The organism is Pseudomonas sp. NPDC086112, assembly GCF_044746425.1.
In the GTDB taxonomy this organism is placed as follows: Bacteria; Pseudomonadota; Gammaproteobacteria; order Pseudomonadales; family Pseudomonadaceae; genus Aquipseudomonas.
Window position 1 is genome coordinate 1 of sequence record NZ_JBIVCD010000033.1, and the last position, 56663, is coordinate 56663.

Genomic DNA, 56663 nt, shown 5'->3' on the forward strand with positions numbered 1-56663 from the left:
AACCGCATGCCGCTGGGCAGCGCCGCACTGGCCGGCACTACTTACCCGATCGATCGCGAGTACACCGCTCAACTGCTGGGCTTCGACGCGGTCGGCGGTAACTCCCTGGACAACGTGTCCGATCGCGACTTCGCCATCGAGTTCTGCTCGGCCGCGAGCATCGCGATGATGCACTTGTCGCGTTTCTCCGAAGAATTGGTGCTATGGACCAGCGCACAGTTCCAGTTCATCGATCTGCCGGATCGTTTCTGCACCGGCAGCTCAATCATGCCGCAAAAGAAAAACCCGGACGTGCCGGAACTGGTTCGCGGCAAGACTGGCCGGGTATTCGGCGCGCTGATGGGCTTGCTGACCTTGATGAAAGGCCAGCCACTGGCCTACAACAAGGACAACCAGGAAGACAAGGAACCGCTGTTCGACGCCGCCGACACCCTGCGCGATTCGCTGCGCGCCTTCGCCGACATGATCCCGGCGATCAAGCCCAAGCACGCGATGATGCGCGAAGCGGCCCTGCGTGGTTTCTCCACCGCCACCGACCTGGCTGACTATCTGGTACGCCGTGGCCTGCCGTTCCGTGATTGCCACGAGATTGTTGGCCACGCGGTGAAGTATGGCGTGGAAAGCGGCAAGGACCTGGCGGAAATGAGCCTGGAAGAACTGCGCAAGTTCAGCGATCAGATCGAGCAGGATGTATTTGCCGTGCTGACCCTGGAAGGCTCGGTGAATGCCCGTGACCATATCGGCGGGACTGCGCCGGCGCAGGTCAAGAAAGCCGTGGCTCGCGGCCAGGCGTTGCTCGCCAGCCGTTAAATTGCCAAAAGCTTCGCGAGCAAGCCCGCTCCCACATTAGGTGAGTAGTGAACGCAAAATTTTGTGAACACTGGAGATCCAATGTGGGAGCGGGCTTGCTCGCGAAGGCATTCTCAAGATCGTTACACGTCTACTTTTTGGACGCGATCATCTCCAGAAACGCAGGCATCGCCGCGTCTTTATCCTTTGCGATCCGCTGCACATGCGGATTCTGCCCCAGACGCTCCAGCAGCGCCCTGGCCGCCGGCATCCCGGCCAACAGATCGATATCGAACAGCTTCTGCGCCACGGCACAGGCCATCGGCACGCTGTACAGGAAATACAAATCCGCAATGCTGAGACTGTCGCCCGCTACGTAAGGGGCGAACTTGCCATGCCTGCCCAGCGAGGCGACCCCCAGCAGCAGCTCGGCCTTGGTCTTGTCCTTGATCGCCTCCGGCACAGACATGCCGAAAAACGCTTCGGGGTAGCAGGCGCGCGCCGGCAGTTCGATGTACAACTCGATTTCCTTGGCCAACGCCAGCGCCTGCGCTCGCTCGAAGGGCTCGCTGGACAGCAGCGGCGTGCCTTTCTGGCTCTGCTCGAGGTACTCGAGAATCACACTGGTTTCGTTGATGAAACCTTGTTCGACGGCCAGCACCGGAACCTTCCCACGCGGGCTGATGTTGAGCGTCTCGGGGGTCTGGCCCGGGTAAAACGGCACCTCTTCAAATGGCAGTCCCTTCTCCAGCAACGCCAGCTTGACCATGTTGTAGTAGTTACTGACGCAAAATCCATAAAGCTTGAGCATTACATAGCCTCCAGGCCGTGCAAGGGGTTGGCAGCGCCAGTTATAGAACGCCCGGGCACTTCTTGCCAGCAGCATCACAGCGCTGAATGCAGGTAAACTGGCCGCCTTAACTTGAGGAGCCTGCCATGAGCGAGCCAACTGATATCGAGATCGACGAAGAAGAGTTCGCCGAAAACACCCTGATCGAAGCCATCGAAAACCAGATCGAAAGCGACAACCCGCCAGCTGCCAAGGCCACGTTCAACAAGCTGACCCTGGTGGGTTACGAGCGTGATGAAATCCTCAACCTGATGGCCCACGTGCTGGCGGTGGAAATCGACGCGATCCTCGAGGAAGACCGCGCGTTCAACACCGAATGGTACGAAGCTGCGCTGCGCGCTCTGCCAGAGTTGCCGCCGGAAAAGAAATAAGCCAACACCCCTCCCCTGTAGGAGCGAGGCTTGCCCGCGAAAGACTCACCGCGGTCTATCTGCAAAACCGCGTCACCGTTCTTCGCGGGCAAGCCTCGCTCCTACAACACCCCGTTACCGGGGGAAGGCGAAAAAAACCCTGTTACGAGCACTGGACATGCTGCGCGAGTGGGATCACCTTAGGAGCGCTATCGTCCAATTCCTAGAAAGTCTGGAGTCCTTATGTCGCTTACCCCTGAGTTGGTTGCCGAACTGGAAATCCTCGCCCTCTTCAACCTGGACAGTTCCCAGGAAGGTTTGAAAATTCATCAGACCGCTGCCCCGAAAGCCATTGCCGCCGCCCAAAGACTGTTCGATAAAGAATTGATCACCCAGCCCGATGGCGGTTATCTGACCAGCCTGGGGCGTGACGCTGCACAAAATGTGCAAACCGTTCTAACCATTCTGTCCGTGCGCGAAACAGCCTGAGCCTCACCGCATCGCCCACGGAAACCTCTGTCACGGGATTTCCGCGGGCACACTTTGGTGCCCGCTGTCGCCGTGCGATAGAAACCTGACGCCAGAAATACAAAATCAGCTTAAAAGTCCCGGGGCCGAGGCGCTAAACTGCCCCTCATCCCGAGCCCTCCACGTCCGAGCCCCGCGAGCCGGATTGAGCTGACATGACCCGCACCCATGAAATCCGCCCCGATCTGGACGAGGGAATCGACCGCAAGGTTCTCAGCCAGCTGCGCGCCCGTTTTCTGAAGCTCAACGAGGGCCGCATGGCCCGTGCCATGGAAGGGTTGTCGACCCGCCAGCAAACGGTGCTGACCTTGCTGCCGCTGTTTTTCCACGTCAATCATCCGCTGTTGCCGGGTTATGTTTCGGGTAGCACCCCGGCCGGGCTGTCGAATTTCGAACCTGACGCCAACGCCCTTGCCGAAGCCCAGCGCCTGACCCGCTCGTTTTCCTACAAGCCGCGCCACGGCAGCAATCCGCCACGACCGATTCACGGCCTGTTCCTGATGGGCAGCCTCGGTACCTTGGCCCAGGCCGATCAGAGCGATATGGACGTCTGGGTCTGTCACGGGCCGGACTTGAGCGAAAGCGAGCTCACAGAACTGCGCAAGAAATGCCAGTTGCTTGAGACATGGGCCGCCAGCCAAGGTGCCGAGGCACATTTCTTCCTGATCGACCCGGCTCGCTTCATACTCGGTGAGCGCGATACCCAACTGAGTTCGGAAGACTGTGGCACCACCCAACACTATCTGCTGCTGGACGAGTTCTACCGCACCGCGATCTGGCTGGCTGGCCGTACACCCATCTGGTGGCTGGTGCCGGTTTACGAAGAGGCAGCGTACGACCGTTATACCCACACGCTGTTATCCAAGCGCTTCATCCGTGCCGACGAGACTCTGGACCTGGGGCATCTGTCGTATATCCCGCCCGGGGAGTTCATCGGTGCCGGGCTCTGGCAGTTGTTCAAGGGCATCGAGTCACCGTACAAATCGGTGCTCAAACTGCTGCTGACCGAGGTGTACGCCAGCGAACACCCCAAGGTCCACTGCCTGAGCCTGCGCTTCAAGCAGGCGGTGTTTGCCAATCGACTGGACCTCGACGAACTGGATCCATACGTCGTGGTGTACCGGCGCATCGAGGAATACCTCACGGCCCGGGGCGAACCGGAACGCCTGGAACTGGTACGCCGCGCGCTGTACTTGAAGGTCAATCGCAAACTCACCGGCAGCAGTGGTCGTACCCAGAACTGGCAGCGTTCGTTGCTCGAACGCCTGGCCCATGAATGGCAGTGGGATCAGCGTCAGCTCGCATTGCTCGACAGCCGCAGCCAGTGGAAAGTCCGCCAGGTCAGCGCCGAACGCCGAGCCCTGGTTGGCGAGCTGAATTACAGCTACCGCTTCCTGACGCAGTTTGCCCGCAACGAGCAGACCGTCAGCCTGATCAACAAGCGCGACCTCAATGTGCTGGGCCGGCGGCTGTACGCGGCCTTCGAGCGCAAGGCCGACAAGGTCGAATTCATCAACCCGGGCATCGCTCCCGATCTGGCCGAAGACACCTTGACGCTGGTGCAGGCGCCAAACAAGAAAGAACCGGGGCAAACCCAATGGGGTTTGTACAACGGCAGCCTGACGGCCCATGAGTGGGAGCATTTCGCGCCGATCAAGCGCAGCCGTCAGTTGCTGGAACTGCTTACCTGGTGCCACCGCAACGGCGTGATCGACAGCAGCACCCGCCTGGCCCTGCACCCCGGCACCAGCGACTTGAGCGAGTTCGAACTGTTCAACCTGCTCGGCAGCCTGCAACAAAGCATCGCCCTGCCCCTGACCACTGTCGCCGAAGAGCCTTTGCTGCGCGCCAGTGTGCCCAGCGAAGTGTTGATTCTGGTGAACGTCGGCATCGATCCGCTCAAGCACCATCGCGACCTGAACATCCTGATGACCACCGAGCGCACCGACTCGCTGAGTTACGCCGGCGTGCGAGAAAACCTGGTGCTGACCCTTGATCAGGTCACGCTCAATAGCTGGAACGAAGTGCTGGTCAGCCGCTTTGACGGTCCCCACGCCCTGCTCGACTGCCTGCGCGATTACCTCAGTACCCTGCCGGACGGGCCACAACAGCCCAAGCTGCGGGTGCGCTGTTTCTGCCACAACCGCGCCCAATTCATTGCCCGGCGGGTCGAAGAAATCCTCGACACCGCGCAGACCCTGCTGCTGAGCAAACTCAATCATCGTTACCTGATTCAGGTCCAGCAGCACTACCATGTGCTGGAGCTGGTGCCGGGCCAGGTCAATCACATTGCCCTCGCCACCCTGCCGGCGCTGTTCGATTACCTCGGCGAAGAACTGGCGAGCTACAGCCCGTTTCATCTGGACCCGATGGCACTGGAAGACCACGACCTGGCGCTGATCCTGCCCATGGGGCAACCCGACTGCGTTCAGGTGTTCTACCGGATCAACGAACACCAGGCCGATGTGTATGTACTGGATGAATTCAATGCCCTGTGGCAGCAGCGCTTGCCTTATCACGACGAACAAAGCCTGTTGGTGCCGCTGCAACGCTTCCTGCAATCGATCCAGTACCGGCGCGATGCCTTGCTGCCGATGGACGCCGCCCAGCCATTGAGTCTGGACACTTTGTATTACCAGTTGTTGCCTTCAGGTATCGCACGGGCGCGTCGGGTCGAAGCTCGGCCAGCACCGCAAAACCCGGTCGACAAACCGTTCTATGACGTACAAGCCATCGTCGGCAAAGCCGCACCAGGGCAGGTGCAGGTCACGTTGTATTGCAATCAGCGGGAATTTTCCGAGCTGGAATATGGCGACCAACTGTTCAGCGTGGTCGCCCGGGAAATCGTCGAGCAGCGCCGCAAGACCGAACGCTATCGCTGCTACATCACCGACCTGGACCTGTCGGGCCTGCTCGGTGATGGTCAGGGTTCAAGCCAGCTGTATCTGCGCTACAAGGCCGACCTGGAACGCGCACTGAACGAAGCGCTCGAGCAGGTCTGAGGGGTTTATTCCGGAAAGTGGCCGCCCTCGGCCGGCTGCGATTCCACTTCTAGCAGGGTCAGTTTCAGCGTTTTGCCGCCCGGAGCCGGCCAGTCGATGTGCTGACCGACTTTCAACCCCAGCAAAGCACTGCCCACCGGCGCCAGAATGGAAATCCGGCCTTCGTCGGCGTTGGCATCCTTGGGGTAAACCAGGGTCAGGTGATAGTCCTTGCCGCTGCTCTCTTCACGGCAATGCACACGGGAATTCATGGTCACGACATCGGCGGGCACTTCATCGTGACCGACCAGGGTATCGGCGCGATCCAGTTCGGTTTGCAGCGCGATAACGCCCGGCAGCGTGTCATCCAGGCTGTCGATCAGGCGCTCCAGACGTTGCACGTCCAGACGGGTAAGGGTGATGGAAGGTGCGGTCATGATCAGGGCAGACTCCTTTCTTCTGCACGAAAAAAGCAAAACCCCGCCAGAAAAAGGCGGGGTTTTCACGAGCCTCGATGGGTTGAGGCGTCTCTGGACACTATCACAGCTCAATAAATATACAAGTGAGGGGCGACGACACACTTTTGTAGCAGCTGGCGAAGCCTGCGTCCGGCTGCGCAGCAGTCGTGTAATCAGGTGATACGGTGTTTCAGGAATACCGCGCATTCAGGTTTTACGACTGCTGCGCAGCCGGACGCAGGCTTCGCCAGCTGCTACAGGTCGCGTGAAGGCGTCAGGTGGCGGTCTTGCGCTGTGCGGCCTGGGCGCAGATGACACGCCGCCGCTCATCATCGGCCGAACGCCATTCGCGAATGTCTTCGACATGGCGAAAACACCCCAGACAAACCTTCTGCTCATCCAGCCGACACACACCGCTGCACGGCGAAGGCACCGCCGGGCTAACGTTGCTATAGAGCGGTTTAGGCAGACGAACGGGCGCAGGCTGGGTCACGATCTCACAGGCCTTCGAAATCGAGTTCGACGTCGGCTTGCTGCTTGACGATGCGCTCAAGCATTTCGCCCAGTTGCTCGTCGCTCTTGTCGCACATCCAGCGTTTGCTCTCTTCGTCGTAGTCGAAGTGGAAGCCGCCTGACACCGCCGCCAGCCACAACTGCCGCAATGGCTCCTGCCGACTGAAGATCAGCGCGCTGCCGTTTTCGAACTTGACGGTGAGCACACCGGCCGAGCTCTCCAGATCGATATCCAGGTCACTCTCGTCAAAAATATCCTCCAGCGTCTGCTGGGTGGCATCGACCAGATCGTGGAAACGGGCTTCGGTCAAACTCATTGCGGGAACCTCAAAAAGTGTCTACTCACGCTCAAGCGCCGCAAGATACGGGCGAGCTCCGGTGATTGCAAAGGATAACCACCAAGGGCTCGCTAGCGTTATGAAATATCGACGCAAGACCTGATAGCGCCAAATCTAATGTGGGAGCGGGCTTGCTCGCGAAAGCGCCGTGTCAGTCGACATCAATATTGAATGAATGACCGCATTCGCGAGCAAGCCCGCTCCCACAATGGACTGCACATAACTTACCGGCATCCGGCGAAGGCCCGCCGGACGGGAGGCCCGTCGCATAGGCAAGCTGCCGGGTGGCCGGTATACTCCGGCGCAATTAACGCATTTTCAAGGATTTCGCCATGAAGCGCCTGATCTCTTCCCTTGCTGCGCTCGTCGCGGTTGCTTGCCTTGTGTCGGCCTGTGGTCAAAAAGGCCCGCTGTACCTGCCTGATGAAAATCAGGACCCAGCAGAGCAAGCCAAATCGTCGCAGCAGACTCCGTCGAAAGCCCACAAGCACGACGTCTACTAAGGGAACGCTATGGACGCTTTTAACTACCGTGACGGTGAGCTGTTCGCGGAAGGGGTTGCCCTGTCCGCCATCGCCGAGCGCTTTGGTACACCGACCTACGTCTACTCCCGTGCCCACATCGAAGCCCAGTACCTGGCTTACGCCGATGCGCTGGCCGGCGTGCCGCACCTGGTCTGCTTTGCGGTCAAGGCCAATTCCAACCTGGGTGTACTGAATGTCCTGGCGCGTTTGGGCGCCGGTTTCGACATCGTTTCCCGTGGCGAGCTGGAACGCGTGCTGGCCGCTGGCGGCACTGCTGACAAGATCGTGTTCTCCGGTGTCGGCAAGACCCGTGACGACATGCGTCGTGCGCTGGAAGTCGGCGTGCACTGCTTCAACGTCGAGTCCACCGATGAGCTCGAACGCCTGCAAGTAGTGGCCGCCGAGCTGGGCGTTCGCGCGCCGATCTCGCTGCGCGTGAACCCGGATGTCGACGCCGGCACCCACCCGTACATTTCCACGGGTCTTAAAGAGAACAAGTTCGGCATCGCCATCGCCGACGCCGAAGACGTGTACATCCGTGCCGCGCAACTGCCTAACCTGGAAGTGGTCGGCGTCGATTGCCACATCGGTTCGCAACTGACCACCCTGCCGCCGTTCATCGACGCCCTTGACCGCCTGCTGGGCCTGGTCGACCGTCTCGGCGATTGCGGCATCTACCTGCGCCACATCGATCTCGGTGGCGGTTTGGGCGTGCGTTATCGCGATGAAGAGCCGCCATTGGCTGCCGACTACATCAAAGCCGTGCGCGAGCGTCTCGACGGTCGTGACCTGGCGCTGGTGTTCGAGCCGGGCCGTTTCATCGTCGCCAACGCCGGCGTGCTGCTGACCCAGGTCGAGTACCTCAAGCATACCGAGCACAAAGACTTCGCCATCGTCGACGCGGCCATGAACGACCTGATCCGCCCGGCGCTGTACCAAGCCTGGATGGACGTCACCGCCGTGCGCCCGCGCAACAGCGCCGCTCGCGCCTACGACATCGTCGGCCCGATCTGCGAAACCGGCGACTTCCTGGCCAAGGATCGTCAACTGGCCCTGGAAGAAGGCGATCTGCTGGCCGTGCATTCGGCCGGTGCCTATGGGTTTGTCATGAGTTCCAACTACAACACCCGTGGCCGCGCCGCTGAAGTGTTGGTGGACGGTGATCAGGCATTTGAAGTGCGTCGCCGTGAGACGGTAGCCGAGTTGTTTGCTGGCGAAAGCCTGCTGCCGGAGTAAAACCATGCTGCTGCGTTTTACCAAGATGCACGGCCTGGGCAATGATTTCATGGTCCTCGACCTGGTCAGCCAGCACGCGCACATCCTGCCCAAGCACGCCAAGCAATGGGGCGATCGGCACACCGGCATCGGCTTCGACCAGTTGCTGATCGTTGAGGCGCCCAGCAACCCGGACGTGGATTTCCGCTATCGGATCTTCAACGCCGACGGCTCCGAAGTGGAACAGTGCGGCAACGGTGCGCGCTGTTTCGCCCGCTTCGTGCTCGACAAGCGCCTGACCGCCAAGCGGCTGATTCGCGTCGAGACCAAAAGCGGCATCATCGAACTGGACATCCGCAACGATGGCCAGATCAGCGTCAACATGGGCGCCCCGCGCCTGGTGCCGGCCGAGATTCCGTTCGAAGCCCCGAACCAGGCCCTGAGCTATCAGGTCGACGTCGACGGCACCACGGTCGAACTGGCCGCAGTGTCCATGGGCAACCCCCATGCCGTGTTGCGGGTCAGCGACATCAACAACGCACCGGTGCATGAACTGGGGCCGAAAATCGAACATCACCCGCGCTTCCCGGCACGGGTCAATGTCGGTTTTCTCCAGGTCATCGACCGGAGCCGCGCGCAGTTGCGCGTCTGGGAACGCGGGGCCGGGGAAACCCAGGCGTGCGGAACCGGCGCCTGTGCTGCCGCAGTGGCCGCGATCAGCCAGGGGTGGATGGATTCGCCGCTATTGATCGACCTGCCCGGCGGGCGTCTGTCCATTGAATGGGCAGGCCCAGGCCAACCGGTCATGATGACTGGCCCGGCAGTGCGCGTATACGAAGGACAAGTGCGTCTTTGAGTGAGCCAAATCCATGACCGACAAGCCCCAGGTTCCCGCCCTACAGCCCGACGAATCTCCTTCCGAAAGCCTTGAGGCGGCGGCGATTGCCGCGTACCTGGAGGCTCATCCGGATTTCTTCATCGAGCACGAAGAACTGCTCCCGGCCCTGCGCATTCCGCACCAGCGCGGCGACACCATTTCGCTGGTCGAACGCCAGATGACGATTCTGCGCGACCGCAACATCGAGTTGCGTCATCGCCTCTCACACTTGATGGACGTGGCCCGGGACAACGATCGACTTTTTGACAAGACCCGCCGCCTGATCCTCGCGCTGATGGACGCCACCAGCCTGGAAGATGTGGTGATCAGCGTTGAAGACAGCCTGCGGCAAGACTTCCAGGTGCCCTTCGTCAGCCTGATCCTTCTCGGCGACAACCCGATGCCGGTGGGTCGCTGGGTGACGCATGCCGAGGCGCAAACGGCCATTGGCGGCTTGCTCTCGGAAGACAAAAGCGTCAGCGGCAGCCTGCGTGAGCATGAACTGGACTTCCTGTTCGGTGAAGAACAGCGCAAGCAGATCGGCTCCACCGCCGTCGTCGCCATCAGCCATCAGGGCATCCATGGCGTCCTGGCCATCGCCAGCCGCGATCCGCAGCACTACAAGAGCTCGGTAGGCACGCTGTTTTTGAGCTACATCGCCGAAGTCATGGGCCGCGTGCTGCCACGGGTCAACAACTCCCTGCGCTCGGTACGCTGACCATGGAACGACAACTGGACGCTTACTGCGAACACCTGCGCAGTGAGCGGCAGGTGTCGCCGCACACGCTGTACGCCTACCGCCGCGACCTCGATAAAGTGCTGGGTTGGTGCATCAAACAGAACATCGACAGCTGGGCAGCGCTGGACATCCAGCGCCTGCGCAGCCTGATCGCTCGCCTGCATGCCCAAGGTCAATCGTCCCGCAGTCTGGCGCGGTTGCTGTCAGCAGTGCGCGGGCTCTATCACTATCTAAACCGTGAAGGCTTGTGCGATCACGACCCGGCCAATGGCCTGGCACCGCCCAAGGGCGAACGTCGCCTGCCGAAAACCCTCGACACTGACCGCGCGCTGCAACTGCTTGAGGGTGCGGTAGAGGATGATTTTCTCGCGCGTCGGGATCAGGCCATTCTGGAACTGTTCTATTCCTCCGGCCTGCGGCTTTCTGAATTGACAGGGCTCAATCTTGATCAGCTGGATCTGGCTGACGGCATGGTCCAGGTGCTCGGCAAGGGCAGCAAGACTCGACTGTTGCCAGTGGGCAAAAAGGCTCGCGAAGCACTGGAACTGTGGCTGCCACTGCGGGCCATGACCAACCCGGCGGACGACGCAGTGTTTGTCAGCCAGCAAGGCCGGCGTCTCGGTCCACGGGCGATTCAGGTACGGGTCAAGGCTGCCGGCGAGCGCGAACTGGGGCAGAATCTGCACCCGCACATGTTGCGACACTCCTTCGCCAGCCATTTGCTGGAGTCCTCTCAGGACTTGCGGGCGGTGCAGGAACTGCTCGGCCACTCAGACATCAAGACCACCCAGATCTATACCCACCTGGACTTCCAGCACCTGGCGACGGTCTATGACAGTGCCCATCCACGGGCCAAACGCATTAAAGGCGATGATTCATGACCATCCAATTGATCACCTTCGACCTCGACGACACCCTGTGGGACACCGCCCCGGTGATCGCCAGCGCCGAAGTCGTATTGCGTGAATGGCTGACCGAGCAAGCACCGAGCCTTGGCGCAGTGCCGGTGGAACACCTGTGGTCGATTCGCGAGCGAGTGCTGAGCCACGAACCGAGCCTCAAGCACCGCATCAGTGCCTTGCGTCGACGGGTGTTGTTCCATGCACTGGAAGAAGCCGGTTACGGACATGCTGAAGCATCCGACCTGGCCGATCAGGGTTTTGAAGTGTTTCTGCATGCACGACATCAGATCGAAGTGTTCCCTGAAGTCGAGCCGACGCTGGAGACGCTGGCCAAGCATTACGCCTTAGGCGTGGTGACCAACGGCAATGCCGATGTGCGTCGGCTGGGGCTGGCGGATTACTTCAAGTTTGCCCTGTGCGCCGAAGACATCGGCATCGCCAAACCCGATGCGCGACTGTTTCATGAAGCGCTGCAGCGGGGCGGCGCGACCGCCGAAACAGCGGTGCATATTGGCGACCATCCCGGCGATGACATTGCCGGCGCGCAGCAGGCGGGGTTACGTGCGATCTGGTTTAACCCGGCGGGCAAGGTGTGGGAAGCACAGACGGCACCGGATGCCGAGATTCGTAGCCTGAACGAATTACCGGGGTTGTTGGCGCGGTGGAATGCCCAACACTAATCCTGTGTAAGTACACAAATACAATGTGGGAGCGGGCTTGCTCGCGAAGGGGCCCCGTCAGCCACCATTAATGTCGGCTGACACACCGCTTTCGCGAGCAAGCCCGCTCCCACATAGGATGGCGCCCCGCCCAAAATTTTTATTCCACCCATGAAAAAGCCCGCAGCGACGGCGGGCTTTTTCAGCAAGCAAGAAGCAGGCGCTTAGATAGGCCGGCTGCCGTACTTGTTATCAGGCTTCTTGGGAGGATCGGCGACCACATTGGCCTCCACTTCCTGCACCTTGCCGCCCCGTGCCAGAAACTCTTCCATGGCCTTGGCCAGGGCGTCGCGTTCCTTGTTCTTGGCTTCGACGCTCGGCAGCTCATCGACCGATACCGCAGCCTTGACCTTGCCTTTGGCAGTCGGAACGGGCACATCACCGCTGTCGTCTTCAGCGACGTCTTCTGCCGCCGCTTCAAGGCCTTCTTCGGTTTCGTCTTCGTCGCCTACTTCGAGGTCGTCGTTTTCCAGATCATCGTCGCTCATGTTCTACCTCATGACTTGCGAAAAGCAGATTAGTTATAGCCCAGCTTTGCCGTCTGTCGACGGCTGCCGGAAAAAAATCAACCACCGCTGGTAACCAGCGGTTTTATTCCCCTTCACCGTGCACGGTGGCGAGGACTTTACGGGCACCGCCATGATCACGGTGCTCGCCCAGATAAACACCTTGCCAGGTCCCCAACGCCAGTCGGCCTGCCGAGATCGGCAAACTGAGCTGACAGCCAAGTACGCTGGCCTTGAAGTGCGCCGGGAGGTCGTCCAGGCCTTCGTCGTTATGCTCATAGCCGTCTGTTCCTTGTGGGATCAGACGATTGAAAAATCGTTCGAAGTCGCGACGTACCGCCGGATCGGCGTTCTCGTTGATGGTCAACGACGCCGAGGTATGCTGTAGCCACAAATGCAACAGACCGACCCGACACGCCTTGAGTTCAGGCAAGCCAGCGAGTAATTCGTCCGTTACCAGATGAAAGCCCCGGGGCCGTGCTCGCAAGGTGATCAGAGTCTGTTGCCACATACTGTTCTCCGCACGTTCGGGGCGCATTCTAGCGCGCTCTGGAAAAAAACAAAGGCCCTAATATTCCTTCAATCGTGTAAGCCATTGGCCGCAGAAAAACGCCCGTCGTAAACGGGACTGAACGTGTATGAAAAAACCTTTCAGCCCTTCCTTCACTGACAAATCCCGGACAAAAAAATGCCCGGCAAGCCGGGCAAATTTTTTATGCGCGTGCTTACAAGTTGTAGCCGCGTTCGTTGTGAAGCGCCAGATCGATGCCGACAGCCTCTTCTTCCTCGGTGATACGCAGCCCCATGACCGCGTCCAGGACCTTGAGGATGATAAAGGTGACGATCGCGGTGTAGATCACCGTGAAGCCCACGCCTTTGCACTGGATCCAGACTTGTGCACCGATGTCGGTCACGGTGCCAAAGCCACCAAGGGCCGGTGCCGCGAACACACCGGTCAGGATTGCGCCGAGGATACCGCCGATACCATGCACGCCGAAGGCATCCAGGGAATCGTCATAACCGAGTTTGCGTTTCAGGGTGGTGGCGCAGAAGAAGCACACCACGCCCGCCGCCAGACCGATCACCAGAGCGCCCATCGGGCCCACGGTGCCTGCCGCCGGAGTGATTGCAACCAGACCGGCCACCACACCCGAGGCGATACCCAGTGCGCTTGGTTTGCCGTGGGTGATCCACTCGGCAAACATCCAGCCCAGCGCCGCCGCAGCGGTGGCGATCTGGGTGACCAGCATCGCCATGCCGGCAGTGCCGTTAGCGGCGGCAGCGGAACCGGCGTTGAAACCGAACCAGCCGACCCACAGCATCGCGGCGCCCATCAGGGTGTAGCCGAGGTTGTGCGGGGCCATCGGGGTGGTCGGGAAACCTTTACGCTTGCCCAACACCAGGCAGGCAATCAGACCGGCCACACCAGCGTTGATGTGCACCACGGTGCCGCCGGCGAAGTCGAGAACGCCCCAGTCCCACATCAGTCCGCCGTTACCGGACCAGACCATGTGCGCGATCGGTGCATAAACCAGGGTGAACCAGATGCCCATGAAGATCAGCATGGCGGAGAACTTCATCCGCTCGGCGAACGCACCGACGATCAACGCTGGGGTGATGATGGCGAAAGTCATCTGGAAGGTGATGAAGACCGCCTCGGGGAACAGCGCCGCGGGGCCGGTCAGGCTCGAAGGCGTGACACCGGCGAGGAACGCCTTGCCCATGCCGCCGAAGAACGAGTTGAAGTTGACGACGCCCTGCTCCATGCCGGTGGTGTCGAACGCAATGCTATAGCCATAAATGACCCACAGAATGCTGATCAGACCGGTAATGGCGAAGCACTGCATCATCACGGAAAGAATGTTTTTCGAGCGAACCATGCCGCCGTAGAACAGCGCGAGACCGGGAATGGTCATGAACAGCACAAGGGCTGTCGAGGTCATCATCCAGGCGGTATCGCCGGAGTTGAGGACTGGGGCCGCCACTTCGTCTGCCGCCATGGCCAAGCCGGGCATTACGAGGGACAACAGGGCTCCTAGCCCTGCGATTTTACGCAGAGTCATATTGTTTTCTCCTGGGGCGTTGGGTTTGTGGCGGCTTAGATTGCGTCGGTATCGGTTTCGCCGGTACGGATGCGAATCGCCTGTTCCAGATTGACCACGAAGATCTTGCCGTCACCGATCTTGCCGGTGTTGGCAGCCTTGGTTATCGCCTCGATAACCCGGTCCAGATCCTTGTCGTCAATGGCGACATCGATCTTCACCTTGGGCAGAAAATCGACCACGTACTCCGCGCCGCGATACAGCTCGGTGTGACCCTTCTGCCGACCGAAGCCTTTGACCTCAGTAACGGTAATGCCCTGCACGCCGATCTCGGACAGCGACTCGCGCACGTCGTCCAGTTTGAACGGCTTGATGATGGCAGTGACTAGCTTCATGAAAACTCTCTCCCGAATTGGTGGACTTGCCCCAGGAAAACAAACCCGACTCAAGTCTAAGCGCAGTGCCTGGCTTTGTAACGCATCGTTCGGCCTTACCTGCCCGTCCGACGCCAGCTAACCACTCCGCACGAAACTTCCCCCGTTCCGCTTGGCGCACTGCATTCGTCACAGCGACTGCATCAGTGCATGGGTCACCAGCGACTAAGCAGAAAGCTTGCCATCTATCCAAAACCCATTGATTTCAATACCTTGGCCGCTGCCAAAGAGCCTTTCACCCGATTGACGCAACCGTTACGCACAACAACAGTGCGCGACTGCCCACTCGACTGCGCGAAAAGCGTGCATCGCAGCTGCCGAGATTGACTATAGACACTGCGTGGTACACTGCCCGCCATTGTTGACAGGAACATTCCCCATGCTCGCGCCCAAAGACTTCCTCGACGCCCTGAGCGGCACCGCCTCCCGCCTCTTCAGCGGCGACACCCCGCTGCCGAAAAGCGAAATCGAAAGCCAGTTCAAGGCTTTGTTGCAGAGCGGCTTCAGCAAGCTGGACCTGGTGAGCCGGGAAGAGTTTGATAGCCAGATGGTTGTGCTCGCGCGGACCCGCGCACGGTTGGAGAGCCTTGAAGCGAAAGTGGCTGAGCTGGAAGCGAAGCTCAATCCACCGACCGAGTAACCCCGCCGATCCCCTTTGACAATGGGGTCTATGTGGGAGCGAGCCTGCTCGCGATAGAGTCACCACGGTGTTCCAGCAGCCCCTCGCTGGAACGACCACCCCTGTAGGAGCTGCCGAAGGCTGCGATCTTTTGATCTTAAGCCCCGCAAACATCCCGGCAACTTCCTACAAAGATCAGCACCGCCGTCCGATAGCGTCGCAAAGCCCCGGCTCCTAAGCTCACCTGATGCTGAATGTCAGCACTAGGTTTGGCGACCTGGAACCAAGCTATGCACGCAACGTCATTCGATATCGGGTATTTCTCTCGATTCGTTATATGGCGGCTGTGTGTGGGAGACCTTCGGGTCTGCCGGTATTCGCTTGGCCGGTTCGCCAACCCGCACGCAGCTGCCACCTTTATTGTTTGGCGACGATAAGAGGCAGTCATCTATCAAGCGAATTTGGGCACTGCACTATGGACGAAAACTATCTGACACCACACATATTCACCCGCCACAAACTCCACCTCCACGCCCTCCTCCTCGGAAACCAACCCTGGTTCAGCGCCCGAGACCTCGGCCGACTCCTGCGCCTCTTCCTCGACGAACGCGCCGTCCGCAAACTCGACCCCGACCAACACCAAACCCTACAGATGCTCATCCATGGCACCGTCGAAAACACCCTGCTCATCAGCGAATCCGGTGTCTACGCATTACTGGTCTACCACTACTGCCCCGAATACCGAGGCCTGCGCGAATGGCTGACCCACGACGTGGTGCCGGCGCTCAGAGACGCCCAACAACCCACCTCAACAGAGCGCCCGATCCTGAGCCTGCTGAATTGGCCGGAAATGTCGTTGAGTTTGCTGCACTGGAATAACCAGCCGTGGATTCGATTGCAGGATGTTCCGCAGATCCTGCCAGATCGAGAACAGCCACAGCATTCGGTCAATGCGCCGTGGTGGAAACGTGCGTCGCGAATACTTCAGGCATTCTGAACGACAAAAAAACCCCACGTTCGTAGCGTGGGGTTCGTTCAGGAGCAGAGGATCAAGCACAGTGCGGAAGACGCTCAACCTGATCCCGGATCGCAGCCCCTCGTTCGATCTCGGCTTTTCGCAAATCGTATGTCGATTGCAGGTTCAGCCAAAACTCGGGAGTCGTGTCCAGGCAGATAGATAGCCTTAGAGCCATATCGGCACTGACACCTCGACGCTGAAGCACGATGTCGTTCACCGTAGGCGTCGAAACGCTCAACGCTCTGGCCAAGGCCGCAGCCGTAAGGCTCAGAGGCTCCAGGTATTCCTCTTTGAGGATCTCGCCAGGATGAACCGGGCGCATACCATTCTTAGTCATTACTCACCTCAGTGATAATCGACGATTTCGACATTCTCTGGCCCGTTAAGACCCCAAACAAAGCAAATTCGCCATTGAGCGTTGATGCGGATGCTGTGCTGACCTTTTCGATCTCCTTCCAGCGCCTCCAATCGATTGCCTGGTGGTGATCGAAGGTCCATCAGCACGGCAGCAGCATCAAGCATCGTCAGCTTTCGTTCCACGACACTCAGAATGGCTGACCACATACGGGTCTTTCCGTTGCGAAACAGGTACTCGGTCTCAGAACACTTAAAGCTAACGATCATAATTTAAAGCTTAACGTTATGCATTAATCTTGAGTGTATAACCTGAATTCACTAATGCAAACGCGGTGTTGCGATTCTTGGCCCCCTCTCAAAACTTTAGGAAAAGGACTACCTGAGTCCTTCAGAAGGCTTTCGAAATCCAGCCGAGTCCTACAAAAACAAGCGCCAATTCCCATTGCATCAAAACCGTGTCTACCTCTTAAGCTAACTGACCCCAAAAAAAACCAATCTACGAATCCAAAAGGTCGCTATGAAATCTAAAAAACAAAAAGCCAAACTGTTACTCGTCGCTGAATATCATGCTGAGGCACTCCGGTTAGCCGGGAGCGTATCGGCCAATCAACGCCGCTTTTTGGATGTCGCCGCTGCTCAGGGCAAAGAACTTGAACCGAGTGGCTGGCTTGCAGGCACGAGCCTGACGAAGCTCCCGAATTAGCTCACCAACACTCGCAACATCCTGCGAAAGTTTCCTTCCCTTGCCGCCACGCTAAACCCTCACTCCCCGGCTACCCTTCAAAAAACCGCAGGAAGCGGTTCCCGTACAGCTCAAGGAACGACCATGTCCCTCTCCATCGTCCACAGCCGCGCCCAGGTCGGTGTGGAAGCGCCCGCCGTCACCGTAGAAGTCCATCTGGCCAACGGCTTGCCGTCGCTGACCATGGTCGGGCTGCCCGAAGCCGCCGTGAAGGAAAGCAAGGACCGAGTACGCAGCGCGATCATCAATTCAGGGCTGCAATTTCCGGCGCGACGCATCACCTTGAATCTCGCCCCTGCCGATCTGCCAAAGGACGGCGGGCGGTTCGATCTGGCGATTGCCTTGGGGATTCTGTCGGCCAGTGTGCAAGTGCCAACGTTGACGCTGGATGACGTCGAGTGCCTGGGAGAGTTGGCACTGTCGGGGGCGGTGCGGGCGGTTCGGGGTGTGTTGCCGGCGGCGCTGGCAGCGCGCAAGGCCGGGCGCACGCTGGTGGTGCCGCGGGCAAATGCCGAGGAGGCCTGCCTGGCTTCGGGGTTGAAGGTGATTGCGGTGGATCATTTGCTGGAAGCGGTCGCGCATTTTAATGGCCACACGCCCATCGCCCCCTACGCTTCCAACGGTTTGCTCTACGCCAGCAAACCCTATCCAGACTTGAACGAAGTGCAAGGGCAACTTGCGGCCAAGCGAGCCTTGCTGATTGCGGCGGCAGGGGCTCATAACTTGCTGTTCAGCGGACCACCGGGGACGGGGAAAACGTTGTTGGCGAGTCGTCTGCCAGGGCTGTTACCGCCATTGGCCGAGAGCGAAGCGCTGGAAGTCGCGGCGATTCAATCCGTCGCCAGTTGTGTGCCGCTGAGTCATTGGCCACAGCGCCCCTTCCGACAGCCACACCACTCCGCTTCAGGCCCGGCGCTGGTAGGCGGCGGTTCCAAACCGCAACCCGGCGAAATCACCCTCGCCCACCATGGCGTGCTGTTCCTCGATGAGCTCCCGGAATTTGATCGCAAGGTATTGGAGGTGTTGAGAGAGCCACTGGAATCCGGCCACATCGTGATTTCCCGCGCCAAGGACCGCGTACGCTTCCCGGCACGCTTTCAACTGGTCGCGGCGATGAATCCTTGCCCCTGTGGATATCTTGGCGAGCCCAGTGGTAAATGCAGTTGTACACCGGACATGGTCCAGCGTTACCGCAACAAACTGTCGGGGCCACTGCTGGACCGCATCGACCTGCATTTGACCGTAGCCCGGGAAAGCACGGCGCTGAACCCGATCAAGGCCGGTGACGACACGGCCAGCGCTTCTGCCCTGGTCGCCCAAGCCCGGGAGCGTCAGCAACAGCGTCAGGGCTGCGCCAACGCCTTTCTCGACCTGCCAGGGCTGCGCCAGCATTGCGCGTTATCCAAAGCCGATGAAGGCTGGCTGGAAAGCGCCTGCGAGCGACTAACCCTTTCGCTTCGTGCCGCTCACCGCCTACTGAAAGTCGCCCGTACCCTAGCGGATCTGGAACAAGTAGACGCTATCGGTCGCAGCCACGTCGCCGAAGCACTGCAATATCGGCCATCCGCATCCAGCTAGAGAGATGGGCATCGAGTGCACCCGGTCGTCCCAAGCGCCTGGTTTTTCGCCCAATGATGACATCAACCGGGTAATAGCCCGGAGTAACAGGGTTAACGATAGACAGGATGACGGCGGCAGAGCTCCACCACCTGTTCGCGCACGTGGTGCCCGACCCTTTCGCTGTCACCGTTTTCCAGGGCGTCCAGTACGTCGCACAACCAGCCCGCCAATTGTTCACATTCGATCACGCCGAAACCACGGGTGGTGATGGCTGGAGTACCGATGCGCAACCCGGAAGTCACGAACGGTGAGCGCGGGTCGTTGGGCACCGAGTTCTTGTTAGCGGTGATGCAGGCATTGCTCAGGGCCGCATCGGCTTCCTTGCCGGTATAGGGCCTGTCGGACAGGTCGATTAGCATCATGTGATTATCGGTGCCACCGGAGACGATCTTGTAACCCCGCTCCTGCAACACGGCCGCCATGGCCCGGGCGTTGATCACCACTTGGGTCTGATAGGTTTTGAACTCGGGCCTCAGTGCTTCCTTGAAAGCGACGGCTTTGGCGGCGATCTGGTGCATCAATGGGCCGCCCTGAACACCCGGGAATACCGCAGAATCGAGTTTTTTGTAGAATGCTTCATCTTGCCCCTTGGACAAAATCAAGCCACCCCGTGGGCCCCGCAGGGTCTTGTGCGTGGTGCTGGTGACCACATGAGCATGCGGCAATGGGTCCGGGTATTCTCCCGCGGCAACCAACCCTGCGACGTGGGCCATGTCGACCCAGAAAATGGCTCCGACCTTGTCGGCAATCGCCCGCATGCGCGCCCAGTCTTTGTACCGGGAGTAGGCGGAAAAACCACCGATCAGCATCTTCGGCCGGGTTTCCAGGGCGATACGTTCCATCTCGTCGTAGTCAAGGAAGCCCGTCTCCGGGTCAAGGCCATAAGGAACGATCTTGTAATGACGGCCCGAGAAGTTTGAAGGGTTGCCATGGGTCAGGTGGCCACCTTGGGCCAGGTTCATGCCCATCACCGTATCGCCGGGATTGATCAATGCCAGGAATACCGCGGCGTTCGCCTGTGCACCCGCATGCGGCTGCACGTTGGCGTAGTCGCAGTTGAACAGGGCCTTGACCCGCTCGATGGCCAGGCGCTCGGCCACATCGACATATTCGCAGCCGCTGTAGTAGCGCTTGCCTGGATAGCCTTCGGCGTATTTATTGGTGAGCACGGTGCTCTGGATTTTCATCACCAGAGGGCTGGCGTAATTTTCGGAAGCGATCAGTTCGACGTGGTCTTCCTGACGATGTTCTTCGTTATGAATCGCCTCACACAGCTCGGCGTCGAATGCTTCAAGGGTCAGCGTTGAGTCGTACATATGAAGGGGTCCTTGGTTGGGAAAGTAAGCCGGTTTACAACGGTGCAGAGGACATTGGATGGCTTCCTGTGTGCTCGTCACTTCCCGGACGGGCATCCGCGGTCGGCCAGTAGTAGGCATCCGGCATGGCACGTGCGCCGAAGATGGCCTGACCGATACGCACGACGGTCGCCCCTTCTTCAATGGCGACTTCGAAATCACCAGACATGCCCATGGACAGTTCCTCCAGCCCGACGCCCGCCGGGGCGTGCTGGCGCAAGCGCTCGCGCAGTTCGCGCAGCCGTACAAAGCAAGGGCGGACACGGACCACGTCGGCCGAAAACAGCGCCAGCGTCATCAAACCACGCACCCGTAACGCCGAGAACGCCGGCAGGGCGTACAAAAAGTCCGCGACGGCTTCGGGCGCCAAGCCGTATTTGCTGGCTTCGCCGGAGGTATTGACCTGAACGAACACATCCAGTTGGCGCCCCTCGATGTGCAGGCGACGATCCAGAGCCTCGGCCACTCGCAGGCTGTCCAGCGCCTGAAACTCACTGGCAAAACGCGCCACCTGCCTGGCCTTGTTGGTTTGCAGGTGGCCGATAACCGACCATCGCAGATCGGCCAGATCGGCCATCGCCTGCGATTTGCGCTGCGCTTCCTGCACTTTGTTCTCACCCAGTAGTCGGCAGCCGGCGGCGTGGGCCAGACGCAGATGAGCTTCGTCAAAGGTTTTGCTGACCGGCAGCAGGCGCACACTCGCCGGATCACGTCCGACCCGCTGACAAGCATTGGCGATTCGCTGCTGCACGGCTGCCAGGTTGCGGCGAAAGTCCTCAACGCTGGTGGCCTGTGGGTAACGGCCATGACGCTCGTGAAGGGTGACGGTTTCTTCCAATTGATCGAGCATCAATGGGTGACTCCTTTGGTTGTCACAACAGCGTCGGCAGTCGGAATGACCACCGCCTCGCGACGCGGTAAGCGCCCATTGAGTAAGGCGTAGGCCGCCAGACCGATCAGCAATCCCCAAAACGCCCCACCGATCCCCAGCAAGGTGATGTTTGCGGCGCACGCCAGAAAGGTGATCAGCGAGGCTTCGCGGGTTTTGACGTCAGCCATGGCACTGGCCAGGCTGGCGCCGATAGTGCCGAGCAGGGCCAGCCCGGCCAGCGTCGTAATGAAGGTGGGCGGGAACGCCATGAACACTGCGGCGAGGGTCACCCCGAAAACCCCTACGAGGATGTAGAACAATCCCGCGGCAACCCCGGCGACCCAGCGCTTGGACGGATCCTCCGAGGCTTCCTTGCCGGTGCAGATGGCCGCAGTGATCGCCGCGACGTTGAAGGCGTGGGAACCGAAGGGTGCCATCAGCAGCGAGCCCAACCCCGTGACAGTCAGGATAGGGTTAGCGCTGGTACTGAAACCATCGTTGCGCAGTACCAGCATGCCCGGCATGTACTGGCCGGTGAGGGTGATCAGAAACAGCGGCAGCGCCACGCTGAGCAGCGCATTGATCGAAAACTCAGGCTGGGTGAATACCGGTGCCGCGAATTGCAGCGCCAGCCCCGACAGTTCTACACGGCCCTGCGTCAGAAGAAACGCCAGCCCCAGCACCAGAATGCCCACCACCGCGTAGCGCGCGGTAAAGCGCTTGAGCATAACGTAAGCGGCAATCAGCAACCCGACCAACACTGGGTCAAGACTCATGCCACCAAATGCGCCGATACCGAACTGCAGCAAGATACCGGCCAGCAGGCCCGCAGCCACACCCGGCGGAATCAGGCGGATGACTTTTTCGAAACAGCCGGACAAACCCAGCAGCACGAAGGCGGCGGCTGAAATGATGTACGCACCTACTGCCTCGGCGTAGGGCGTAGTCGACAGCGCGACGACCAAAAAGGCCGCGGCGGGTGTCGACCAGGCAGTAATGATCGGCTCACGGCTCACCCAACTGAGAAACAGCCCGGTAATACCCACGCCAATTGACACCGACCATACCCACGACGCCGTCATCTCGGGGCTGAGCCCGGCGACTTTGGCGGCCTGAAAAACCAGGATGAACGTGCCGCCATAGTTGACGATGACTGAAATCAGCCCGGCGACGATCGGATGCAGAAGATCGCGTAAACGCAGGGGCGATGGGGATGCTGAAGAAGACACGATTGCTTTGCTCCTTGCAAAACGAGGTGTTGGCCCGGGCGAGGGGATTTATAGCGCTGAAATGACCGAGCGCAGAGGCAGTGGCGAGGGGCGGATTCTACGGATAGGATGGCCTGCTACTACAGGCCAATTTATTCAATCAGGGCAGACCGCATGGCTAGAACGTTCGAACTGGAAACGCTCAAAATGCGCCTCAGCGATGTCGAGTTTCAGCTGTTGGATCTGCACCAGCGGATTCAACGCGCATTGCGTGCATTGATCCTCGAAGGCGCCCTTGACCCAGGCTTGAAGCTGCCTGCGACTCGGGTCTTGGCCAAGTCACTGGGGATTGCCCGCGATACCGTTGAGAACGCCTATGTGCAACTGCACCGCGACGGTTTTATCGTGCGGCGCGAGGGGGCTGGCAGTTATGTCTGTGAAACGCTGGGTACCGAATTGCGCGGCGCAGCCCGCCGACGCATCAAGGCGCAAGAAGTCAAAAGCAACCAGGCGGCACCGGGGGCTGGATTGAGCCAGCGCGGGCGGATGATCTTCGACAGTGGCGGCGTGACCGATCAGCAGGTGATCAAAGCGTTTGCGACCGGCCTGCCGGAAACCCGCACTTTCCCCACCGATGTCTGGGAGCGCCTGCAACGCCAGGTGATGAAGGACTATCGCGCCAACGTGCTGTTGCACGGCGACCCGCAAGGTGCCGAGCCGCTGCGCAAGGCCATCGCCACCTACTTGAACCTCGAGCGTGGGGCCAAGTGCTCCGCCGACCAGATCCTGGTGCTGAGCAGCACTCGCCAAGCCCTCTTTCTGTGTGCGCAGTTGTTGGTGGACGCCGGCAAACCGATCCTGCTGGAAAACCCGGGTTATTTTGGTGCCAGGAAAGCCTTCGAAACCGCCGAGACCAAGGTTCTGCCCATCGATGTCGATGAACTGGGCATACGCACCGACCTGCTGTACGCCGATCGCAGCGGCGCCAACTGCGTCTATGTCACGCCTTCTCATCAATACCCCACCGGCGCGACCTTGCCGCTGGAACGCCGGCTCGAGCTGATCAACTGGGCCGCAGAGAAGGGCAAGTGGATCCTGGAAGATGACTACGACAGCGAGTTTCATTACGACGGACAGCCGACCGCCTGCGTGCAGGGCCTCGACAAGTACCAGCGCACTCTCTACCTCGGCACCTTCAGCAAGACCCTCTACCCCGGGTTGCGAATGGGCTACATGGTCTTGCCCCACGAGTTGATCAAAGCCTTCACCTACGCGCGCAGCATGATGGACGGCCATACGCCCCAAATCCTGCAACTGACCCTGGCGCGCTTTATGGAAGACGGCCATTACAACGCCCATGTCCGGGCCATGCGCAAGCTCTATGCCGGGCGCCGAACCATCATGCTCGACGCCATTGGGAAGCATTTGGACGGCATCGTTACCGCCTTGCGCCCCCAGGGCGGGTTGCAAATTCCCTGCCTGCTGCATGATGGCTGGTCGGAGGAAAAAACCATCCGCCAGGCAGCCGGCGTGGGCGTGCAGCTTTCCGGCCTCAGCCGGTTGTACGCCGGCGATCAGAAGAAACAAGGTTGGCTATTGGGTTACTCGTCCTTGACCGCTTATGAAATCGAAGCCGCCATGCTGCGCCTGGCCAATGCGCTGAAAACCAGGTAGAGCAGCGTCAAGCGGCCAGTGGCCCAAGGCATAGAGTCAGCATCACCCCTTGGTCAGATCAACCAACGGCGTCTGCCGTACCTCAGTCTCCCGCCCACCCTGAATATCGCTCACCCGCTTCAACGCCTTATCCACAGCCGCCTTATCCGCCAACAAGCTGTAGCTGATCCCGAACTGCTTCTGTTCCTTCGGCCCAATCGTCGGCACCAGGTTCAGAGGCCGCTGATACCGGCGGTTGTAGGAAAAACTCGTCCCCGGCTCCAGCCCCGTGACATAGCCCTGGCCTTGGGTATCGGTGTTTTTCCACAGGGAGAACACGGGCAGTGTTTGAGTATTGAAGCCGACCGAGACACCCAGGCTACCGGCCTTGTTATGCAGCACGGTCAACGTATCGCCCTTGGCATCGGCATACGGCACCACGTTGTAAACCGTTTCGTCGTAGTCCTTGGTCGGTGCGCGGTAAGTTTGCCAGTCCGGCAAGTCGCCTTTGGCCTTGTCGTTGAACGGCGATACCTGTTTCACCGGCGCGGCGAAGCGGGCGCCCTGCTCCAGGAACGGGGTACTGAAGTTGCTGTGATACAGCGCCTGGTATTCCTTCGGATAGTCGCCGTTGTTGGTCAGGGTGTCATTGAGGGCGAACGCTACGCTGCCGGGTTCGGTAACCAGTTCGGTCGCGACGGAGAAGTCGACTTTCTTGAACGCCTGTTCTTTCAGTTCGCCGCGCAGGGTGATGGCGTACGGCGGTTTTTCATCGATGTGCAGGGTGACTTTGTTCGCAGGAATGTTGGCGGCCCGACCGTGCAGGGTCAGCAGTTCGCCGTTGTCGATGCCGGGGTGGCCGACCCATTCGTAGCCACAGCGGGTGACCAGTTCGTTGAAACCTTCCAGCCAGCCCAGGCCACCGCGGCCGTTGAGTTCAATGAAGGATGGATTGACCACTTCCTTGACCGGCGAATCCCAGCCCATGCGCACATCGCCGACCGAGGCCTGCAGGACGTTCATGCCGCGAGTCGGTACTACTGAAAGTTTCATTGTGCCGTTATCGATGTCGACGATGCTGACCCCCTCCTGCCGCCCACCATGCAAAGTGCGCAGGGTGACGCTGAAAGGTTTGTCGGTTTTCACGCCGAGTTGCTGGCTGGTGATCTGCCAGTTCTGGGCGGCTTTGTCGGTGTCGAGCAGGACGTAGTCCCAAGCCATGGCTTGGGAAGCAGCGGACAGTGCGCTGAGGGCAACGAAGAGTTTGAGCGGGGTCATGGCAGCAGCCTTTCTTGGAGTTGTGCCAATTTTATAGACTTGAAGAAACGTTTCAGCAAGCATAAAAATCGAGACACTGGTGCTAAATGCCAAGGAAGACGACTAGAGAGGAATTGATCCGCAGATTTGGGACAAATCCTTGAATTGAGGTCGATCCCTTCGCGAGCAAGCCCGCTCCCACATTTGATCTCGGGTGTTCACACATACTGTGTTCACCGCAGATCTACTGTGGGAGCGGGCTTGCTCGCGAAGGGATTTCAGAGGCGACTCAACGAAACCGGTCAACCTCATGCCGCAAGTCCGCCGCGAGCTTCTCCAGCTCTTTGGCAGTCACAGCCAGGTTGGACACCACTTCGCGCTGCTCACTGTTCGCCAAAGCGATGCTTTGCAGATTGCTGCTGAGCAAGGTCGCGGTGCTGCTTTGTTCCTGGGTCGCGGTGGTGATGGCGGCGAATTGCTGACCAGCCGAACGGCTTTGTTCATCGATCCGTGCCAGCGCCGAGGCGACGTTGGCGTTGCGCGACAGGCCTTCCTGCATCAGCACGTTGCCCTGCTCCATGGTGCTGATGGCATTGCCGGTTTCCTGCTGGATGCTTTGGATCATCCCGGAAATTTCGTCTGTGGCCTGGCGGGTACGTGAAGCCAGGTTGCGCACCTCATCGGCCACCACCGCAAATCCGCGGCCCTGCTCACCGGCGCGGGCGGCTTCAATGGCGGCGTTGAGCGCCAGCAGGTTGGTTTGCTCGGCGATCGCGGTAATCACCCCGACAATGCCGCCGATTTCCTGGGAGCGCTGCCCCAAGGTATTGATCACCGTCGCGGTGCTGTTCAGAGCACCGGCGATTTGCTCCAGGGATGAGGACGCTTCGTCCATCGACGTACGACCGATCTGGGTTTGCTGTGCGTTTTCCTGCGCCAGTCGCTGGGTGTTGCCCATGTTGTCGGCAATGTTCAACGAGGTGGCGCTGAATTCTTCTACGGCGCCGGCCATGCTGGTGATTTCGCCAGACTGCTGCTCCATCCCTTCATAGGCGCCACCGGACAAACCGGACAACGCCTGGGCGCGGCTGTTGACCTCGCCCGAGGCTTTACGGATGTGCTCGACCATGGTCGACAGAGCCTGGCTCATCTGGTTGAAGGCGCGGGCAAGTTGGCCGATTTCGTCATTGCTCGACACGTTCAGGCGAACACTCAAATCACCGGCACCCAAGGCTTCGGCCTGACGCACCAGATCACCCAGTGGCGCCAGTTTGCTGCGCAGCAACCAGACAGCCGAGCCGACTGCCAGCAACATCGCCAGCAGGCTGCCGATCGCCAATTGAATGCCGACGCTCCAGGTCACCGCGCGGATTTCGGTTTTCGGCATGCTCGCCACCACCGACCACGGCCCGCCTTCGAACGGCACGGCAACACTGTAAAAATCTTGCGACGTGTCGCTCCAGAAGTCGCCTTTGCCCGGTGTCTTGGCCAGACCGACAATGCTCGGAACCGCCTGATCCAGCGCCTGTACACCGGCAATCGGCACCAGCCATTTGCCTTGTTCATCCAGCAACGCCAGGGAGCCGGTCTGGCCGATGCGGAAGCGTTTGAGGTTGGCGAACTGCGCGTTCTGCGCGTCGGTGTAATCGAATCCTACGTACAGCACGGCAATGATCTTACCGCTGCTGTCGCGTACGGGGGTGTACTGCGACATGTAGAAGCGTTCGAAAAGCAACGCTCGCCCCACATAACTCTGCCCCGCCATCAAACGGGCGTAAGCCGGGTTCGCGTGGTCGAGCAGCGTGCCAATGGCACGGCTGCCGTCTTGTTTGGTGACATTCGTGCTGACCCGAATGAACTCCTCACCACTGCGCACGAATACGGTCGCGACGCCTGCGGTCATCTGCTTGAACTCGTCGACTTCCGCAAAGTTGTTGTTCAACACTTCCCTGCCCAAGTGCAGGCCCGGGGTCTGCACGCCCGCCACGGTCACCGGCTCATCCGGATGCACGCTCAAACCGGCGCTGAAGCGCTTCTCGAACAGGCCGGCCAGACGCTGGGTGCTTTCACGCAAAGTGCCGTGAAAGGTGCTCAACTGATCGGCAAGCAAGCGGGCCTCACTGGCCAGATGCTCTTCGCGGGTGGCGAGGTTCGCGGTGTCCAGCGAGCGCAGGGCGAACACGGTACTGCCACTGATGACAATCGCCAGAATCACGGCAAGCGCAAGACCCAGCTGTGAGGCAATCCGAGCACGAGGTTGAGACATGACAGCTCCTGACCCAGTGGCCGGATCATTCTGATCCCTTCGCACACTCGGCAAAATTTCTGATGGTGGGGAAAACATGGAACCTGCACGAAGGTCCTATCAGCAGATTTTCGGCGGCAAAGCTGAATACTTGAGTAATTAACGGGGATATGGCTCAAGGCCGCCATTGCGGCGGCTCCATCGATTCAGCCCAGACGTTCGACATCCGGTAATTCCATGGCCCGGACCTCGCCTTGCAGGAAATCGCTGAGGCGACGCAAACGTTCGCCGCCGGGGCGGGTTTTCGGCCAGACCAGGTAATAATTCTCACCACTGGCAACGGCCGTCGGCCACGGCAAACTCAGACGTCCCTGCGCAACATCCTCCGCCACCATCAGCAAATCGCCCATGGACACGCCGTAACCCCGGGCAGCGGCGATCATGCCCAGCTCCAGCGTGTCGAAGACCTGCCCGCCCTTGAGCGAGACTTGATCGGTCAGGCCCATACGCTCCAGCCAGTTGCGCCAGTCACGGCGGTCCGGCGTCGGGTGCAGCAACTCGGTACTGGCCAGGCGCGCAACGTCCCACGGTTGATCCTTCAGAAGATTCGGCGCGCCCACCGGAATCAGCTCTTCGGGGAACAGGAAAGTCGCCTCCCAGTCCGGAGGAAAATGCCCGTTGCTGAGGATGACGGCGCAGTCGAAGGGTTCATGGTTGAAGTCCACCGTATCGATGTCCATCCAGGCGCTGGTCAATTGCACCTCGTTCCCCGGTCGCAGGTGTCGAAAACGACTGAGCCGCGCCAACAGCCAGCGCATGGTCAGGGTCGATGGGGCTTTCATGCGCAAGATGTCGTCTTCGGCACGCAAGGTATTGCAGGCCCGCTCGAGGGCGGTGAAGCCTTCGCGAATGCCGGGCAGGATCAGCCGCGCCGATTCGGTCAGTTGCAGGTTGCGCCCGCTGCGATGAAACAGCCGACAGGCGAAATGCTCTTCGAGCGTACGAATGTGCCGACTGACCGCACTTTGCGTGATCGACAGTTCTTCGGCGGCGCGGGTAAACGAGCTATGCCGCGCCGCCGCTTCGAATGCTCGAAGGGCATACAAGGGGGGAAGACGACGAGACATCAAAAAAGCTCCTATAGCGCGATAGCACCAACTTATCAGAAACTCCCCAGCATGAGTTTTAATCATGCCACCCATCCTTTTTATCCCTTTGTGAAAACCCCGCAGAGCGCCGAGAATCGACGCTTCCTGTTCTCTCTGACAATCGAGCGTGATGATCATGCAGCATCCAGCGCGTAGTGAACTCTGGGCCATCCTGCGGCTGGCGGGGCCGTTGATTGCCTCGCAGTTGGCGCACATGTTGATGGTCCTCACCGACACGTTGATGATGGCGCGCCTGAGCCCCGAAGCACTGGCCGGCGGCGGTCTGGGCGCGGCGACGTATTCGTTCGTGTCGATTTTCTGCATCGGCGTGATCGCCGCCGTCGGCACCCTGGTCGCGATCCGTCAGGGCGCGGGTGACATCATCGGCGCAGCGCGGCTGACCCAGGCCGGGTTGTGGCTGGCCTGGTTAATGGCGCTGGTGGCGGGTTTGCTGCTGTGGAACCTCAAACCGGTGTTGCTGCTGTTCGGCCAGACCGAAACCAACGTTCAGGCTGCCGGCCAGTTTCTGTTGATCCTGCCGTTCGCCCTGCCCGGCTACCTGAGCTTCATGGCGCTGCGTGGTTTCACCAGCGCCATCGGCCGGGCGACACCGGTGATGGTCATCAGCCTCGCCGGCACCGTGGCCAACTTCCTGCTCAACTATGCGTTGATCACCGGCATGTTCGGCCTACCGAAAATGGGTCTGGTGGGCATCGGTCTGGTCACGGCGATCGTTGCCAACCTGATGGCGCTGGCGCTCGCGCTGCATATTCGTCGGCATCCGGCCTACGACGCGTATCCATTGCGCCAGGGTCTGTCGCGGCCCAACCGTCAGTACTTGAAGGAACTGTGGCGCCTGGGCCTGCCGATTGGCGGCACCTATGCGGTGGAAGTCGGTCTATTCGCCTTCGCCGCGCTGTGCATGGGCACCATGGGCAGTACGCAACTGGCGGCGCACCAGATCGCCCTGCAAATCGTCTCGGTGGCGTTCATGATTCCGGCGGGGCTTTCCTACGCGATCACCATGCGCATCGGCCAACATTACGGCGCCGGGCAATTGCTTGATGCGCGGCTGGCCGGACGGGTCGGGATCGCCTTTGGTGCGGCGGCAATGCTGGGTTTTGCGATGGTCTTCTGGCTGCTGCCGCATCAGTTGATCGGCTTGTTCCTGGACCACAACGACCCGGCGTTCCGCGAAGTCATCAACCTGGCCGTAAGCCTGTTGGCGGTGGCGGCATGGTTCGAGCTGTTTGACGGCACACAAACCATCGCCATGGGCTGCATTCGCGGACTCAAGGATGCCAAGACCACATTCCTGGTGGGTTTGGGTTGCTATTGGCTGATCGGCGCACCCGCCGCCTGGTGGATGGCCTGCCATTTGAATTGGGGGCCAACGGGGGTCTGGTGGGGTCTGGCGCTGGGGCTGGCGTGTGCGGCGGTGAGCCTGACGCTGGCGTTTGAGTGGAAGATGAAGCGGATGATTCGGCGTGAGCCGTCGTCAGGGGCGAGTTTCCAAATCGCCCAGCCAGATTGAGATCCCCTGTGGGAGCGGGCTTGCTCGCGAAAGCGGTGTGTCAGTCGACATCTACGTTGACTGATACACCGCTTTCGCGAGCAAGCCCGCTCCCACATTTGTCCGTGTTTAAACCACGACTTCCAGTGCAGGCTGCTGACTGCTGCCGAACGTCAGGTACTCAACCAGTTCCGCCAAAGGCAACGGCTTGCTGATCAGGTACCCCTGCACTTGATCGCAACCAAAGCCGCGCAACAAATCCAGTTGTTCCGGCGTTTCCACGCCTTCGGCGACCACTTCGAGGTTGAGGTTGTGTGCCAGATTGATCATCGCGTGCACCAGTTTGCGATTCTCTTCCCGCTCTTCCATGCCGCCGACAAAGCTCTTGTCGACCTTCAACAACGCAATCGGCAGGCTGTTGAGGTGCACGAACGAAGAGAACCCGGTGCCGAAATCATCCAGCGAGAAGCGCACGCCCAAACGCCCGAGGGCGTCCATGGTCTGCTTGACCAGATCGCTGCGACGCATCACCGCGGTTTCGGTCAGTTCGAATTCCAGCCATTGCGCCTCGACGCCTCGCTCGGCAATCAGCCGGCTCAGGGTCGACAGCAACTGGCTGTCCTGAAACTGCCGGAACGACAGGTTGATTGCCATGTGCAACGCCGGCAAACCTCGTTCGCGCAACGCCTGCATGTCCCGCAGGGCCCGGGAAATCACCCAGTAACCCAGCGGCACGATCAAGCCGCTTTGCTCGGCCAATGGCACGAATTCACTGGGGGGCAGCAAGCCGCGTTCGCCATGACGCCAGCGCACCAACGCTTCGAGGCCGACGATCTGGCCGTCCTCAAGGTTCAGACGAGGCTGGTAATGCAACTCCAGCTCATCGCGGCGCAAGGCCCGGCGCAGCTCGCTTTCGAGGTCGGCGATGCTGCGGGCATTGCGATTGATCCGTTCGTTGAAAATGTGAAAGGTGCAGCCCTGAGTGCTCTTGGCCTGCTGCATAGCAATGTGCGCGTGCCACATCAACGGGTCGGCGCCGGCCTGCGCTCGTGCGTGAGCAATGCCTAGGCTGGAACCGATCAACAGGCTTTCGCCGTCGATCCAATAGGGTTCGGACAGGGCTTCGGTAATGCGTTCGGCCATCCATTCGGCGCGCTGAGGGGCGCGGCGGGTGTCGATCAGCAGGGCAAATTCATCGCTACCCAGCCGCGCTAGTTGATCGCTGGCCTCCAGTTGGCTTTTCAGCCGCGAGACCACTTGCAGGATCAGCCGATCGCCAGCCTGATGGCCGAGCGCGTCGTTGGCGTGTCGAAAATTGTCGAGGTCGAGGTGGCCGAGGGCCAGGCCCCGACCATCGTTGTCGGCCAGGCGCGCCGCCAGCAAGGTCTGGAAACCCTGACGGTTGGCGATACCGGTCAACGGGTCCTGCTCGGCCAGGCGCTGCAAGGTGTTTTCCAGCACGCCGCGCTCACGCACATGACGCAGGCAGCGGCGCAGCATGCCGGGATCCAGCAGATTGCGCACCAGCCAGTCGCTCACACCGTCGGGCGGCGCCAGCGGCTCGTGTTCGAGCAGCAACACCGTCGGCAGGTTGCAACGGCCGGGTGCTGGCTGCAGAGCGGGAATCGTCAACAACACCGCGCTGCGGTTGTCATCGAACAGGCTACTGACCGACTCCCAGCTCGGCGCGCTGAGCAGCACAGCCGAACTCCCCATCGGAGCCAGACACTCGCGCAACAACGCTGCCCACGCTGGCTCTTCGGCCAGTAACAGCAAACGCAAGGGTTCGACAGGCGTAGACAAGCTAGCTCCCTAGACTCTGCAAAGATGTAGGCGGCGGGCATTATGCCGCGCAGATAACCAATGACCAAATGACATCGGTTATCAAACACGGCTTTTGCGTCTTGAATACGAACATTAGACGCAAATTCACTACGCATCCTGCGTGAAAGTATCAAAACCGGCAATTAGAGATCGCGTGTTACGTCACAAGTCGGAGAGAGCAGCACAATTCGCTGAGCCTGTTAAAATGCCGGCCCATTTCGCTAATGACTCCCTGATTTCGTATGTCCCGACTCAATCCCCGGCAGCAAGAAGCCGTGAGCTACGTCGGCGGCCCTCTTTTGGTGCTCGCCGGCGCAGGTTCCGGCAAGACCAGCGTGATCACCCGCAAAATTGCGCACCTGATCCAGAACTGTGGCATCCGCGCCCAATACATTGTCGCCATGACCTTCACCAACAAGGCCGCGCGCGAGATGAAAGAACGGGTCGGCACGCTGCTCAAGGGCGGCGAAGGCCGCGGCCTGACGGTCTGCACCTTCCACAACCTGGGCCTGAACATCATCCGCAAGGAACATGTGCGGCTGGGCTACAAACCGGGCTTCTCGATCTTCGACGAGACCGACGTCAAAGCCCTGATGACCGACATCATGCAGAAGGAATACTCGGGCGACGACGGCGTCGACGAGATCAAGAACATGATCGGCTCGTGGAAAAACGACCTGATCCTGCCGCCCGAAGCCCTGGAAAACGCACGCAATCCCAAGGAACAGACCGCCGCCATCGTCTACACCCACTACCAGCGCACGCTCAAGGCGTTCAACGCGGTGGACTTCGACGACCTGATCCTGCTGCCGGTAAAACTGTTCCAGGAACACGACGATATCCTGGAAAAATGGCAGAACAAGGTCCGCTACCTGCTGGTGGACGAATACCAGGACACTAACGCCAGCCAGTATTTGCTGGTGAAACTGCTGATCGGCAAACGCAACCAGTTCACCGTGGTGGGCGACGACGACCAGTCGATCTACGCCTGGCGCGGCGCCCGCCCGGAAAACCTGATGCTGCTCAAGGACGACTACCCGTCCCTGAAAGTGGTCATGCTCGAGCAAAACTATCGCTCCACCAGCCGCATCCTGCGCTGCGCCAACGTGCTGATCTCCAACAACCCCCACGAGTTCGAAAAGCAGCTGTGGAGTGAGATGGGCCACGGCGACGAAATCCGTGTGATCCGTTGCCGCAACGAAGACGCCGAAGCCGAGCGCGTGGCGGTGGAACTGCTGACCCTGCACCTGCGCACGGATCGGCCCTACAGCGATTTTGCGATCCTGTATCGCGGCAACTACCAGGCCAAGCTGATCGAGCTGAAGCTGCAGCACCACCAGATTCCGTATCGCCTGTCTGGCGGCAACAGCTTTTTCGGACGTCAGGAAGTGAAAGACCTGATGGCCTACTTCCGCCTGATCGTGAACCCGGACGACGACAACGCCTTCCTGCGGGTGATCAACGTCCCACGCCGGGAGATCGGTTCGACCACGCTGGAGAAGCTGGGCAACTACGCCACCGAGCGAAAAATCTCGATGTACGCTGCCACCGACGAAATCGGTTTGGGCGAGCATCTGGACACGCGCTTCACCGATCGCCTGTCACGCTTCAAGCGTTTCATGGACAAGGTCCGCGAGCAGTGCGCCGGCGAGGACCCGATCTCCGCCCTGCGCAGCATGGTCATGGACATCGACTACGAGAACTGGCTGCGCACCAACAGCTCCAGCGACAAGGCCGCCGATTACCGCATGGGTAACGTCTGGTTCCTGATCGAGGCGCTGAAGAACACCCTGGAGAAAGACGAAGAAGGCGAGATGACCGTCGAAGACGCCATCGGCAAACTCGTCCTGCGCGACATGCTGGAGCGTCAGCAGGAAGAGGAAGACGGCGCCGAAGGCGTGCAGATGATGACCTTGCACGCCTCCAAGGGCCTGGAATTTCCCTACGTGTTCATCATGGGCATGGAAGAGGAAATCCTCCCGCACCGCTCCAGCATCGAAGCCGACACCATCGAAGAAGAACGCCGCCTGGCCTACGTCGGGATTACCCGGGCGCGTCAGACATTGGCATTCACCTTCGCTGCCAAGCGTAAGCAATACGGCGAGATCATCGACTGCGCGCCCAGCCGCTTCCTCGATGAACTGCCGCCGGACGACCTGGCCTGGGAAGGCAACGACGACACTCCCGTTGAAGTCAAAGCCGTCCGCGGTAATACCGCATTGGCGGATATACGCGCGATGTTAAAGCGCTAGAATTGGCTACTTTTTAACCGAACACTTTTTACACGCCAGGCGCACATGGCGTCAGTAGAGGAAAGCTTCATGGAAGCACTGCACAAGAAAATTCGCGAAGAAGGCATCGTGCTTTCCGACCAGGTCCTGAAAGTCGACGCCTTTCTGAACCACCAGATCGACCCGGCCCTGATGAAGCTGATCGGCGACGAATTCGCCTCGCTGTTCAAGGATTCGGGCATCACCAAGATCGTCACTATCGAAGCCTCGGGCATTGCCCCGGCAATCATGACCGGCCTGAACCTTGGCGTACCGGTGATTTTCGCCCGCAAGCATCAGTCCCTGACCCTGACTGAAAACCTGCTGTCGGCGACCGTTTACTCGTTTACCAAGCAGACTGAAAGCACCGTGGCGATCTCCCCGCGCCACCTGACCAGCAGCGACCGTGTGCTGATCATCGACGACTTCCTGGCCAACGGTAAGGCCTCGCAAGCGCTGATCTCGATCATCAAACAGGCCGGCGCGACCGTGGCCGGTTTGGGTATCGTGATCGAGAAGTCGTTCCAGGGTGGTCGTGCGGAACTGGATGCCCAGGGTTATCGCGTTGAATCGTTGGCGCGGGTGCAGTCGCTGAAGGATGGCGTTGTAACCTTCATCGAATAAACCGCCACACCACATCTGCTGCCTGCTCGCTCCCACATTAAACCGCGTCCGCTTGGACAACTCGGTCAATTGTGGGAGAGAGCTCGCTCCGGGTGACGTTCCGGGATGACAATAACGCGACGATTCAGTGATTACTCGAACACCTCGGTTTCAAGCCTTTGGCAGGTCCATTCTGTAACCCGCCCCAGGCGCTCCTTCATGCATTGCTGCCTGAATGTCCGCATACAAGGCGTTCGCCTCAGCGGTAGTGATTGATCGCGAACAATCGCGCAGCACCACGCGTAAAAGCACATTTTCCTGGCCTGGCAGCAGCCCGAGCCGTTCAATTGCCTGCGCGGGTAAATCCGAGAACGCCCACCGCCCCTGAACTTGCATCTCCTCGATCCAGTCAGAGCAGTCGCCGGCTGCCTGCAACATTCTTTCGGTCAACACTTCCTCGCTCAGCCCCGGCGTTACCGCCAACGAAATGTCACGAGCAATAGACGGCAAACGAGATACTGCGGTCCATGGATTCAGATCATACATCTGCGCCTGCACTCGCACATTCTGATCGCGTAGCAAGCGAATATCTGGAATACCTTTTCGCAACATCGTCAGGCGATCCAGCCCCATCCCGAGCGCCAACCCTCCATGATGCAGCGGGTCAATGTTCAAGCGTTCCAACAAAGACCTCGCAATACGACCACACTCAAGTACCTCAACCGGAACCCCATCATTCAAGACATTTACTTCGATTCCGCCCTCTGTGTAGTGATGCGGACTATTGCTATGGACCCAACGTTTGTCAGGAACGGCGGACTTAAGTATATCGCCGACCAAACGCAACAGATGCTCGTGCGTTGCCAGTTCCGGATCTCCCAGCACCCAAATATCCATTTGATGCGGTTCCGCGCAATGCCAACGATCCCGACTATCACGACGGAAAGTAATACCTGGCGCTGCCAGCAATATCGTCTGTCCCGGCTGGCGCACCTGAGCCGCTCGCTGAAGCGCTACCGGGATCTGGCTGGTGGTTTGTGTTCGCAACAGCGAGTGCTCATCGACCCAACGGGTGTGTTCACTCCCCAGCGTAACCTCTGCCGGGTCATAACCGAGCAAACCGTAATTTTCCTCAGCAGACACAATCCTCGGCCCGGTTTGTAGTTGCGCTTGAGGCCAACCTTTTTCAGAGAGTCCTTTGAGGATTTCATTTAGCAGCAACCGAACGGCGTGATCGGGATCTTTTGTTTCGGTTAGATCATCCAATAATAGAGCCTGATGGACAGACGTATCTGTCAGATATTTCTTTGATGCGCGCACTATATAACCCTCGACCTACAATTGAATATCGAGCCAGAAAAACAAGCCCATAAATAAACCTAACGACACAAGATCATCTACCACAACCCAAAAATGGCAAATACCAAAATTTCAGAACAAGACTACAGATACACCCCACACAAATAACCAAATTAAATCTTCGAGCCCCGCGCCAGATAAATTGATTCTAAAAAACGCCCAACAAATCATTTAACACATCAAAAAATTCTGTATTAATTATTCCACTCCCAAGCAGTTCGGGGGGCAAAAACCAAAAAATGAAAAAGGATGATCAGATGAAAAATGAAAAAGTCGTCAAAGAAAAGCTTAACCGGATCACTTCTGGCCCGGATAATTTTGGGTGGGCACCGTTGGCTTGGGCTCACACCGAAGAATAAATAATACCAATGCGCGGCGAGTATTCTTGCCGCGCATTGAAAAAAGGAGGGTTTTATGTCACCACCGAATATGATATCGACACTCTTCGGCCATGAGAAATTATCCATCATTGCAGATTCAGAGGACTTCCTCAGAGAATGTGCGCTATTAGGGTTCAATACGGCCAATATTTCTAAACTAAAGAAATTGCCAAAAAACAGTATTGTTTTTTCTTTTAGCAATGACGCTGCAAAAATGACGTTTGAACTAGCAAAAAACACAGAAAGCAAGAAAAGCATTTTCTGCGCAACTCAAGTGTTCGAACCCAGCGTAACTGCTGCACTCTATAGCCTCAAACTTTTGCTGAGCTGCAATTTTGAACATGCCTTATGCACACAACGATCCGTATTAAACATGCTCAACTCAAATGAGTTATTTCTCCTGTCTGGTAATGGTGCCGATGCGCAAGTCTCAGTTTTTCCGCACGCCCAACCTTACGCGCTACTTGCCGAAGACGTTTCTCACGACTTTGTTCAGTCTGTAGCAGAATTTTTTGAAGTTCATTACGCACACATGAACCCACAAGAGCCCTGTCCGTTTTCTTTTAGCGGCACATTAAAAATCGCTGGAATATTGACAGTACTTAGAAAACCTAACCCGCTATTACCAGAGGGCTTGAAAACTTCCCTAAAATGGCTGAGTGACCGAATTGCGAAAGAAGGTGGATTATTATCAATTAAAGACAACACCATCACTTCACTAAAAATAAACAACGAGGAAAGTATAAAACTTCTGGATCTTGCGGCTGGCTTTCGTGGACTCAAGCTGACGGAGTTCGCCATTGGGGTAAACGATGCCATCGCACTAAAAATTGATTATAAAATAAACTCACAAATGAATGAAGGTATCAGCGGGGTTCACCTAGCTATTGGTGATGGGTCTTCCGGTTATCACATAGACTTCCTTAGTCCATCCGTGAACGTAAATCCAATACACTAGTCACCTGAGAAAATTAAAAATCTTCTGTCGCAACAACGCCTGCGCATGCGGCCCTATGGGGGAGTCGCTGAACACATCGCTATCACGAGCAAGGCCGCTCCCAAATTGGATGTTCGTCGGACACAGAATTTATATGCTCTGGAGATCCGAGTGGGAGCGAGCCTGCTCGCGATGAACGAATACACGTTTTTCCAGTGGCTACTTGTGCGCCTCAACCTTAAACATTATTCGTTTTACCGCCAGCTCCGCCAACATGATGATCTGTTGAATTGCCATGGTGTATGCCGGTGTACACTTTTAAACACTCACTTCGAGCTGGTTCCTATCGCGGGCAAGCCCGCAGTAGCCTTCAGGCCGGTCAGCAACAACCGCTGAAACAAATCCTCCTTCAGCCCTTCCGGTTTCGTCAGCTGCATCCTTTCCAGATGCACGGGAAATTCCGAAGCCGCTGGCGCATCCAGCGCAGCCTTGCCCAATTCCAGAATCTCGGTGAGCTTGAACTTGCTCTTCAACCAGTTCAGCGCCCGCAATAGATCCCGTTCCTCAGCGGTGAAATCACAGCCCAGCGGATATTCTGGAAACAGATTCGAATGCCGCGCCTGAATGGCTTGCAACCGCTGTGGGCTGTTGTCGGCGAAACGCGGATCGAGTCGAAAATGCTTCGGCAGTTTGCCAACGTTCTGCGCCTGCTCGATCAGCCCCGGCTGGAAGCGTGAGTCGCTGATGTTCAGCAATGCTTCGATCACCGCCGCGTCGGTCTTGCCCCGCAAATCGGCGACGCCGTACTCGGTGACGACGATGTCCCGCAGATGCCGTGGGATCGTGCAGTGGCCGTATTTCCAGATGATATTCGAACTGACCTCACCACCCGACTCGCGCCAACTGCGCAGCAGCAGGATCGAACGCGCGCCTTCCAGCGCATGGCCCTGGACGACGAAGTTGTATTGCCCGCCGACGCCGCTCAGCACCCGCCCGTCTTCGAGTTGATCGGCCACGCCGGCGCCGAGCAAGGTCATGGTGAAGACAGTGTTGATGAAGCGCGCATCAAGGCGCTGCAAGCGTTTGAGTTCCTCCTGACCGTAGAGCTCGTTGATGTAGCTGATGCGGGTCATGTTGAATTCGAGCCGCTTAGCCTGCGGCAACTCGCGCAAGCGCTCGTAGAAACTGCGCGGCCCGAGGAAAAATCCGCCATGCACCGAGATGCCGTCAGTCTGCGCGGCCTCGTCCAGCGTCCCGGCATTCGCCTGCTGCTGGGTCGCCACGTCCGGGTAGACTTTGCGCCGCACGATCCCGGCATCCGCCAACACCAGCAAGCCGTTGACGAACATTTCGCTGCAACCGTAAAGGCCCTTGGCGAACGGTTCGATACCCCCTTCGCGCTCAATCAACTGCGCCCATTGGCTGAGATTCAGATCCGCCAGCAACGCCTTGTAACCGTCACTGTCAGCCTGCCGCGCCAGCAACGCTGCCGTCAGGGCATCACCCATGGCGCCGATGCCGATCTGCAAGGTGCCGCCGTCGCGCACCAGCGTGCTGGCGTGCAGACCGATGAAATGATCCTGAAAACCCACCGGCATGTTCGGCGTGGAAAACAGCGTGGTGTTGTCCTTCGCGTCGATCAGCAGGTCGAAGGTGTCGATGCCGATTTCCGCATCGCCGGGCATGTACGGCAAATCGTTGTGTACCTGCCCCACCATCAGGATCGTTTCCCCCGCCGCCCGGCGCTTGGCAATCATCGGCAACAGGTCGAGGGTGATGTCCGGGTTGCAGCTCAGGCTCAGGCGATCGGGATGCTCGCTGTGGCTGGCGACCAGTTGCGCGATCAGGTTCAAGCCGGCGGCATTGATGTCCCGGGCGGCGTGGCTGTAATTGCTGCTGACGTAATCCTGCTGGGCCGATGCGCTGTTCAGCAGGCTGCCTGGCTGCAGGAAGAATTGATGGACGTGAATGTTGGCCGGCAGGCTGTCGCGACGCAGGTCGGCGAGGAAATCCAGCTCCGGGTAGTCGCCGAACACCCGCTCGATGAAGGGTTCGAGGAAGCGCTTTTGCAAGCCATCGCCCAATGGCGGGCGTCCGAGGCACAGGGCGGTGTAAATCGTCAGTTGCCGCTCGGGCAGTTGCGCGATCCGTTGATACAGCGCGTTGACGAAGTGATTGGGCTTGCCCAGCCCCAGCGGCAATCCCATGTGGATATGCGCCGGCAACCGCGCCAGGACGTCATCGACCGCCTGTTCGATAGAACACAACTGCACCATCTGATCCTCCCGCCGTTCCATGAATTGGGGTTGGACCGAGCTTGCCGGGTCTTTGCTGCAAAGCATAGCCTCAGGGGAAAATCGCACGCACAAAAAAGCCGCTGGAAAGCGGCTTTTTCGTTGAAGACCGGCTTATTTCAAACCGGACATCTTCTGGATGGCGCCCTTGAGATCGCCATCAGAGCAATCGGCGCAGGTGCCTTTTGGCGGCATTGCGTTGAGGCCGGAGATTGCTTTCGCCAGCAAGCCGTCGAGGCCGCCTTCTTTCTTGGCGCGCTCGCCCCAGGCGGCGGCATCGCCGATTTTCGGCGCGCCCAACAGGCCGGTGCCGTGGCATGCGTTGCAATGTTTTGCAATCACTGAGTCAGGGGTTTTGGCATCACCACCACCCGCAGAAGCAGCGACTTCCATCCCCTTGCACTCTTTGCCCTGCACACAAACCTGGCCAACGGGCTCAAGACGTTTAGCAATATCGTCGTTGGTCGCAGCTTGTGCGCTGACTGCCCAAAGGGCCAATACGGTTGCTGGTGCGGCCAGCATTTTCATAATTAGGTTCACGCGTACACCCTCAATGGTGGCTAGTCACGCCCACGGCCACGGTTCGCAGGCGGGCGCAAGTATAGCGGTAAGCCCGTCACACTGAAACAACCCCAAAGTCGAAGGGGTCTTATCGTGGGAAGGAAATACAGCAGGGGCGTCTCCACAATCCGGGCAGGACGCCTCTTCTCTTAGAAATTCGCCGGGGTAGCTGCGCTGATTAGTCGCGCCGGAGCATCGAACGGATTACGGAAACGGTGTGGCTTGGTACTTTCAAAGTAGTAGCTGTCGCCGGCTTCGAGCACAAATGTTTCGAGCCCGACCACCAGTTCCAGCCGACCTTCCACCAGAATCCCGGTTTCCTCGCCCTCATGGGTGAGCATCTCCTCACCGGTGTCGGCGCCTGGCGGGTAGATTTCATTGAGGAACGCGATAGCCCGGCTCGGATGAGCCCGGCCGACCAGTTTCATGGTCACTGCACCATCGGAAATATCGATCAGCTCGTGGGCCTTGTAGACGATCTGAGTCGGGATTTCCTGCAGGATTTCTTCGGAAAAGAATTCGACCATGGACATGGGAATCCCGCCCAGTACCTTCCTCAGCGAACTGATCGAGGGGCTGACGCTGTTCTTCTCGATCATCGAAATGGTGCTGTTGGTAACACCCGCGCGTTTGGCGAGCTCACGCTGGGAAAGACCTTTGAGCTTACGGATCGATTGCAGTCGTTCACCGACGTCCAATGCTGGAGCCTCCAAGGGTTCAGGTTGTAGAAATATTGAGCGTTATCATGGCGACAGCGTTCAGTATTTACAACACTTGGGCCTGAATCCTGTTTGGCGAAGCGACTTTCGGTCGGGAACGTTTTTCGTCAGGCCCCGGAATAGAGCAGCGGCACTCGACGCAGGTTGCAGAAGATCTGGTAAGGAATCGTGCCCGCGGCCGTCGCGACGTCACTGGCGAGGATATTTTTGCCCCACAACTCGACGGGCGAGCCGAGGCCGGCTTGCGGCACGTCGGTCAGGTCGACGCAGAGCATGTCCATCGACACGCGGCCAATCAACTGGCTGCGCTGCCCGGCGACCATCACCGGCGTACCGGTCGGAGCCTGACGTGGATAGCCGTCGGCATAACCCATCGCCACCACGCCCACGCGCATCGGCTTGGGTGTGATGAATTTCGCGCCGTAACCAATCGGCTCGCCGGCCGGCAGTTCACGCACGCAAATCACTTTCGATTCCAGGGTCATCACCGGTTGCAGGCGGGACGCCACGGCATTGGCCTCTTCGAACGGCGTCGCGCCGTAAAGCATGATGCCCGGGCGCACCCAATCGCTGGGAATCTGCGGCCAACCGAGCACCGCCGGCGAATTACGCAGGCTGATTTCAGCCGACAACCCCTGACGCGCCGCCTCGAACACCGCAACCTGCTCGGCGCTAGCCTGGCAGTGCAGCTCATCGGCGCGAGCGAAGTGACTCATCAGCACGATCTTCGCCACTTTGCCGCTGGCCAGCAGCCGTTGATAGGCCGCCTGGTAATCCGCCGGGTGCAAGCCAACCCGATGCATGCCCGAGTCGAGCTTGAGCCATACCGTGATCGGTTTGCTCAGCGCGGCTTTTTCGATGGCCTCGAGCTGCCACAGTGAATGCACCACGCACCAGAAGTCATGCTCGACGATCAGCGACAGCTCATCGGCTTCGAAAAAACCTTCCAGCAGCAAAACTGGCGCACGAATGCCGGCGACGCGCAGTTCCAGCGCTTCTTCGATGCAGGCCACGGCAAACCCGTCCGCCTCGGCTTCCAGCGCCTGGGCGCAGCGCACTGCGCCATGGCCGTAGGCATCGGCCTTGATCACCGCAAGGGCCTTGGCCCCGGTGACTTCACGGGCGATCCGATAGTTGTGGCGCAGGGCTTGAAGGTCGATCAGGGCACGGGCTGGACGCATGGCGGCAGACTTCTAGTCGGTCATTGAAAAAAAACCGGCGCTGGCTGACAGCGTGAACCGCCAACAGCGCCGGGAGAGGGATCTTTCTGGCTGAGCGTTATGGCAGCGCGGCGACAACCGACAGCTCAACCAGGATTTGCGGTTCGCACAGCTTCGATTCAACAGTAGCGCGGGCCGGGGCGACGCCTTTTGGCAGCCACTGGTCCCACACCGAATTCATGCCTGCGAAGTGCGCGTCGATGTCTTTAAGGTAAATCGTTACCGACAGCAGGCGGTTCTTGTCGGTCCCGGCCAGATCCAGCAAACGCTCGATGTTGGCGAGGGTTTCACGGGTCTGCTGTTCAATCCCGGCGCTCATGTCATCGCCGACCTGCCCTGCCAGATACACCGTACTGTTGTGGACAACGATCTGGCTCATGCGCTCATTGGTGAGCTGGCGCTGGATTGACATGTTTTGCGGACTCCTTGAGTTTGTTGCCATAACGGGAAATATCGAGGCCTTCGGCGCTGATCTGAGGTGTTCTCTTCGCCATCAGGTCAGCCAGCAAACGACCGGAACCACAGGCCATGGTCCAGCCGAGCGTGCCGTGGCCCGTATTCAAGAACAGATTTTTGAACGGCGTGGCGCCGACAATCGGGGTGCCGTCCGGAGTGGTCGGACGCAGGCCGGTCCAGAAGCTCGCCTGGGGCAGATCGCCGCCTTGAGGATAAAGGTCGTTGACGATCATCTCCAGGGTTTCGCGTCGACGCGGGTTCAACGACAGGTCAAAACCGGCAATTTCCGCCATGCCGCCGACGCGAATGCGGTTGTCGAAACGGGTGATCGCGACCTTGTAGGTCTCGTCGAGAATGGTCGACGTCGGGGCCATTGCCGGGTTGATGATCGGCACGGTCAGCGAGTAACCCTTGAGCGGATACACCGGCGCCCGGATGCCCAGCGGCTTGAGCAATTGCGGCGAGTAGCTGCCCAGCGCCAGCACGTAGCGGTCGGCGGTTTCCAGCTTGCCGTCGATCCATACGCCGTTGATGCGATCACCGGCGAAGTCGAGGCGCTGAATATCCTGGCCGAAACGGAATTCCACACCCAGTTTCGTGGCCATTTCGGCCAGGCGGGTGGTGAAGATCTGGCAGTCGCCGGTCTGGTCATTCGGCAGGCGCAACGCACCGGCGAGGATGTCGGTGACGCTGGCCAGGGCCGGTTCGACCCGGGCAATGCCGGCGCGGTCGAGCAGTTCGAACGGTACGCCGGACTCTTTCAGCACGGCGATGTCTTTGGCGGCGCCATCAAGCTGCGCCTGGGTGCGGAACAGCTGGGTAGTTCCCAGGCTGCGGCCTTCGTAGGCAATGCCGGTTTCGGCGCGCAATTCGTCGAGGCAGTCGCGGCTGTACTCGGACAGGCGCACCATGCGCTCCTTGTTCACCGCATAACGGCTGGCGGTGCAGTTGCGCAGCATCTGCGCCATCCACAGGTATTGATCGATGTCGGCGGTGGCCTTGATCGCCAATGGCGCGTGACGCTGCAACAGCCACTTGATGGCTTTGAGCGGCACGCCCGGCGCGGCCCACGGCGAGGCATAACCCGGCGAAACCTGCCCGGCGTTGGCGAAACTGGTTTCCATGGCCGGCGCTGGTTGGCGGTCGACAACCGTCACTTCAAAGCCAGCCCGTGCCAGATAATAGGCACTGGCGGTACCGATGACGCCGCTACCCAAGACCAGAACGCGCATTTTCATATCCCTCATCGCGGCTTACCGCTGACGTTTATTGTGCAGACCGAAGATGTGGGCAGTTTAAAAAAGTTTAGCCAGTGCTTTTCACTATATAAGTGCCTATATTTGGCGACAATTCTCGGCAAAAACCCTTTTCACGGAGGCGCATCCCCTATGCGAACCAACACTCAGACCAAACGTGAGCTGGACAAGATCGACCGCAACATCCTGCGGATCCTGCAAGCGGACGGGCGCATTTCCTTCACCGAGCTCGGGGAAAAGGTCGGCCTCTCCACCACGCCCTGTACCGAGCGGGTACGGCGACTGGAGCGCGAAGGGATCATTATGGGCTACAACGCCCGCCTGAATCCGCAGCACCTGAAGGGTAGCCTGCTGGTGTTCGTCGAGATCAGCCTCGACTACAAATCCGGCGATACTTTCGAAGAGTTCCGACGCGCGGTGCTGAAACTGCCCCACGTACTGGAATGCCATTTGGTGTCAGGGGATTTCGATTACCTGGTGAAAGCACGGATTTCCGAGATGGCCTCGTACCGCAAACTGCTGGGCGACATCCTGCTCAAGCTGCCGCATGTGCGCGAATCCAAGAGCTATATCGTGATGGAAGAAGTGAAAGAGAGCTTGAACCTGCCGATTCCGGATTGAGAGGTTGTCTCGGAGAAATGGGTGTCTGGGCGGGCGCTTTCGCGAGCAAGCCCGCTCCCACATTAGATCTTCAGTGGGGCACAGATTTGTATACGGCAGGGATAAAATGTGGGAGCGGGCTTGCTCGCGAAGGCCGCGACTCGGTCTACCTGAAGCTTCGCAACAACTAAACCAAAACCTGCCGCGTCGAAGCCATGTACTCATGAATCTGCTTCTCGACCCGCGGATGGATCAGCTCCACCGGCCGTCTCCCGTTAGGGCATGGCAACGTTTTGGTGGTACCGAACAGCCGACAGATCAGCGGTCGTTCGTCATACACCGTGCAGCCATTGGGGCCCAGATGAACGCAATTGAGTTCATCCATCGCCGCATCCTGCTCTGCCCGGGTCTTGCGCGGCAGGCGGGACATTTCTTCGGGCGAGGTGGTCACCGGCCCACAGCAATCATGGCAGCCGGGCACGCACTCGAAAGAGGGAATCTGTTGGCGCAGCGTGCGAATTTTCTGACTGTTGCAACTCATCGAAGCGGTGACCGAATACAAAATAGACCGGGATTCTGACGCAAAAAACCCGATCCAGACAGCGCCAACCGACCGGTGTTGCCCGTGTCCGAAGCGGCGGCTTATGCTCCGTCAACTTTTTCAAACACATGCACCCAGGATGACCACATGAACGCCCCCGTTCAGCAACCTGCCTCGAGCCATCAACACGCGGCCTCTTATTACGCCGCCAGCAGCCTGCCGCAGCCCGATCTTGCGGTACTCACAGGTGAGCTGGTGGCGGACGTGTGCGTGGTGGGCGGCGGGTTCTCCGGGCTGAACACCGCCCTCGAACTGGCCGAACGCGGCTTCAGCGTGGTGCTGCTGGAAGCGCACAAGATCGGTTGGGGCGCCAGCGGACGCAATGGCGGGCAGTTGATTCGCGGTGTCGGCCATGGTCTCGACCAGTTCGCCAGCGTGATCGGTGCAGACGGTGTGCGTCAGATGAAACTGATGGGCCTGGAAGCGGTGGAAATCGTCCGACAGCGGATCGATCGCTTTCAGATCCCTTGCGACCTGACTTGGGGCTACTGCGACCTCGCCAACAAGGCTCACGAACTGGAAGGCTTCGCCGAAGACGCCATCGAGCTGCACAGCCTCGGTTACCGTTACGAAACCCGTCTGCTGCAAGCCCACGAAATGCACAGCGTGGTGGGTTCCGATCGCTACGTCGGCGGTTTGATCGACATGGGCTCCGGGCATCTGCACCCCTTGAACCTGGCACTCGGTGAAGCGGCAGCCGCCGGGCAATTGGGCGTGAAGCTGTTCGAACGATCGGCGGTGACCCGCATCGATTACGGCCCCGAGGTCAAAGTCCACACCGCCCAGGGCACAGTTCGCGCGAAGACGCTGGTACTGGGTTGCAACGCCTACCTCAACGATCTCAACCCGCAACTCGGCGGCAAGGTGCTGCCCGCGGGCAGTTACATCATCGCCACCGAGCCCTTGAGTGCGGAACAGGCTCACGCCTTGCTACCGCAAAACATGGCGGTCTGCGATCAACGGGTGGCGCTGGATTATTACCGACTCTCGGCGGATCGACGTTTGCTGTTCGGCGGCGCCTGTCATTATTCAGGGCGCGACCCGAAAGACATCACCGCGTACATGCGACCGAAGATGCTGGCGGTGTTCCCGCAACTGGTCGGGGTGAAAATCGACTATCAATGGGGCGGGATGATCGGTATCGGCGCCAATCGCATGCCGCAGATCGGTCGGCTCAAGGAGCAGCCGAATGTGTATTACGCCCAGGCTTATTCCGGTCATGGGCTGAACGCCACACATCTGGCGGGCAAGTTGTTGGCTGAGGCTATCAGTGGTCAGCAGAGTGGTGGTTTCGATCTGTTTGCCAAGGTGCCCCATATCACCTTCCCGGGTGGCAAGCATTTGCGTTCTCCGCTGTTGGCGTTGGGGATGTTGTGGCATCGTTTCAAAGAGTTGGTCTGAAAGATTTTCGGCGTCTGTATCGACGCCTTCGCGGGCAAGCCTCGCTCCTACAGGGATGTTGTCGAGCGGCGATCCCGTAATCGACGCGAATCCGTGTAGGAGCGAGGCTTGCCCGCGAATGGATCTATAGACCGCCGCAATATTCAGATCCGCCAAAAAGGCTTAAGCCCCTCCTCCCGCGCCTGCTCACGACTCAACCCGACATCGTTGAGCTGCTCCGGTGTCAACGTCAGCAACGCCTTGCGCGTGTGCAGACGATGCCAGAACAGACCCCAGCGACCCAGGCCGGACGGCGCGTTGCGCATCACCGCCTCGCGTGCGCCGTTTTTTTGCCCTGCCGCCAGTTCCTGACTGTGTAACGTCAGCCGCACATCGCTCAAGCCGTTCATTTTCATTGCTCCTGTTTACTTGGGTAGCCAGAGCTTTCATGATGCGCGGACGGCGAAAAGCATTACAGATTCAACGATGGTGTATTAACTCCATACAGATTTTCTGTTTCTGCCTCTGAATCACATATTTTTGCCTCATCTGTACTGGTTAACCGAATCACTCACACCGAGACTGCGCCATGACCCTCTACGTCAATCTCGCCGAGTTGCTCGGCACGCGTATCGAACAAGGCTTCTATCGCCCCGGCGACCGGTTGCCCTCGGTACGAGCGCTGAGTGTCGAACACGGGGTCAGCCTGAGCACGGTGCAGCAGGCCTATCGAGTGCTGGAAGACGTGGGTCTGGCGATGCCCAAACCCAAGTCCGGTTACTTCGTACCGGTGAGTCGCGAACTGCCGGAGCTGCCAGCGGTTGGCCGGCCGGCCCAACGGCCGGTGGATATTTCGCAATGGGATCAAGTGCTGGAACTGATCCGCGCCGTACCGCGCAAGGACGTCGTGCAGCTGGGTCGCGGCATGCCGGACATCACCACGCCGACCATGAAACCGCTGCTGCGCAACCTGGCGCGAATCAGCCGTCGGCAGGACATGCCCGGCCTGTATTACGACAACATCTATGGCACCCTTGAATTGCGCGAGCAGATCGCTCGCCTGATGCTCGACTCCGGTTGCCAGTTGGGCGCCAACGATCTGGTGATCACTACCGGTTGCCACGAAGCACTGTCCACCAGCATCCGCGCCATCTGCGAGCCGGGTGACATCGTGGCGGTGGATTCGCCGAGCTTTCACGGCGCCATGCAGACGCTTAAGGGCCTGGGCATGAAAGCCCTGGAAATCCCCACCGACCCGCTCACCGGCATCAGCCTCGATGCGTTGGAACTGGCGTTGGAGCAATGGCCGATCAAAGCCATACAGTTGACCCCCAACTGCAACAACCCATTGGGCTACATCATGCCGGAGGCGCGCAAACGTGCGCTGTTGACGCTCGCACAGCGTTTCGACGTGGCGATTATCGAAGACGATGTGTATGGCGAACTGGCCTACACCTACCCGCGCCCGCGCACAATCAAATCCTTCGACGAAGATGGCCGCGTCCTGCTCTGCAGTTCTTTTTCCAAGACCCTGGCACCAGGCCTGCGCATTGGTTGGGTCGCACCGGGCCGTTATCTGGAACGGGTGCTGCACATGAAGTACATCAGCACCGGCTCCACCGCGCCACAACCGCAAATTGCGATTGCCGAATTCCTCAAGGCCGGGCACTTCGAACCGCATTTGCGGAAGATGCGCACGCAATACCAGCGCAATCGCGACGCGATGATCGACTGGGTGACCCGCTACTTCCCCGCCGGTACCCGGGCCAGCCGTCCGCAAGGCAGCTTCATGCTGTGGGTCGAACTGCCGGAGGGCTTCGATACCCTGAAACTCAATCGGGCGCTGCATGATCAAGGCGTACAGATTGCAGTTGGCAGTATCTTTTCCGCCTCGGGCAAATACCGTAATTGCCTGCGGATGAACTACGCTGCCAAACCAACCCCGCAGATCGAAGAAGCGGTGCGCAAGGTCGGTGCGACAGCTATCAAATTGCTGGCTGAAGGCTGAACGATCAGTCCAGCTGAAATCGCCCCCATGCCTGGAACGGGGTTATGTCGCGAACGCGTGTCGCTTGTGGGGGGACGAGGGTTTCGATATCCAGTTCCAGGCGCCAATGCTGGCCAGCCAGAGGCTGACCGTCGAGCCTGGGTCGGATGCGATCGCCTGGCCGCAGCAGCGCTACGTTGTGCGCGCCATCGGATTCTCTTAGCCAGTTGACTGCCTGGCCATCGAGTCGTGCAGCAACCAGACGCAGCTGCATAATGCCCGGCCCGAACCGATAGTGCTGCGCGTCGACAGCCGGCGCCTCGAACCGCAGCGTCATCGGTTGCGGCTCGCTGCATTGCACGTTCAGATATATCCGCCGAATGCCGAAACTCAGAGCCGACCCCGTATTCGACGCCTGTAAGCCATCACGGGTATGCGAACCATAATCCAGCACCATGGGATTGAGCTGCATCGTGCAATCCGCCTGCGCATAACTCGGTAGCGCGACCGGCCACAATGCCAGCAACCACAGCCTGACAAAATCTTTCATGAACGTCCTCTGGATCAACTATCACCCGCCCGACAAGTCACTTCGGCAGCCTGGTAAGGCGCGGTGGTTTCCGGGAGTTGGCGGGTGTCGAACTCAAGCAGGCAGCGACGATCGTCGGGCAACGTCAATTGCAGCCCAAGCCACTCGGGAGCATCGGCGATGTACACCAGACCGGTCTCAACCACACTGGTCAGGTACACACCCTCGCTGTCGTACACCGCCCCTCCTTTGGGGACCCACTGCCCGGCATCGGTCCGCACATGCAGCATCAGCCGGCGGGCGCTGCTCAGCTTGAAGTCGAGTCGAGGTACCGCGCCGCGTCCGGTTTCGATTTCCTGAAAACCATTGAGCACTTCGACATTACGCGGCAGGCTGACGGTGTCTATTTCCAGACGACTGCTCTGGTACGCCGGCAGGCTGGCCGCTACCGCCCTGCCAGTGCCATCGGTCCAGACCGGTCCCTGAGGCGTGCTGATTTTTATCCCGGCATCGGAGCCAATCTTCAGCAGACCAAAAGTATCGCGCAGCGCATAAGGTGATGGCGTGAGTCCACTTTCGTGAACAGCCACACCGCCGCGCAACGCGAAATCATAACTGCGGGTGCCGACACTGCTGCGCGAATAGCCGAGGTCGACACTGGTGTAACGAGGCAGCAGACTGATGCGCCCGTCGAGATTTGTCTGGCCGGTATCGGCCCGCTCGGCATTGATGCTGTAGCTCGAGGTCTCGCTGACTTGCTCGTTGTAACGTGCGCCGGTGCGCATCCCCTGCTGGCGATCCTGACGACCGTATACCCTCAGACTACGGTTTCGCCCGAGGGGAAAGCCAAGGGTGGCGTAAACGCCCGTACCGCGATCATCGTCACCACTTTCGCGTTGCACATTCAGCGACAGATTGGCAGCACCGAATTCCCGAGACCATGAAGCACTGATCCGCGATCGATCCGGGCTACCGGCCATGGCATAGCGGGTCATCGAACCGCTGAACGCGCCCCAATGCCGATCTGAATAATTAACTGAAGCACCCCATTGACGTTCTGCCCGGCCATAAGGGTCATCGGTCAGAGATTCCGACCCGATGTCCGCCAAGGTTCGAAACCCGTTATTGCGCTGAGCTGCGGTCAAGCTGGCGGACAAGCCGGGGCCCAACGAGGTGCTGAAAGTCGCCTGCAGGATTTGGCCCTGCCCCGCTGACGCTGTACGCGAACTCAAGTGCTGAAGGCTCACCATCGAGTCGCGCGTCAAGGCATGTTGCCCCCCCCAGCCCAATGACTGATAGGCGCTGCTCCCCATCCAACCGGCGGTGAATAACGAGTCCGAGCCCCACTGCCAATCCTTGCTGGCGGCAAAAAACGAGGGTGTCTCACGTTCGTCATGGGTGAACCGCCGTACCTGGCCCGCCGCGATGGCGAAGCCCGGTGGGGTCAACCCACTCAGCGGACGCACATTGGCTGCCGGCACCCGGAAGTGGCGCTGTTCGCCGCTTTCTTCGATGACTGTGACTTCAAGGTCCAGTTGAAGGCTGAGTACAGGTAGATCACGCAAGGTGAATGGTCCAGCGGGAACCAGGGTGGTGTAAATCACGACACCGCTTTGGCGCACTTCTATCCGTGACGGTGAGTAAGCTATCCCTTCAACCGCCGTTCCGACGCCAAGGCCTTCCTGACTGCGCAAGGCGAACGCTGTTTCCGGCAGAACCTGAATGCCGGTAAAGGGCTCACCGGCAAACAGCGACGACCGCATATTGAGCTGGCCAAGTTGTACATTGGCCTGATAACGCTCCCAGGTTCGCGATGCCTGGGTGTACAACGTCTCGAACCGCGCCACCCCCTCGAAGGCGGTGTAATTCTGGCGACTGCGCACGACCCAGTCTCCGGCATTGAATCCCAGTTCCGTTCCCAGGTTGCGATACTGCCTGGAGGCGTCCGCGCCTGAGCTGGAAACCACTAGCGCGTCATAGTTCAACACCCCCGCCACACCGCCTGACGCCCAGTTTCGCTGCAGCCGAGGCTGCGCGAGCAACAGATCAGTGGGAACCAAAAGCGCCACTTGTTGCTGGCCTGGAGAGAGTCGCACTTGCGCAGCGGCTATCCCCTCGGTTGCCCGTAAACACGCTTTGTCGTCAGCACTGTCGGGCAAACCTGGCGGCGCAGCAATACCGGCATAATCGAGCAGGTTCGCATCAAGGCATAATTGGCCTTCGTCATCGAAGGTGGCCAGCACCTGCCCGATGGGCGAGCCATTGACCTGCAAGAGGACTCGCGTACGGCCGGCCTGAAAACGGGGTAAATCGCGAAAATGCTCGGCGACTTTCGGGTCGATTCCCCGGGCCTCAAGCACCGAGCGATCGAATTCGATCGGCGTTTCGCCCCAGGCTTTTCCGGTCATATCAATCACCAGAACCAGACTGCCGACCCAGCAACGTGAGCCGCCATACCAAGGCTTGCGGCGACTCACTATCGGCTGCTCAACGGCGCATCATGGCTGTCGACCGCGAATCCATAAGTCGTCGCGGGAAAAATCCGCACATGGGTGCCCAACGTCGACACGGCGGTGAGCGTCAGTACTTCGCCGGGCAGAATGTAGGTGCGCCCGAGATCGAGCATCACGCCGCTGGGGATCAAGCTCACCGATTTGGCGAGCCGCACTACATAGGGGCCGGGGTTGCTCACCTGCACCCGGTCGCCAACAACGCTCCAGAGCAGATGTTTCCAGGGCGTGCGGTCCACTGCCAAGTTGGCCGGGCGCAGGATCACTGGAATGTTCTGCCGCACGCCCAGGCTGAGCCGAGCACCGTCTGCGCCTTGACGAGGCTTTATCCCCTCGAACACCACCCGTTTCAGGCGTTCGGTTTCCAGAGGTTTGGTGCTGCGCAAGATGAACCTGACCTGCTGGCTCTGCCCGGGCTCAACCCGGGCCACGGGCGGAGTCAGCAGCAACAGCGGTTCGTCATCCTCTGCGATGTGTTCGATCGTGCTGTGGAGCAATGCCGGTTGTTCGTCGGAGTTTTTGACATTGAGGGTCGCTTCGCCCAATGCCTCATCGACTATTACGACAGGGGTTTGCGGCACCATGCCAGCCGCCATCGCCAGCGCACTGAAAAATGACAGGCACAGGGCCGCAATGGCACCGAGCGCCTGTAAAGATTTAGGGGGACACATGAAATTCTCCAGAGGGCATCGACCAGCATGGCGAACGCAATGCCTGTCGATGCCCGATGACACGCCAGGAAACGGCCAATAGCGGTATGACCGTCAGCCCGTTATGCCGCGTCGGCTCAGAGGTAGAACACGTCGAACGTCACCGAGCCGTCGAGGGGAAACTCGTCGGTGGTCGCGGGCAGTTCGGAGGTCGGGCGAATAGCCGCAGCCACTTTCATAGGAAAGACATGCAGACGCGCGGCGGCCGGGCCGGCTGCTGCACCAGGCCCCCAGGAATAGGAAACTGGGGCGTTGGACATCAGGCCGCCGACCGGAACTCGCCATACCGGATTGGCCGGAGAGCGCACCAGGAAAGTCTGCGGGTTGCCATCGGTCAGGGGCTGGCCGGTCAGCAGGCCGAAGCCGCCGATGCCGACACCATTCGTGCTGCCGAGGCCATAGTAAAGGTGATCACCGAAGCGGCCATTGAACATGAGGCCCGGCACTTTGGTACCACCACGATTGTCCGTGACTGCAATCTCCACCGCTGCGGGTGCGTCGCATGCGATCTTCAAAGTAATGTCTCGCGGCGGGAGATCGTTTTGTGTTGTCGCGCTCAACGTCGAGGAATGGATCCGCCCCAGATCGATGTTACTGCCACCGGCGAAAGCAGGAATGCAGGAAGTCGGAATGACCGTACCGCTGATGTTCAGGTCGACACTTGCCGCTTGAACGGCTAATGGAGCGATGGCTGCTGTTAAAGCGGCCATCAAAAAAAGCTTCTTCATAAACACTTACCTGTGAATGGATGAAAGTACCAACGCGTCGAATGCAGCGGGAAATCACGCTTTCTTCCGACACGTCGAATACCCGGCGATCATTCCGTTTCTTGTAGGTTTTTTATGTAGGAAAAGTCGCCATATCAACAGGCATCGGCGACAGCACCTGTGGCTCTTTTCGGTTCTCACCGATGGATCCGATCAATCACAGTCATGCCACCCTTCAAACGTGTGTGATCCCAATGCCGTGCCATACTTCCGTGACCCCGACGCGAGAAATCCTGCCTTGATACTCATCCGGCCCTTCGCTTTGTTGCTCGCCTTGTTGCTCGGCAGTTGCACCAGCCTTGATGTCGTCCGCGAATCGAGTCAGGCCCTACCGGCGGCGAACTCGGCGTTCGGGCGGTCGATCCAGGCACAGGCTGCCCCCCATGAGGGCCAATCGGGCTTTCGCTTGCTCTCCGATAGCGCCGAGGCCTTCACCGCCCGCGCCGAGCTGATTCGCAACGCTCAAAGCAGCCTCGATCTGCAGTACTACATCGTCCATGACGGCATCAGCACACGAATACTGGTGAGCGAGCTGCTCAAGGCCGCCGACCGCGGCGTGCGGGTGCGGATTCTGCTCGACGACACCACCAGCGATGGCCTGGACCGGATCATCGCGACCCTCGCCGCCCATCCGAAGATTCAGATCCGCGTGTTCAACCCGCTGCACCTGGGCCGCAGCACCGTCGTTACGCGAACGATGGGCCGGTTCTTCAACCTGTCGCAGCAACACCGGCGCATGCATAACAAACTGTGGGTGGCGGACAACAGCGCGGCGATCGTTGGCGGGCGCAACCTGGGGGACGAGTATTTCGATGCCGAGCCCAACCTGAATTTCACCGACATCGACATGCTTGGTGTCGGCCCGGTTGCAGAGCAACTGGGGCACAGCTTCGACCAGTACTGGAACAGCGCCCTGAGCAAGCCGATCGAGCAGTTTCTCTCGACCAAGCCGACAGCCAGGGACTTGAAAAACACCCGGACCCGGCTGGACGAATCCCTGGAGGAAACGCGCAAACAGAACCACGCGCTTTATCAGCAGTTAATGGCCTACACCACTCACCCGCGCCTGGATGTCTGGCGCCGGGAGCTGATCTGGGCCTGGAACCAGGCATTGTGGGACGCACCGAGCAAGGTATTGTCCAAGGGCGAGCCGGATCCGCACTTGTTGCTGACCACCCAGTTGGCGCCCGAGCTCAATGGGGTCAGCAAAGAGCTGATCATGGTCTCGGCCTACCTCGTACCCGGCCAACCGGGGCTGGTTTACCTGACCGGTCGCGCCGATGCCGGCGTATCGGTCAGTGTGCTGACCAACTCACTGGAAGCCACCGACGTACCGGCCACGCACGGTGGTTACGCGCCTTATCGCAAAGCCTTGCTGGAGCATGGGGTGCAGCTGTTCGAATTACGCCGTCAGCCCGGTGACAATGGAGACAACGGCGGTAGCGGATCGAACCTGTTTCACGGCGGCAGCAGCTCCTACCGTGGTTCCGACTCCAGCCTGCACAGCAAGGCGATGATTTTCGACCGACAGAAAGCCTTTATCGGCTCGTTCAATTTCGACCCGCGCTCGGTACTGTGGAACACCGAAGTCGGGGTACTGGTGGACAACCCGCAGCTCGCCGGGCGGGTGCGCGAACTGGCACTGGAGGGTATGGCGCCAGCCCTCAGCTATCAGGCCCGGCTGGAAAAGGGTCAGATCGTCTGGGTCACCGAAGATGACGGCAAGCAGCACACATTGACCAAAGAACCGGGAGGTTGGTGGCGACACTTCAATTCATGGCTCAGCAGCATGGTCGGCCTGGAGCGGATGTTGTAGTCAGGAGGCTGGTGATGAATTGTGGCGAGGGAGCTAGCTCCCGTTCGGCTGCGCAGCAGTCGCAAATCGGCATCCGTGTTCTATCTGAATAAGCGGTGGCGCATGATTTAGGGCCGCTGCGCGACCCGACGGGAGCAAGCCCCCTCGCCACAGGGTTGTGCAGCGCTCAGGCTGGTTCGGCAACCGTACCAAACGCCCCTTGCCGCGATACCAGAATCACCAGCCCCAACGCGCCCGCCGCCATTAACAACGGCAAGGCATGCCCGCTGATCCACTGGCTCCCGGCACCGGCTGCCAAAGGCCCGACCAGGCAACCAATTCCCCATAACTGTGCGATATGGGCATTGGCGCGCACCAAGGCATCGTCGCGATAACGCTCGCCAATCAAGATCAGCGATAAGGTGAACAAACCGCCGGCACTGGCGCCAAACAACACCCACAGCGGCCAGATCAACAGCGTGTCGATCAGCAACGGAATCGCCAGGCTCGACAGCAGCAAGAGCATCGCGCAACCGGTAAACAATGTACGTCGCGACAAGCGATCGGCCAGCGCGCCAATCGGCAATTGCAGCAAGGCATCACCCACCACCACTGTGCTGACCATCGCCAAGGCGATTTCCGTGGTGAAGCCCTGACGCAGGCAATAGACCGGCAGCAAGGTCAGGATCATCGCTTCGAACGCCGCGAACAGCGACACCGCCCAGGCAATCGCCGGCAAGCCGCGGCAGAAGGTCAACAAGTCACCGAGGGTTACGCTGCAAGCTTCGCTGGTGGGTGCGCCGCCGCGGCCCAACAGCAGGAACGGTGACGTCATCAGCAAACCGACGCCGACCCAGAAACCATAATCATGCTCGGTGCCCAACGCCCCCAACAGTAACGGCCCGGCCAGCTGACTCAACGCGTAACTGCTGCCGTACAGCGCCACCAGTCGACCGCGCCATTGCTCGACCACCAGTTGGTTGATCCAGCTTTCACCGAGGATAAAGACGAGGGTCAGGATCACCCCGATCATCAACCGCAGCACCAGCCAGATCGGGTAGCTCGGCCATACTGCCAGCAAACCGATGGATACCGCCCCGGCCCACAGGCACAGGCGCATCAGATTGGCCGTGCCAAGACGGGCCGCGAGGTGGCTGGAGATCTTCGCCCCCAGCAGTACACCAATGGCCGGCATCGCCGCCATCACGCCGATCGCGAACGAGCCGTAACCCCAGCCTTCCAGACGCAACGACACCAACGGCATGCTGACACCCAGGGCCAGGCCGACACTCAAGACAGATGCCAAAACGGCGAAATACGTCGCCCAACGCATGTTCCACGCTCCTGTGAATTGTTATTTTCAGGCACCACGCAAAGCACTGTGGGAGCGGGCTTGCTCGCGAAGAGGCCATCACATCCAACATTGATGTTGGCTGTTACACCGCCTTCGCGAGCAAGCCCGCTCCCACAGGGGATCTGCGTCGTTCAGGAGCCCGATTTACATTCGGGCTCCTTTACTGACTTACAATTTGAT

The 56663-nt window shown here is 59.4% G+C and carries 55 protein-coding genes (1 of these 55 running past the window's edge); 23 read left to right on the plus strand and 32 right to left on the minus strand.

Annotated elements, in window-relative coordinates:
• A partial coding sequence (gene argH / locus ACIPLA_RS20595; RefSeq protein ID WP_401175505.1) for an argininosuccinate lyase occupies positions 1-810 on the plus strand: 810 nt, incomplete at its 5' end.
• A 130-nt stretch (positions 811-940) separates the two neighbouring features.
• On the opposite strand, the gene ACIPLA_RS20600 is transcribed toward argH, so the two are convergent.
• Complete coding sequence (locus tag ACIPLA_RS20600) at positions 941-1600, minus strand: glutathione S-transferase (protein WP_401175508.1); 660 nt, start codon at positions 1598-1600, stop codon at positions 941-943.
• A 125-nt stretch (positions 1601-1725) separates the two neighbouring features.
• Here ACIPLA_RS20600 and ACIPLA_RS20605 point away from each other — a divergent pair, with 125 nt between their 5' ends.
• The 3 genes from ACIPLA_RS20605 to ACIPLA_RS20615 all read left to right on the plus strand — a co-directional run bounded on the left by ACIPLA_RS20605 (position 1726) and on the right by ACIPLA_RS20615 (position 5519).
• Entirely contained in the window at positions 1726-2010 is a 285-nt protein-coding gene (locus ACIPLA_RS20605) for a hypothetical protein (protein ID WP_218395398.1), read from the plus strand.
• 222 nt (positions 2011-2232) lie between these two features.
• Complete coding sequence (locus tag ACIPLA_RS20610; protein ID WP_007894898.1) at positions 2233-2478, plus strand: TIGR02647 family protein; 246 nt, start codon at positions 2233-2235, stop codon at positions 2476-2478.
• A 194-nt stretch (positions 2479-2672) separates the two neighbouring features.
• Complete coding sequence (locus tag ACIPLA_RS20615; protein ID WP_401175512.1) at positions 2673-5519, plus strand: class I adenylate cyclase; 2847 nt, start codon at positions 2673-2675, stop codon at positions 5517-5519.
• Positions 5520-5524: 5 nt separating this feature from the next.
• Here ACIPLA_RS20615 and rnk read toward each other — a convergent pair whose 3' ends face one another.
• The 3 genes from rnk to cyaY all read right to left on the minus strand — a co-directional run bounded on the left by rnk (position 5525) and on the right by cyaY (position 6786).
• Complete coding sequence (gene rnk / locus ACIPLA_RS20620) at positions 5525-5935, minus strand: nucleoside diphosphate kinase regulator (protein WP_123500472.1); 411 nt, start codon at positions 5933-5935, stop codon at positions 5525-5527.
• 295 nt (positions 5936-6230) lie between these two features.
• Positions 6231-6449 carry a DUF1289 domain-containing protein gene (locus ACIPLA_RS20625; RefSeq protein ID WP_218395402.1) on the minus strand — a complete coding sequence of 73 codons (219 nt, stop codon included), beginning with the start codon at positions 6447-6449 and terminating at the stop codon, positions 6231-6233.
• A 4-nt stretch (positions 6450-6453) separates the two neighbouring features.
• On the minus strand, positions 6454-6786 hold the full coding sequence (gene cyaY, locus ACIPLA_RS20630) for an iron donor protein CyaY (RefSeq protein WP_007894889.1): 333 nt from the start codon (positions 6784-6786) through the stop codon (positions 6454-6456).
• Between the two features lie 353 nt (positions 6787-7139).
• Here cyaY and ACIPLA_RS20635 point away from each other — a divergent pair, with 353 nt between their 5' ends.
• Genes ACIPLA_RS20635 through ACIPLA_RS20660 form a run of 6 tightly spaced genes read left to right on the plus strand, consistent with a single transcriptional unit; the run spans position 7140 to position 11744 of the window.
• On the plus strand, positions 7140-7310 hold the full coding sequence (locus tag ACIPLA_RS20635; protein ID WP_074871901.1) for a lipoprotein: 171 nt from the start codon (positions 7140-7142) through the stop codon (positions 7308-7310).
• Positions 7311-7319: 9 nt separating this feature from the next.
• Positions 7320-8567, plus strand: coding sequence for a diaminopimelate decarboxylase (lysA, locus tag ACIPLA_RS20640; RefSeq protein WP_218395404.1), 1248 nt, complete (start codon positions 7320-7322; stop codon positions 8565-8567).
• A 4-nt stretch (positions 8568-8571) separates the two neighbouring features.
• Entirely contained in the window at positions 8572-9402 is an 831-nt protein-coding gene (gene dapF / locus ACIPLA_RS20645) for a diaminopimelate epimerase (protein WP_218395406.1), read from the plus strand.
• 13 nt (positions 9403-9415) lie between these two features.
• Positions 9416-10141 carry a DUF484 family protein gene (locus tag ACIPLA_RS20650; RefSeq protein ID WP_123500476.1) on the plus strand — a complete coding sequence of 242 codons (726 nt, stop codon included), beginning with the start codon at positions 9416-9418 and terminating at the stop codon, positions 10139-10141.
• Between the two features lie 2 nt (positions 10142-10143).
• Positions 10144-11043 (plus strand): tyrosine recombinase XerC, encoded by a 900-nt coding sequence (xerC, locus tag ACIPLA_RS20655; protein WP_008007548.1) that lies wholly within the window; start codon positions 10144-10146, stop codon positions 11041-11043.
• Positions 11040-11744 (plus strand): HAD family hydrolase, encoded by a 705-nt coding sequence (locus tag ACIPLA_RS20660; protein WP_401175520.1) that lies wholly within the window; start codon positions 11040-11042, stop codon positions 11742-11744. The genes xerC and ACIPLA_RS20660 overlap by 4 nt, the downstream gene beginning before the upstream one ends.
• 203 nt (positions 11745-11947) lie before the next feature.
• Here ACIPLA_RS20660 and sutA read toward each other — a convergent pair whose 3' ends face one another.
• From sutA to glnK, 4 genes are all read right to left on the minus strand, one after another.
• Positions 11948-12271 carry a transcriptional regulator SutA gene (sutA, locus tag ACIPLA_RS20665; RefSeq protein ID WP_123500482.1) on the minus strand — a complete coding sequence of 108 codons (324 nt, stop codon included), beginning with the start codon at positions 12269-12271 and terminating at the stop codon, positions 11948-11950.
• Between the two features lie 103 nt (positions 12272-12374).
• Complete coding sequence (locus ACIPLA_RS20670; protein ID WP_007894872.1) at positions 12375-12800, minus strand: secondary thiamine-phosphate synthase enzyme YjbQ; 426 nt, start codon at positions 12798-12800, stop codon at positions 12375-12377.
• 214 nt (positions 12801-13014) lie between these two features.
• Positions 13015-14352 carry an ammonium transporter gene (locus tag ACIPLA_RS20675; RefSeq protein ID WP_218395410.1) on the minus strand — a complete coding sequence of 446 codons (1338 nt, stop codon included), beginning with the start codon at positions 14350-14352 and terminating at the stop codon, positions 13015-13017.
• A 35-nt stretch (positions 14353-14387) separates the two neighbouring features.
• Entirely contained in the window at positions 14388-14726 is a 339-nt protein-coding gene (glnK, locus tag ACIPLA_RS20680; protein ID WP_002555808.1) for a P-II family nitrogen regulator, read from the minus strand.
• 418 nt (positions 14727-15144) lie between these two features.
• Between glnK and ACIPLA_RS20685 the strand changes: the two genes are divergently transcribed.
• A complete protein-coding gene (locus ACIPLA_RS20685; RefSeq protein WP_008007559.1) occupies positions 15145-15405 on the plus strand; it encodes an accessory factor UbiK family protein in 261 nt (86 codons plus the stop codon).
• A gap of 454 nt (positions 15406-15859) precedes the next feature.
• Positions 15860-16381, plus strand: a complete 522-nt coding sequence (locus ACIPLA_RS20690) for a Bro-N domain-containing protein (RefSeq protein ID WP_218395412.1) — start codon at positions 15860-15862, stop codon at positions 16379-16381.
• 52 nt (positions 16382-16433) lie between these two features.
• On the opposite strand, the gene ACIPLA_RS20695 is transcribed toward ACIPLA_RS20690, so the two are convergent.
• Positions 16434-16739: a HigA family addiction module antitoxin gene (locus ACIPLA_RS20695; protein WP_030129123.1), complete on the minus strand. Its 306-nt coding sequence runs from the start codon at positions 16737-16739 to the stop codon at positions 16434-16436.
• An 8-nt stretch (positions 16740-16747) separates the two neighbouring features.
• Positions 16748-17026, minus strand: coding sequence for a type II toxin-antitoxin system RelE/ParE family toxin (locus tag ACIPLA_RS20700; RefSeq protein ID WP_123499512.1), 279 nt, complete (start codon positions 17024-17026; stop codon positions 16748-16750).
• Between the two features lie 250 nt (positions 17027-17276).
• On the opposite strand from ACIPLA_RS20700, the gene ACIPLA_RS20705 reads away from it, so the two are divergent.
• Positions 17277-17462, plus strand: coding sequence for a hypothetical protein (locus ACIPLA_RS20705; RefSeq protein ID WP_123499510.1), 186 nt, complete (start codon positions 17277-17279; stop codon positions 17460-17462).
• A gap of 123 nt (positions 17463-17585) precedes the next feature.
• A complete protein-coding gene (locus tag ACIPLA_RS20710) occupies positions 17586-19079 on the plus strand; it encodes a YifB family Mg chelatase-like AAA ATPase (RefSeq protein WP_401175528.1) in 1494 nt (497 codons plus the stop codon).
• Positions 19080-19171: 92 nt separating this feature from the next.
• On the opposite strand, the gene glyA is transcribed toward ACIPLA_RS20710, so the two are convergent.
• Genes glyA through ACIPLA_RS20725 form a run of 3 tightly spaced genes read right to left on the minus strand, consistent with a single transcriptional unit; the run spans position 19172 to position 22576 of the window.
• A complete protein-coding gene (glyA, locus tag ACIPLA_RS20715) occupies positions 19172-20437 on the minus strand; it encodes a serine hydroxymethyltransferase (protein WP_401175531.1) in 1266 nt (421 codons plus the stop codon).
• 34 nt (positions 20438-20471) lie between these two features.
• Complete coding sequence (locus ACIPLA_RS20720) at positions 20472-21326, minus strand: YggS family pyridoxal phosphate-dependent enzyme (protein ID WP_401175533.1); 855 nt, start codon at positions 21324-21326, stop codon at positions 20472-20474.
• Complete coding sequence (locus ACIPLA_RS20725) at positions 21326-22576, minus strand: benzoate/H(+) symporter BenE family transporter (RefSeq protein ID WP_401175536.1); 1251 nt, start codon at positions 22574-22576, stop codon at positions 21326-21328. The genes ACIPLA_RS20720 and ACIPLA_RS20725 overlap by 1 nt, the downstream gene beginning before the upstream one ends.
• 153 nt (positions 22577-22729) lie before the next feature.
• Between ACIPLA_RS20725 and ACIPLA_RS20730 the strand changes: the two genes are divergently transcribed.
• On the plus strand, positions 22730-24229 hold the full coding sequence (locus tag ACIPLA_RS20730) for a PLP-dependent aminotransferase family protein (protein ID WP_218395422.1): 1500 nt from the start codon (positions 22730-22732) through the stop codon (positions 24227-24229).
• Between the two features lie 42 nt (positions 24230-24271).
• Here the strand turns inward: ACIPLA_RS20730 and ACIPLA_RS20735 are convergent, their stop codons facing one another.
• The 3 genes from ACIPLA_RS20735 to ACIPLA_RS20745 form a co-directional block, all read right to left on the minus strand.
• A complete protein-coding gene (locus ACIPLA_RS20735) occupies positions 24272-25486 on the minus strand; it encodes an aldose 1-epimerase family protein (protein ID WP_218395424.1) in 1215 nt (404 codons plus the stop codon).
• A gap of 268 nt (positions 25487-25754) precedes the next feature.
• Positions 25755-27731, minus strand: a complete 1977-nt coding sequence (locus ACIPLA_RS20740) for a methyl-accepting chemotaxis protein (RefSeq protein WP_401175541.1) — start codon at positions 27729-27731, stop codon at positions 25755-25757.
• 185 nt (positions 27732-27916) lie between these two features.
• Positions 27917-28837 (minus strand): LysR substrate-binding domain-containing protein, encoded by a 921-nt coding sequence (locus tag ACIPLA_RS20745; RefSeq protein ID WP_007894759.1) that lies wholly within the window; start codon positions 28835-28837, stop codon positions 27917-27919.
• 157 nt (positions 28838-28994) lie between these two features.
• On the opposite strand from ACIPLA_RS20745, the gene ACIPLA_RS20750 reads away from it, so the two are divergent.
• Positions 28995-30392, plus strand: coding sequence for a NorM family multidrug efflux MATE transporter (locus tag ACIPLA_RS20750; protein ID WP_401175543.1), 1398 nt, complete (start codon positions 28995-28997; stop codon positions 30390-30392).
• 108 nt (positions 30393-30500) lie between these two features.
• On the opposite strand, the gene ACIPLA_RS20755 is transcribed toward ACIPLA_RS20750, so the two are convergent.
• Positions 30501-32174, minus strand: coding sequence for a bifunctional diguanylate cyclase/phosphodiesterase (locus tag ACIPLA_RS20755; RefSeq protein WP_218395428.1), 1674 nt, complete (start codon positions 32172-32174; stop codon positions 30501-30503).
• Between the two features lie 263 nt (positions 32175-32437).
• On the opposite strand from ACIPLA_RS20755, the gene rep reads away from it, so the two are divergent.
• Both rep and ACIPLA_RS20765 read left to right on the plus strand, forming a co-directional pair.
• Complete coding sequence (rep, locus tag ACIPLA_RS20760; protein ID WP_192345040.1) at positions 32438-34447, plus strand: DNA helicase Rep; 2010 nt, start codon at positions 32438-32440, stop codon at positions 34445-34447.
• Positions 34448-34516: 69 nt separating this feature from the next.
• On the plus strand, positions 34517-35089 hold the full coding sequence (locus tag ACIPLA_RS20765; protein ID WP_018927509.1) for a xanthine phosphoribosyltransferase: 573 nt from the start codon (positions 34517-34519) through the stop codon (positions 35087-35089).
• A 150-nt stretch (positions 35090-35239) separates the two neighbouring features.
• Here the strand turns inward: ACIPLA_RS20765 and ACIPLA_RS20770 are convergent, their stop codons facing one another.
• Positions 35240-36388, minus strand: coding sequence for a hypothetical protein (locus ACIPLA_RS20770; RefSeq protein ID WP_401175548.1), 1149 nt, complete (start codon positions 36386-36388; stop codon positions 35240-35242).
• A 453-nt stretch (positions 36389-36841) separates the two neighbouring features.
• Between ACIPLA_RS20770 and ACIPLA_RS20775 the strand changes: the two genes are divergently transcribed.
• Positions 36842-37765 (plus strand): hypothetical protein, encoded by a 924-nt coding sequence (locus ACIPLA_RS20775; RefSeq protein WP_401175552.1) that lies wholly within the window; start codon positions 36842-36844, stop codon positions 37763-37765.
• Positions 37766-38070: 305 nt separating this feature from the next.
• On the opposite strand, the gene ACIPLA_RS20780 is transcribed toward ACIPLA_RS20775, so the two are convergent.
• The 6 genes from ACIPLA_RS20780 to dadA all read right to left on the minus strand — a co-directional run bounded on the left by ACIPLA_RS20780 (position 38071) and on the right by dadA (position 44226).
• On the minus strand, positions 38071-40020 hold the full coding sequence (locus tag ACIPLA_RS20780; protein ID WP_401175555.1) for an acetyl-CoA hydrolase/transferase C-terminal domain-containing protein: 1950 nt from the start codon (positions 40018-40020) through the stop codon (positions 38071-38073).
• A 132-nt stretch (positions 40021-40152) separates the two neighbouring features.
• Positions 40153-40566, minus strand: coding sequence for a cytochrome c5 family protein (locus ACIPLA_RS20785; RefSeq protein ID WP_305729663.1), 414 nt, complete (start codon positions 40564-40566; stop codon positions 40153-40155).
• 182 nt (positions 40567-40748) lie between these two features.
• The gene (locus ACIPLA_RS20790) at positions 40749-41297 is read right to left on the minus strand and encodes a cupin domain-containing protein (RefSeq protein WP_008073360.1); all 549 of its coding nucleotides are present in this window, start codon (positions 41295-41297) and stop codon (positions 40749-40751) included.
• 128 nt (positions 41298-41425) lie between these two features.
• On the minus strand, positions 41426-42499 hold the full coding sequence (gene alr, locus ACIPLA_RS20795) for an alanine racemase (protein ID WP_218395436.1): 1074 nt from the start codon (positions 42497-42499) through the stop codon (positions 41426-41428).
• A gap of 97 nt (positions 42500-42596) precedes the next feature.
• Positions 42597-42950: a RidA family protein gene (locus tag ACIPLA_RS20800; protein ID WP_007894740.1), complete on the minus strand. Its 354-nt coding sequence runs from the start codon at positions 42948-42950 to the stop codon at positions 42597-42599.
• The gene (dadA, locus tag ACIPLA_RS20805; RefSeq protein WP_123499520.1) at positions 42922-44226 is read right to left on the minus strand and encodes a D-amino acid dehydrogenase; all 1305 of its coding nucleotides are present in this window, start codon (positions 44224-44226) and stop codon (positions 42922-42924) included. Before dadA ends, ACIPLA_RS20800 begins: the two co-directional genes overlap by 29 nt.
• Positions 44227-44382: 156 nt before the next feature.
• Here dadA and ACIPLA_RS20810 point away from each other — a divergent pair, with 156 nt between their 5' ends.
• On the plus strand, positions 44383-44871 hold the full coding sequence (locus ACIPLA_RS20810; RefSeq protein WP_003206849.1) for an Lrp/AsnC ligand binding domain-containing protein: 489 nt from the start codon (positions 44383-44385) through the stop codon (positions 44869-44871).
• Between the two features lie 166 nt (positions 44872-45037).
• On the opposite strand, the gene ACIPLA_RS20815 is transcribed toward ACIPLA_RS20810, so the two are convergent.
• Positions 45038-45391, minus strand: coding sequence for a YkgJ family cysteine cluster protein (locus ACIPLA_RS20815; protein ID WP_007894729.1), 354 nt, complete (start codon positions 45389-45391; stop codon positions 45038-45040).
• Between the two features lie 147 nt (positions 45392-45538).
• On the opposite strand from ACIPLA_RS20815, the gene ACIPLA_RS20820 reads away from it, so the two are divergent.
• Entirely contained in the window at positions 45539-46852 is a 1314-nt protein-coding gene (locus tag ACIPLA_RS20820; protein WP_401175562.1) for an NAD(P)/FAD-dependent oxidoreductase, read from the plus strand.
• A 143-nt stretch (positions 46853-46995) separates the two neighbouring features.
• On the opposite strand, the gene ACIPLA_RS20825 is transcribed toward ACIPLA_RS20820, so the two are convergent.
• Positions 46996-47241, minus strand: a complete 246-nt coding sequence (locus ACIPLA_RS20825) for a DUF1127 domain-containing protein (RefSeq protein ID WP_218395440.1) — start codon at positions 47239-47241, stop codon at positions 46996-46998.
• Positions 47242-47420: 179 nt separating this feature from the next.
• Between ACIPLA_RS20825 and ACIPLA_RS20830 the strand changes: the two genes are divergently transcribed.
• Complete coding sequence (locus ACIPLA_RS20830) at positions 47421-48839, plus strand: PLP-dependent aminotransferase family protein (protein ID WP_218395442.1); 1419 nt, start codon at positions 47421-47423, stop codon at positions 48837-48839.
• A gap of 4 nt (positions 48840-48843) precedes the next feature.
• On the opposite strand, the gene ACIPLA_RS20835 is transcribed toward ACIPLA_RS20830, so the two are convergent.
• From ACIPLA_RS20835 to ACIPLA_RS20850, 4 genes are all read right to left on the minus strand, one after another.
• Positions 48844-49368, minus strand: a complete 525-nt coding sequence (locus ACIPLA_RS20835) for a hypothetical protein (RefSeq protein ID WP_401175566.1) — start codon at positions 49366-49368, stop codon at positions 48844-48846.
• A 14-nt stretch (positions 49369-49382) separates the two neighbouring features.
• Positions 49383-51824: a fimbria/pilus outer membrane usher protein gene (locus ACIPLA_RS20840; protein WP_401175569.1), complete on the minus strand. Its 2442-nt coding sequence runs from the start codon at positions 51822-51824 to the stop codon at positions 49383-49385.
• Entirely contained in the window at positions 51824-52528 is a 705-nt protein-coding gene (locus ACIPLA_RS20845) for a fimbria/pilus chaperone family protein (RefSeq protein WP_218395448.1), read from the minus strand. Before ACIPLA_RS20845 ends, ACIPLA_RS20840 begins: the two co-directional genes overlap by 1 nt.
• 116 nt (positions 52529-52644) lie before the next feature.
• A complete protein-coding gene (locus ACIPLA_RS20850; protein WP_218395450.1) occupies positions 52645-53295 on the minus strand; it encodes a DUF1120 domain-containing protein in 651 nt (216 codons plus the stop codon).
• A 277-nt stretch (positions 53296-53572) separates the two neighbouring features.
• Here ACIPLA_RS20850 and ACIPLA_RS20855 point away from each other — a divergent pair, with 277 nt between their 5' ends.
• On the plus strand, positions 53573-55150 hold the full coding sequence (locus ACIPLA_RS20855; protein ID WP_218395452.1) for a phospholipase D family protein: 1578 nt from the start codon (positions 53573-53575) through the stop codon (positions 55148-55150).
• A 166-nt stretch (positions 55151-55316) separates the two neighbouring features.
• Here ACIPLA_RS20855 and ACIPLA_RS20860 read toward each other — a convergent pair whose 3' ends face one another.
• Together ACIPLA_RS20860 and ACIPLA_RS20865 are read right to left on the minus strand one after the other, a co-directional pair.
• On the minus strand, positions 55317-56462 hold the full coding sequence (locus ACIPLA_RS20860) for an MFS transporter (protein WP_401175574.1): 1146 nt from the start codon (positions 56460-56462) through the stop codon (positions 55317-55319).
• Between the two features lie 189 nt (positions 56463-56651).
• Positions 56652-56663: the final stretch of an aldehyde dehydrogenase gene (locus ACIPLA_RS20865; protein ID WP_123499459.1), read on the minus strand. It continues 1482 nt past the right edge of the window; the window shows 12 of its 1494 coding nt (coding positions 1483-1494); its start codon lies off the right edge, out of view; the stop codon is at positions 56652-56654.

Coding starts and splice junctions, on each gene's coding strand:
- ACIPLA_RS20820 (WP_401175562.1), top strand. CDS start 45,539: ATGAACGCCCCCGTTCAGCAACCTGCCTCGAGCCATCAACACGCGGCC.
- ACIPLA_RS20690 (WP_218395412.1), top strand. CDS start 15,860: ATGGACGAAAACTATCTGACACCACACATATTCACCCGCCACAAACTC.
- ACIPLA_RS20750 (WP_401175543.1), top strand. CDS start 28,995: ATGCAGCATCCAGCGCGTAGTGAACTCTGGGCCATCCTGCGGCTGGCG.
- ACIPLA_RS20710 (WP_401175528.1), top strand. CDS start 17,586: ATGTCCCTCTCCATCGTCCACAGCCGCGCCCAGGTCGGTGTGGAAGCG.
- rep (WP_192345040.1), top strand. CDS start 32,438: ATGTCCCGACTCAATCCCCGGCAGCAAGAAGCCGTGAGCTACGTCGGC.
- sutA (WP_123500482.1), bottom strand. CDS start 12,271: ATGAGCGACGATGATCTGGAAAACGACGACCTCGAAGTAGGCGACGAA.
- ACIPLA_RS20720 (WP_401175533.1), bottom strand. CDS start 21,326: ATGCTCGATCAATTGGAAGAAACCGTCACCCTTCACGAGCGTCATGGC.
- ACIPLA_RS20670 (WP_007894872.1), bottom strand. CDS start 12,800: ATGTGGCAACAGACTCTGATCACCTTGCGAGCACGGCCCCGGGGCTTT.
- ACIPLA_RS20850 (WP_218395450.1), bottom strand. CDS start 53,295: ATGAAGAAGCTTTTTTTGATGGCCGCTTTAACAGCAGCCATCGCTCCA.
- ACIPLA_RS20740 (WP_401175541.1), bottom strand. CDS start 27,731: ATGTCTCAACCTCGTGCTCGGATTGCCTCACAGCTGGGTCTTGCGCTT.
- alr (WP_218395436.1), bottom strand. CDS start 42,499: ATGCGTCCAGCCCGTGCCCTGATCGACCTTCAAGCCCTGCGCCACAAC.
- ACIPLA_RS20660 (WP_401175520.1), top strand. CDS start 11,040: ATGACCATCCAATTGATCACCTTCGACCTCGACGACACCCTGTGGGAC.
- ACIPLA_RS20605 (WP_218395398.1), top strand. CDS start 1,726: ATGAGCGAGCCAACTGATATCGAGATCGACGAAGAAGAGTTCGCCGAA.
- ACIPLA_RS20695 (WP_030129123.1), bottom strand. CDS start 16,739: ATGACTAAGAATGGTATGCGCCCGGTTCATCCTGGCGAGATCCTCAAA.
- ACIPLA_RS20610 (WP_007894898.1), top strand. CDS start 2,233: ATGTCGCTTACCCCTGAGTTGGTTGCCGAACTGGAAATCCTCGCCCTC.
- cyaY (WP_007894889.1), bottom strand. CDS start 6,786: ATGAGTTTGACCGAAGCCCGTTTCCACGATCTGGTCGATGCCACCCAG.
- ACIPLA_RS20600 (WP_401175508.1), bottom strand. CDS start 1,600: ATGCTCAAGCTTTATGGATTTTGCGTCAGTAACTACTACAACATGGTC.
- glnK (WP_002555808.1), bottom strand. CDS start 14,726: ATGAAGCTAGTCACTGCCATCATCAAGCCGTTCAAACTGGACGACGTG.
- ACIPLA_RS20700 (WP_123499512.1), bottom strand. CDS start 17,026: ATGATCGTTAGCTTTAAGTGTTCTGAGACCGAGTACCTGTTTCGCAAC.
- dadA (WP_123499520.1), bottom strand. CDS start 44,226: ATGCGCGTTCTGGTCTTGGGTAGCGGCGTCATCGGTACCGCCAGTGCC.
- ACIPLA_RS20635 (WP_074871901.1), top strand. CDS start 7,140: ATGAAGCGCCTGATCTCTTCCCTTGCTGCGCTCGTCGCGGTTGCTTGC.
- ACIPLA_RS20775 (WP_401175552.1), top strand. CDS start 36,842: ATGTCACCACCGAATATGATATCGACACTCTTCGGCCATGAGAAATTA.
- ACIPLA_RS20845 (WP_218395448.1), bottom strand. CDS start 52,528: ATGTGTCCCCCTAAATCTTTACAGGCGCTCGGTGCCATTGCGGCCCTG.
- ACIPLA_RS20780 (WP_401175555.1), bottom strand. CDS start 40,020: ATGGTGCAGTTGTGTTCTATCGAACAGGCGGTCGATGACGTCCTGGCG.
- ACIPLA_RS20765 (WP_018927509.1), top strand. CDS start 34,517: ATGGAAGCACTGCACAAGAAAATTCGCGAAGAAGGCATCGTGCTTTCC.
- ACIPLA_RS20835 (WP_401175566.1), bottom strand. CDS start 49,368: ATGAAAGATTTTGTCAGGCTGTGGTTGCTGGCATTGTGGCCGGTCGCG.
- rnk (WP_123500472.1), bottom strand. CDS start 5,935: ATGACCGCACCTTCCATCACCCTTACCCGTCTGGACGTGCAACGTCTG.
- ACIPLA_RS20815 (WP_007894729.1), bottom strand. CDS start 45,391: ATGAGTTGCAACAGTCAGAAAATTCGCACGCTGCGCCAACAGATTCCC.
- ACIPLA_RS20860 (WP_401175574.1), bottom strand. CDS start 56,462: ATGCGTTGGGCGACGTATTTCGCCGTTTTGGCATCTGTCTTGAGTGTC.
- glyA (WP_401175531.1), bottom strand. CDS start 20,437: ATGTACGACTCAACGCTGACCCTTGAAGCATTCGACGCCGAGCTGTGT.
- ACIPLA_RS20810 (WP_003206849.1), top strand. CDS start 44,383: ATGCGAACCAACACTCAGACCAAACGTGAGCTGGACAAGATCGACCGC.
- ACIPLA_RS20745 (WP_007894759.1), bottom strand. CDS start 28,837: ATGTCTCGTCGTCTTCCCCCCTTGTATGCCCTTCGAGCATTCGAAGCG.
- xerC (WP_008007548.1), top strand. CDS start 10,144: ATGGAACGACAACTGGACGCTTACTGCGAACACCTGCGCAGTGAGCGG.
- ACIPLA_RS20735 (WP_218395424.1), bottom strand. CDS start 25,486: ATGACCCCGCTCAAACTCTTCGTTGCCCTCAGCGCACTGTCCGCTGCT.
- ACIPLA_RS20830 (WP_218395442.1), top strand. CDS start 47,421: ATGACCCTCTACGTCAATCTCGCCGAGTTGCTCGGCACGCGTATCGAA.
- ACIPLA_RS20650 (WP_123500476.1), top strand. CDS start 9,416: ATGACCGACAAGCCCCAGGTTCCCGCCCTACAGCCCGACGAATCTCCT.
- ACIPLA_RS20675 (WP_218395410.1), bottom strand. CDS start 14,352: ATGACTCTGCGTAAAATCGCAGGGCTAGGAGCCCTGTTGTCCCTCGTA.
- ACIPLA_RS20800 (WP_007894740.1), bottom strand. CDS start 42,950: ATGTCAATCCAGCGCCAGCTCACCAATGAGCGCATGAGCCAGATCGTT.
- lysA (WP_218395404.1), top strand. CDS start 7,320: ATGGACGCTTTTAACTACCGTGACGGTGAGCTGTTCGCGGAAGGGGTT.
- dapF (WP_218395406.1), top strand. CDS start 8,572: ATGCTGCTGCGTTTTACCAAGATGCACGGCCTGGGCAATGATTTCATG.
- ACIPLA_RS20825 (WP_218395440.1), bottom strand. CDS start 47,241: ATGAACGGCTTGAGCGATGTGCGGCTGACGTTACACAGTCAGGAACTG.
- ACIPLA_RS20615 (WP_401175512.1), top strand. CDS start 2,673: ATGACCCGCACCCATGAAATCCGCCCCGATCTGGACGAGGGAATCGAC.
- ACIPLA_RS20785 (WP_305729663.1), bottom strand. CDS start 40,566: ATGAAAATGCTGGCCGCACCAGCAACCGTATTGGCCCTTTGGGCAGTC.
- ACIPLA_RS20705 (WP_123499510.1), top strand. CDS start 17,277: ATGAAATCTAAAAAACAAAAAGCCAAACTGTTACTCGTCGCTGAATAT.
- ACIPLA_RS20730 (WP_218395422.1), top strand. CDS start 22,730: ATGGCTAGAACGTTCGAACTGGAAACGCTCAAAATGCGCCTCAGCGAT.
- ACIPLA_RS20685 (WP_008007559.1), top strand. CDS start 15,145: ATGCTCGCGCCCAAAGACTTCCTCGACGCCCTGAGCGGCACCGCCTCC.